Origin of the sequence: uncultured Pseudokineococcus sp. (assembly GCF_947495735.1) — a bacterium.
In the GTDB taxonomy this organism is placed as follows: domain Bacteria; phylum Actinomycetota; class Actinomycetes; order Actinomycetales; family Quadrisphaeraceae; genus Pseudokineococcus.
Genome location: NZ_CANMAA010000006.1, coordinates 113,023 through 170,693 on the forward strand (window position 1 = coordinate 113,023; position 57,671 = coordinate 170,693).

43 protein-coding genes and 2 pseudogenes (1 of these 45 running past the window's edge) are annotated in these 57,671 nt (G+C 78.3%); 39 read left to right on the plus strand and 6 right to left on the minus strand.

What is annotated here, in order from left to right; translation table 11 throughout:
- Nucleotides 1–122 precede the first annotated feature (122 nt).
- Complete coding sequence (gene sdhD, locus Q0848_RS10455) at nucleotides 123–584, minus strand: succinate dehydrogenase, hydrophobic membrane anchor protein (protein ID WP_299037258.1); 462 nt, start codon at nucleotides 582–584, stop codon at nucleotides 123–125.
- A 2-nt stretch (nucleotides 585–586) separates the two neighbouring features.
- Entirely contained in the window at nucleotides 587–985 is a 399-nt protein-coding gene (gene sdhC, locus Q0848_RS10460; RefSeq protein ID WP_299037260.1) for a succinate dehydrogenase, cytochrome b556 subunit, read from the minus strand.
- A gap of 192 nt (nucleotides 986–1,177) precedes the next feature.
- Between sdhC and Q0848_RS10465 the strand changes: the two genes are divergently transcribed.
- The 13 genes and pseudogenes from Q0848_RS10465 (at nucleotide 1,178) to Q0848_RS10520 (ending at nucleotide 18,615) form a co-directional block, all read left to right on the plus strand.
- Nucleotides 1,178–2,308: a mannose-1-phosphate guanylyltransferase gene (locus Q0848_RS10465; RefSeq protein ID WP_299037262.1), complete on the plus strand. Its 1,131-nt coding sequence runs from the start codon at nucleotides 1,178–1,180 to the stop codon at nucleotides 2,306–2,308.
- Nucleotides 2,309–2,454: 146 nt separating this feature from the next.
- A pseudogene (locus Q0848_RS19050) lies at nucleotides 2,455–3,993 on the plus strand (methylmalonyl-CoA mutase family protein); the annotation flags it as partial.
- Nucleotides 3,994–4,647: 654 nt separating this feature from the next.
- Nucleotides 4,648–6,783: pseudogene (gene scpA, locus Q0848_RS19055) on the plus strand (methylmalonyl-CoA mutase); the annotation flags it as partial.
- Nucleotides 6,780–7,850 (plus strand): methylmalonyl Co-A mutase-associated GTPase MeaB, encoded by a 1,071-nt coding sequence (gene meaB / locus Q0848_RS10475; RefSeq protein ID WP_299037266.1) that lies wholly within the window; start codon nucleotides 6,780–6,782, stop codon nucleotides 7,848–7,850. The pseudogene scpA and the gene meaB, both read left to right, overlap by 4 nt.
- A 101-nt stretch (nucleotides 7,851–7,951) precedes the next feature.
- Nucleotides 7,952–9,118 (plus strand): amidohydrolase, encoded by a 1,167-nt coding sequence (locus Q0848_RS10480; protein WP_366146536.1) that lies wholly within the window; start codon nucleotides 7,952–7,954, stop codon nucleotides 9,116–9,118.
- 193 nt (nucleotides 9,119–9,311) lie between these two features.
- Nucleotides 9,312–10,406, plus strand: a complete 1,095-nt coding sequence (locus tag Q0848_RS10485; RefSeq protein WP_299037270.1) for a BMP family protein — start codon at nucleotides 9,312–9,314, stop codon at nucleotides 10,404–10,406.
- Nucleotides 10,407–10,640: 234 nt separating this feature from the next.
- Nucleotides 10,641–12,260, plus strand: coding sequence for an ABC transporter ATP-binding protein (locus Q0848_RS10490; RefSeq protein ID WP_299037272.1), 1,620 nt, complete (start codon nucleotides 10,641–10,643; stop codon nucleotides 12,258–12,260).
- 118 nt (nucleotides 12,261–12,378) lie between these two features.
- On the plus strand, nucleotides 12,379–13,518 hold the full coding sequence (locus tag Q0848_RS10495) for an ABC transporter permease (RefSeq protein ID WP_366146537.1): 1,140 nt from the start codon (nucleotides 12,379–12,381) through the stop codon (nucleotides 13,516–13,518).
- The gene (locus Q0848_RS10500; protein ID WP_299037275.1) at nucleotides 13,515–14,813 is read left to right on the plus strand and encodes an ABC transporter permease; all 1,299 of its coding nucleotides are present in this window, start codon (nucleotides 13,515–13,517) and stop codon (nucleotides 14,811–14,813) included. The genes Q0848_RS10495 and Q0848_RS10500 overlap by 4 nt, the downstream gene beginning before the upstream one ends.
- A gap of 7 nt (nucleotides 14,814–14,820) precedes the next feature.
- Entirely contained in the window at nucleotides 14,821–15,240 is a 420-nt protein-coding gene (locus Q0848_RS10505) for a cytidine deaminase (protein WP_299037277.1), read from the plus strand.
- Nucleotides 15,241–15,349: 109 nt separating this feature from the next.
- On the plus strand, nucleotides 15,350–16,765 hold the full coding sequence (locus Q0848_RS10510) for a Cpe/LpqF family protein (RefSeq protein WP_299037280.1): 1,416 nt from the start codon (nucleotides 15,350–15,352) through the stop codon (nucleotides 16,763–16,765).
- Nucleotides 16,766–16,867: 102 nt separating this feature from the next.
- Complete coding sequence (locus Q0848_RS10515; RefSeq protein WP_299037282.1) at nucleotides 16,868–18,214, plus strand: thymidine phosphorylase; 1,347 nt, start codon at nucleotides 16,868–16,870, stop codon at nucleotides 18,212–18,214.
- 86 nt (nucleotides 18,215–18,300) lie between these two features.
- Nucleotides 18,301–18,615 (plus strand): hypothetical protein, encoded by a 315-nt coding sequence (locus tag Q0848_RS10520; protein ID WP_299037284.1) that lies wholly within the window; start codon nucleotides 18,301–18,303, stop codon nucleotides 18,613–18,615.
- Nucleotides 18,616–18,678: 63 nt separating this feature from the next.
- Here Q0848_RS10520 and Q0848_RS10525 read toward each other — a convergent pair whose 3' ends face one another.
- A complete protein-coding gene (locus tag Q0848_RS10525; RefSeq protein ID WP_299037286.1) occupies nucleotides 18,679–19,353 on the minus strand; it encodes a YbaK/EbsC family protein in 675 nt (224 codons plus the stop codon).
- Between the two features lie 240 nt (nucleotides 19,354–19,593).
- On the opposite strand from Q0848_RS10525, the gene Q0848_RS10530 reads away from it, so the two are divergent.
- The 6 genes from Q0848_RS10530 (at nucleotide 19,594) to Q0848_RS10555 (ending at nucleotide 28,576) form a co-directional block, all read left to right on the plus strand.
- Nucleotides 19,594–20,064 carry a DUF6504 family protein gene (locus tag Q0848_RS10530; protein WP_299037288.1) on the plus strand — a complete coding sequence of 157 codons (471 nt, stop codon included), beginning with the start codon at nucleotides 19,594–19,596 and terminating at the stop codon, nucleotides 20,062–20,064.
- Between the two features lie 10 nt (nucleotides 20,065–20,074).
- Nucleotides 20,075–20,659: an SAV_6107 family HEPN domain-containing protein gene (locus Q0848_RS10535; RefSeq protein WP_299037289.1), complete on the plus strand. Its 585-nt coding sequence runs from the start codon at nucleotides 20,075–20,077 to the stop codon at nucleotides 20,657–20,659.
- A 3-nt stretch (nucleotides 20,660–20,662) separates the two neighbouring features.
- Entirely contained in the window at nucleotides 20,663–25,252 is a 4,590-nt protein-coding gene (locus Q0848_RS10540) for a PHP domain-containing protein (RefSeq protein ID WP_299037291.1), read from the plus strand.
- Between the two features lie 163 nt (nucleotides 25,253–25,415).
- Nucleotides 25,416–26,264, plus strand: coding sequence for a class I SAM-dependent methyltransferase (locus tag Q0848_RS10545; RefSeq protein ID WP_299037293.1), 849 nt, complete (start codon nucleotides 25,416–25,418; stop codon nucleotides 26,262–26,264).
- Nucleotides 26,265–26,629: 365 nt separating this feature from the next.
- Nucleotides 26,630–27,913, plus strand: coding sequence for a DNA polymerase IV (gene dinB, locus Q0848_RS10550; RefSeq protein ID WP_299037295.1), 1,284 nt, complete (start codon nucleotides 26,630–26,632; stop codon nucleotides 27,911–27,913).
- 234 nt (nucleotides 27,914–28,147) lie between these two features.
- A complete protein-coding gene (locus Q0848_RS10555; protein ID WP_299037297.1) occupies nucleotides 28,148–28,576 on the plus strand; it encodes a DUF3040 domain-containing protein in 429 nt (142 codons plus the stop codon).
- Between the two features lie 646 nt (nucleotides 28,577–29,222).
- Here the strand turns inward: Q0848_RS10555 and Q0848_RS10560 are convergent.
- Genes Q0848_RS10560 through Q0848_RS10570 form a run of 3 tightly spaced genes read right to left on the minus strand, consistent with a single transcriptional unit; the run spans nucleotide 29,223 to nucleotide 34,227 of the window.
- Nucleotides 29,223–31,766: a transglutaminase domain-containing protein gene (locus Q0848_RS10560; protein ID WP_299037299.1), complete on the minus strand. Its 2,544-nt coding sequence runs from the start codon at nucleotides 31,764–31,766 to the stop codon at nucleotides 29,223–29,225.
- Nucleotides 31,767–31,801: 35 nt separating this feature from the next.
- Nucleotides 31,802–33,277 carry a DUF58 domain-containing protein gene (locus tag Q0848_RS10565; RefSeq protein WP_299037301.1) on the minus strand — a complete coding sequence of 492 codons (1,476 nt, stop codon included), beginning with the start codon at nucleotides 33,275–33,277 and terminating at the stop codon, nucleotides 31,802–31,804.
- The gene (locus Q0848_RS10570) at nucleotides 33,274–34,227 is read right to left on the minus strand and encodes an AAA family ATPase (RefSeq protein ID WP_366146538.1); all 954 of its coding nucleotides are present in this window, start codon (nucleotides 34,225–34,227) and stop codon (nucleotides 33,274–33,276) included. The genes Q0848_RS10565 and Q0848_RS10570 overlap by 4 nt, the downstream gene beginning before the upstream one ends.
- Nucleotides 34,228–34,928: 701 nt before the next feature.
- Here Q0848_RS10570 and mraZ point away from each other — a divergent pair.
- The 20 genes from mraZ to Q0848_RS10670 all read left to right on the plus strand — a co-directional run.
- A complete protein-coding gene (mraZ, locus tag Q0848_RS10575; protein WP_299037303.1) occupies nucleotides 34,929–35,360 on the plus strand; it encodes a division/cell wall cluster transcriptional repressor MraZ in 432 nt (143 codons plus the stop codon).
- A gap of 317 nt (nucleotides 35,361–35,677) precedes the next feature.
- Nucleotides 35,678–36,787 carry a 16S rRNA (cytosine(1402)-N(4))-methyltransferase RsmH gene (gene rsmH / locus Q0848_RS10580; RefSeq protein WP_299037305.1) on the plus strand — a complete coding sequence of 370 codons (1,110 nt, stop codon included), beginning with the start codon at nucleotides 35,678–35,680 and terminating at the stop codon, nucleotides 36,785–36,787.
- Nucleotides 36,784–37,482 (plus strand): hypothetical protein, encoded by a 699-nt coding sequence (locus tag Q0848_RS10585; RefSeq protein ID WP_299037307.1) that lies wholly within the window; start codon nucleotides 36,784–36,786, stop codon nucleotides 37,480–37,482. Before rsmH ends, Q0848_RS10585 begins: the two co-directional genes overlap by 4 nt.
- Nucleotides 37,479–39,293 carry a penicillin-binding protein 2 gene (locus Q0848_RS10590; protein WP_299037309.1) on the plus strand — a complete coding sequence of 605 codons (1,815 nt, stop codon included), beginning with the start codon at nucleotides 37,479–37,481 and terminating at the stop codon, nucleotides 39,291–39,293. The genes Q0848_RS10585 and Q0848_RS10590 overlap by 4 nt, the downstream gene beginning before the upstream one ends.
- A 301-nt stretch (nucleotides 39,294–39,594) precedes the next feature.
- Nucleotides 39,595–41,202 (plus strand): UDP-N-acetylmuramoyl-L-alanyl-D-glutamate--2,6-diaminopimelate ligase, encoded by a 1,608-nt coding sequence (locus tag Q0848_RS10595; RefSeq protein WP_366146539.1) that lies wholly within the window; start codon nucleotides 39,595–39,597, stop codon nucleotides 41,200–41,202.
- Entirely contained in the window at nucleotides 41,199–42,722 is a 1,524-nt protein-coding gene (murF, locus tag Q0848_RS10600; RefSeq protein WP_299037313.1) for a UDP-N-acetylmuramoyl-tripeptide--D-alanyl-D-alanine ligase, read from the plus strand. Before Q0848_RS10595 ends, murF begins: the two co-directional genes overlap by 4 nt.
- Nucleotides 42,716–43,807 (plus strand): phospho-N-acetylmuramoyl-pentapeptide-transferase, encoded by a 1,092-nt coding sequence (mraY, locus tag Q0848_RS10605; protein ID WP_299037315.1) that lies wholly within the window; start codon nucleotides 42,716–42,718, stop codon nucleotides 43,805–43,807. The genes murF and mraY overlap by 7 nt, the downstream gene beginning before the upstream one ends.
- Nucleotides 43,808–43,887: 80 nt before the next feature.
- Nucleotides 43,888–45,396, plus strand: a complete 1,509-nt coding sequence (murD, locus tag Q0848_RS10610) for a UDP-N-acetylmuramoyl-L-alanine--D-glutamate ligase (protein ID WP_366146540.1) — start codon at nucleotides 43,888–43,890, stop codon at nucleotides 45,394–45,396.
- Between the two features lie 3 nt (nucleotides 45,397–45,399).
- On the plus strand, nucleotides 45,400–46,773 hold the full coding sequence (ftsW, locus tag Q0848_RS10615) for a putative lipid II flippase FtsW (protein WP_299037319.1): 1,374 nt from the start codon (nucleotides 45,400–45,402) through the stop codon (nucleotides 46,771–46,773).
- 128 nt (nucleotides 46,774–46,901) lie between these two features.
- The gene (locus Q0848_RS10620; protein WP_366146541.1) at nucleotides 46,902–47,954 is read left to right on the plus strand and encodes a UDP-N-acetylglucosamine--N-acetylmuramyl-(pentapeptide) pyrophosphoryl-undecaprenol N-acetylglucosamine transferase; all 1,053 of its coding nucleotides are present in this window, start codon (nucleotides 46,902–46,904) and stop codon (nucleotides 47,952–47,954) included.
- A gap of 14 nt (nucleotides 47,955–47,968) precedes the next feature.
- Complete coding sequence (gene murC / locus Q0848_RS10625) at nucleotides 47,969–49,564, plus strand: UDP-N-acetylmuramate--L-alanine ligase (RefSeq protein WP_299037323.1); 1,596 nt, start codon at nucleotides 47,969–47,971, stop codon at nucleotides 49,562–49,564.
- Nucleotides 49,561–50,784, plus strand: a complete 1,224-nt coding sequence (locus Q0848_RS10630) for a cell division protein FtsQ/DivIB (RefSeq protein WP_299037325.1) — start codon at nucleotides 49,561–49,563, stop codon at nucleotides 50,782–50,784. Before murC ends, Q0848_RS10630 begins: the two co-directional genes overlap by 4 nt.
- 481 nt (nucleotides 50,785–51,265) lie before the next feature.
- A complete protein-coding gene (gene ftsZ / locus Q0848_RS10635; RefSeq protein ID WP_299037327.1) occupies nucleotides 51,266–52,549 on the plus strand; it encodes a cell division protein FtsZ in 1,284 nt (427 codons plus the stop codon).
- A 59-nt stretch (nucleotides 52,550–52,608) separates the two neighbouring features.
- A complete protein-coding gene (locus Q0848_RS10640; protein WP_299037329.1) occupies nucleotides 52,609–53,469 on the plus strand; it encodes a polyphenol oxidase family protein in 861 nt (286 codons plus the stop codon).
- 113 nt (nucleotides 53,470–53,582) lie between these two features.
- A complete protein-coding gene (locus tag Q0848_RS10645; RefSeq protein ID WP_366146542.1) occupies nucleotides 53,583–54,272 on the plus strand; it encodes a YggS family pyridoxal phosphate-dependent enzyme in 690 nt (229 codons plus the stop codon).
- Between the two features lie 85 nt (nucleotides 54,273–54,357).
- Nucleotides 54,358–54,906, plus strand: a complete 549-nt coding sequence (sepF, locus tag Q0848_RS10650) for a cell division protein SepF (protein ID WP_299037333.1) — start codon at nucleotides 54,358–54,360, stop codon at nucleotides 54,904–54,906.
- Nucleotides 54,907–54,912: 6 nt separating this feature from the next.
- Nucleotides 54,913–55,212 carry a YggT family protein gene (locus Q0848_RS10655; protein ID WP_299037335.1) on the plus strand — a complete coding sequence of 100 codons (300 nt, stop codon included), beginning with the start codon at nucleotides 54,913–54,915 and terminating at the stop codon, nucleotides 55,210–55,212.
- 125 nt (nucleotides 55,213–55,337) lie between these two features.
- Entirely contained in the window at nucleotides 55,338–56,009 is a 672-nt protein-coding gene (locus Q0848_RS10660; protein ID WP_299037337.1) for a DivIVA domain-containing protein, read from the plus strand.
- A 110-nt stretch (nucleotides 56,010–56,119) separates the two neighbouring features.
- Complete coding sequence (gene lspA / locus Q0848_RS10665) at nucleotides 56,120–56,773, plus strand: signal peptidase II (protein WP_299037339.1); 654 nt, start codon at nucleotides 56,120–56,122, stop codon at nucleotides 56,771–56,773.
- A 10-nt stretch (nucleotides 56,774–56,783) separates the two neighbouring features.
- On the plus strand, nucleotides 56,784–57,671 hold the 5' portion of the coding sequence (locus tag Q0848_RS10670) for an RluA family pseudouridine synthase (RefSeq protein ID WP_366146543.1). Its footprint extends 18 nt past the window's final position; 888 of the gene's 906 nt are visible here — the first part of the coding sequence; it begins with the start codon at nucleotides 56,784–56,786; the stop codon falls past the right edge of the window.

Sequence of the window (57,671 nt, forward strand, 5' to 3'; positions counted from 1 at the left end):
GGGCGTGGCCGTTCTCGTCGACGTGCTCGCCGTTCCGCTTCGCGGCGGACTTCTCTCGGGCGGTGCTGCTCATGGTGCGGCGACTTCTCTCTCGCGGGGGTTCGCGCGGACGGGGGGCGTGCTCAGCCGGCGCAGAACGAGGGGGCGCCGGTGAGCAGTGCGCCGTCGGGGCCGACCGGGCAGGGCTCGAAGGTGAAGATGACGAGCGTGCCCAGGACGACGGTGAACACCAGGGCGACGGCCAGGAGGGTCTTGAGGACCATCCGCGTCGTGTCGCGCTGGGTGTAGTCGTTGATGATCGTCCGGACGCCGTTGCTGCCGTGGATCATCGCGAGCCACAGCATCGCCAGGTCCCAGACCTGCCAGAACGGGCTGGCCCACTTGCCGGCGACGAAGCCGAAGTCGAGGCCGTTGATGCCGTCGCCCACCATGAGGTTGACGAACAGGTGGCCGATGACCAGCACGGCCAGGACGGCGCCGGACAGCCGCATGAACAGCCAGCTGTACATCTCGTAGTTGGAGCGCCGGGACGTCGAGCGGCGGTACGGCGTCGAGCGCGGGGCCTCGAGCAGGGGAGCGGCCACGGTCAGCCTCCGAAGACGTGGGAGAGGTGGCGGACCAGGAACGGCACCATGAGCAGGACCCACAGCGCGCCGACGGCCCAGAGCATCTGGCGGTGGTACTTCGGCCCACCTGACCAGAAGTCGACGAGCATCACGCGGATGCCGTTGAAGGCGTGGAAGAGGACCGCGCCGACGAGGCCCGCCTCGCCCAGGCCGACGACCGGGTTCTTGTACGTCTCGATGACCACGTTGTACGCCTCGGGCGCGACGCGCACGAGCGAGGTGTCGAGCACGTGCACCAGCAGGAAGACGAAGATGAGCAGGCCGGTGATCCGGTGCGCCACCCAGGACCACATGCCCTCGCGGCCCCGGTAGAGCGTGCCCTTCGGCACGACCGACCGGGTCCTGGTCTCTGTCGCCACGGACGGCTCCTCGAGGGGTGTGTCGACGCGGGGGCCGTGCGGCGCTCCCGGGGCCGGGCACCCGGGGACCGTTCCCCGGACCGCGCAGCCACCCATATCGTACGGACGCGTGGGCGGGGTCCTGCACCGGGGCGGGCGCGCGTCGAGCGCGTGTGACGGACGCCTCAGGTGCGTGCGTGCCATCGTGACCTCATGCGCAACGCCGGTCCGTCGCTCGACCACTTCTGGGCGGTCGTGCCCGCCGGCGGGTCCGGGACCCGCCTGTGGCCGCTCTCGCGCGCCGGCGCCCCCAAGTTCCTGCACGACCTCACGTCCTCCGGGCGCACGCTGGTGCAGTCCACGTGGGACCGGCTCGTGCCCCTGGCCTCGCCCGAGCGGCTGCTGCTGGTCACGGGCGAGGGCCACGCGGACGCCGTCCGCGCGCAGCTCCCGCAGCTCGAGCGGGGCAACCTGCTGCTCGAGCCCTCGCCGCGGGACTCGATGGCCGCGATCGGGCTCGCGGCGGCCGTCGTCGCCCGCCGCGACCCCGAGGCCGTCGTCGGCTCCTTCGCGGCCGACCACCTCATCCCCGACGCCCGGGCCTTCGGCGGGGCCGTGCGCCAGGCCGTGGCCGTGGCGCAGGAGGGGCACGTCGTCACCATCGGCATCGCGCCGACCTCGGCCGCCACGGGCTTCGGCTACGTGCGCACGGGGGAGCCGCTCGCCGTTGCGGGCGCCCCGGACGCGGTCCGCGCCACCGGCTTCACGGAGAAGCCGGACGCCGCGACGGCCGAGCAGTACGTGGCCAGCGGCGACTACCGCTGGAACGCCGGCATGTTCGTGGCCCGGGCCGACGTCCTGCTCGGGCACCTGGCGGCCCAGCTGCCGCAGCTGCACGCGGGGCTGCTGGAGCTGGCGGAGGCGCACGAGGACCTCCCGGCGCACAAGGCCGCGGCCGTGGTGGAGCGCGTCTGGCCGACGCTGACCAAGATCGCCATCGACCACGCCATCGCCGAGCCCGTCGCCGCCGCGGGCGGCGTCGCCGTCGTGCGCGGCGCCTTCTCCTGGGACGACGTCGGCGACTGGGACGCGCTCGCGTCGCTGATGCCGGACCTCGGCGGCTCGTCGCTGCGCGTCCTCGGCGACATGGAGTCCGTGGTCACGCAGGACTCGACGGGTGTCGTCGTGCCGCGCGGCCAGCGGACCGTGGCCGTCATCGGGCTCTCCGACGTCGTCGTCGTGGACACCGAGGACGCCGTGCTGGTGACCACGCGCGCCCGGGCCCAGGAGGTCAAGCAGATCGTGGAGGCCCTGCGGGCCAAGGGCCGCGCCGACCTGCTCTGAGCCGGCAGTCGGGCGACCTGCCGCAGCGGGGCCCGCCGTCGGTCGCCAGCCCTAGCATCCGGGGCGTGACGACGTCGTCCCCCGCCGCAGCGACCCCGCCCGACGACGACGAGGCCCTGCGGCGCTGGCGGACCGCGGTGACGGCGGTGCTGCGCCGCTCCGGGCGCCTCGCCGCGGACGAGGAGCACCCCGCGCCGGAGGAGCTGCTGGCGGCGCTCGACGCCGACGGCCTGCGGCACCCGCCGCTCGGCACGGCGCGCACGCTCGAGGAGTCGGGCGCGCCCGACCCCGGCCTGCCGGGGGCCCCGCCGTTCGTCCGCGGGGCCTCCCCGGTGCTGGGCTCTCGCCCGGGCGCCGAGGCCTCGAGCAGCCGGGCGTCGACCGCCCCGGTGCCGACCGCCCCGGTGCCGACCGCCCCGGTGCCGACCGCCCAGGGGTCGACCGGCGTCGGCCGGGACCCCGAGCGCCCCGCGGGGTGGGACGTGCGCCAGCGGGTCTCGGGGGAGGACGCGGGCGCGGTGCGCGAGGCCGCCCTCGCCGAGCTCGAGGGCGGCGCGACCTCGCTGTGGCTGGACGTGGGCGGCCCCGGCGGCGTCCGGCTCGCCGACCTGCCGCGCGCCCTGGACGGCGTGCTGCTGGACCTCGCCCCCGTCGTCCTGCGCACCGCCGCCCGCGCGGACCCGGTGGCCGCGGCGCGGGCCCTGCTCGCCCTCGCGCCGAGCGGCCCGGCGCCGCACCCGCTGGCGCTGGGGGTGGGAGCCGACCCCCTGGCCCGGTCGGCCCGCACCGGCGAGCCCGCGGCCGACGGCGAGGGCGGCCGGTCGGTCGTCCTGGAGCTCGCCGGGCTGGCGCTCGAGCACCCGCTCGCGCCGGGGGCGCTCGCGGTCGACGCGCTGCCGGCCTCCGCGGCGGGGGGCACCCCGGCGCAGGTGCTGGCCTGGGGGGTCGGCGCCGCGCTCCAGCACCTGCGCTGGCTGCTCGGGGCCGGCGTCGACCCGGCGAGGGCGGCCCGCCTGCTCGAGCTGCGGCTGCCCGCCACGGACGACCAGTGGGCCACCACGGCGTCGCTGCGCGCGGCCCGGGCGGTGTGGGCGCGGGCGGCCGAGCTGCTCGGGGTGCCCGCCGACGCCCGCGGCCTGCGGCTGCACGCCGTCACCTCCCGCGCCATGCTCGGCGTCCGCGACCCGCACGTCGACGTGCTGCGGGCCACCGTGGCCGCGCTGGCCGCGGGCGTCGGCGGAGCGGAGGCCGTCACGGTCCTGCCGCACGACGCCGCCGTCGGCGCGAGCACGGCCTCCTCGCGGCGCCTCGCGCGGGGCACGTCCTCGATCCTGCTGGCCGAGTCCTCCGTGGGCCGCGTCGTCGACCCGGCCGGCGGGGCGCCCGCGCTGGAGCAGCGCACGTGGGCGCTCGCCGGGCGCGCGTGGGCGCTGCTGCAGGACCTCGAGCGCCGCGGCGGTCCGCTCGGCGTCCTGGCCGACGGGTCCTTCGCCGCCGCGCTCGCCCGCTCGTGGGAGGAGCGCCGGCGGGCGGTGGCCACGCGGTCGGCGCCGCTGACGGGCACGACGACGGTCGTCGAGACCGGCGCCCGACCGCTCGAGCGCGCGCCCGACCCCGCGGCGGCCGCCGAGGGCGCCGGGGGCTGGCCCGAGCACCGCTGGTCGCAGGACGTCGACGCGCTCCGGCAGCGCACCGACGCCCTCCGCGGGGACGGGCCGGAGCCGGAGGTCGGGCTGGTGCGCCTCGACGGGGGGAGCGCGGGCCCCGCGGCCGCGTGGGCCGTCGGGCTGCTGGGCGTCGCGGGCCTGCTCGCCCGGGACGCGCCCGCTCAGGCCCCGGGCGAGGCGCCCGCCGTCGTCCTGCTGGTGGGCGGGGACGACGACTCCCGCGCCGGCGCCGCCGCGGCGCTGCGCGCGCGCGGCGCCCGGTGGGTGCTGCTCGCGCGAGGGGACGACCCGGGGGCGGGGGACGGGCGGGCGCCGGGGGCCGCGGGCGCGCGCCCGGGGCTCCCCGAGGGCGTCGACGACGCCGTGGCGGAGGGCGAGGACGTGCTCGTCGTCCTGCACCGCGTCCTGGACGCGCTCGGCGCCGTCCCCGCGCCCGACGCGCCCCCGGGGCTCTCCTCCGCCGACGGCGCACGCACGCGCGGGTCGGCGGCCGCCGGCGGCGCGGGCCCGGCCGGCCCCGAGCTGCTCGACGCGCCGCTGGTCCCCGCGGGCGCCGCCGCGCCGGGCCCGTCCTCGGCCGCTGGGTCGTCGGCTGCTGGGTCGTCGGCCGCTGGGTCGTCGGGGGGCGGTGACCCGGGAGACGGCCCCGGGGGCGACGGCGCGCCCGCGCCGGCCGCGGTGTGGCGCACGCCCGAGGGGATCGCCGTGCCGGCGCTGGCCACGGCGGCGGACCTCGCCGCCCTGCCGGCGGCCGACCGAGCGGCGGCGGCGGGCTACCCGGGGCAGGCGCCGTACCTGCGGGGGCCCTACCCGACGATGTACGCGGCGCAGCCGTGGACGGTGCGCCAGTACGCGGGCTTCTCGACGGCGGCGGAGTCGAACGCCTTCTACCGCCGGGCCCTGGCGGCGGGGCAGCGCGGGCTGTCCGTGGCGTTCGACCTGGCCACCCACCGCGGCTACGACTCCGACCACCCGCGCGTGGCGGGCGACGTCGGCATGGCCGGGGTGGCCGTGGACTCCCTCCTGGACGCGCGCGAGCTCTTCGACGGCATCCCGCTGGGCGAGATGAGCGTCTCGATGACGATGAACGGCGCCGTGCTCCCGGTGCTCGCGCTCTACGTCGCCGCGGCGGAGGAGCAGGGGGTCCCGCGCGCGCGGCTGTCGGGCACCATCCAGAACGACATCCTCAAGGAGTTCATGGTCCGCAACACCTACATCTACCCGCCCGGCCCCTCGATGGCGGTGGTCAGCGACGTCTTCGCGCACACCTCGGCCCGGATGCCGCGGTTCAACTCCATCTCCATCTCCGGCTACCACATGCAGGAGGCGGGGGCCACGGCCGACCTCGAGCTGGCCTACACGCTCGCCGACGGCGTCGAGTACCTGCGCGCCGGCGTCGCGGCGGGGCTGCCCGTCGACGCCTTCGCGCCGCGGCTGTCCTTCTTCTGGGCCGTCGGCACGAGCTTCCTCACCGAGGTCGCCAAGCTCCGCGCGGCCCGGGTGCTGTGGGCCCGCCTGGTGCAGCCCTTCTCGCCGCAGGACCCGCGGTCGTCGATGCTGCGCGCGCACTGCCAGACCTCGGGGTGGTCGCTGACGGCGAGCGACGTCCAGCTCAACGTCGTGCGCACGTGCGTGGAGGCCATGGCGGCCACCCAGGGGGGGACCCAGTCGCTGCACACCAACGCCCTCGACGAGGCGCTCGCGCTGCCCTCGGACGCCGCCGCGCGCACCGCGCGCGTGACGCAGCTGCTCCTGCAGCAGGAGACGGGCACGACGTCGGTCGTGGACCCGTGGGGCGGCTCGCACTCCCTGGAGCGGCTGACGAGCGACCTCGCCGCGCGCGCCCGGGCGCACCTGGACGAGGTGGAGGCGGCGGGCGGCATGGCCCGGGCCATCGAGGAGGGCATCCCCAAGCGGCGCATCGAGGAGGCGGCCGCGCGCACGCAGGCGCGCATCGACGCCCGGCGCCAGCAGGTGGTCGGCGTCAACGTGTTCACGGTGCCGCGCGCGGAGCAGGACGTCGTCGAGGTGCGCCGCGTGGAGGGGGCCGGCGTCCGCGCGCAGCAGGTGGCCAAGCTCGAGCGGCTCCGGCGCGAGCGCGACGCCGGCGCCGTCGCCGACGCGCTGCGCCGCCTCACGGCCGCCGCCCGCGCGGTCGCCGACGGCGCGCGCCGCGGCGGGCCCGACGCCGAGGACGGCAACCTGCTGGCGCTGTCGGTCGAGGCCGCGCGGGCGCACGCCACGGTGGGGGAGATGTCGGCCGCGCTCGAGGAGGTCTTCGGGCGCCACACGGGAGCGGTGAGCACGATCACGGGCGTGTACCGGCAGGAGGCGGCCTCCGAGCAGGACGCGGGGGCGGACGCCGTCGCGGCCGTGGCCCTCGACGTCGCCGCCTTCGAGGAGGAGGAGGGGCGCCGGCCGCGCATCCTCGTCGCCAAGATGGGCCAGGACGGCCACGACCGGGGGCAGAAGGTCATCGCGACGGCGTTCGCCGACCTGGGGTTCGACGTCGACGTCGGCCCGCTCTTCTCCACCCCCGAGGAGGTCGCCCGCCAGGCGGTCGAGGCCGACGTCCACGTCGTGGGGGTGTCCTCGCTGGCCGCGGGCCACCTCGTGCTCGTGCCGCAGCTGCGGGAGGCGCTCGCGGCGGAGGGGCGCGAGGACGTCGTCGTCGTCGTGGGCGGCGTCGTGCCGCCCGACGACGTCCCGCTGCTGCTCGAGATGGGCGCCGCGGCCGTCTTCGGGCCGGGGACGGTCGTCGCGACCGCCGCGCGCGACCTGCTCGCCGAGCTGCGGGCGCGCCGGTGAGCGGCCCTGCGCCGGCGGCAGGACCCCCGCGGCGCCGGCCCGTCGACGTCCCGGCGCTGGTCGAGGGCGTCCTCGCCGGCCGGCGGGGCGACGTGGCGCGGGCCCTGACGCTCGTGGAGTCCCGGCGGGCCGACCACCGCGCGCAGGCCCAGGACCTGCTCGGCGCGCTGCTGCCGCGGTCCGGGCGGGCGGTGCGCCTCGGCGTGACGGGCGTCCCCGGGGTGGGCAAGTCCACGTTCGTGGAGGCGCTGGGCACGCGCCTGACGGCGTCCGGCCACCGGGTGGCAGTGCTCGCCGTCGACCCGAGCTCAAGCCGCAGCGGCGGGTCGATCCTCGGCGACAAGACCCGGATGGCGCGCCTGGCCACCGACCCCGCGGCCTTCGTCCGCCCCTCGCCGACCGCGGGGACGCTCGGGGGCGTCGCGCGGACGACGCGCGAGGCCGTCGTCGTCCTGGAGGCGGCCGGGTACGACGTGGTCGTCGTCGAGACGGTCGGCGTGGGGCAGTCCGAGGCCGTCGTGGCGCAGATGGTCGACACCTTCTGCGTGCTCGTCCTCGCGCGGACCGGGGACTCGCTGCAGGGCATCAAGAAGGGCGTCCTCGAGCTCGCGGACCTGCTCGTGGTCCACAAGGCCGACGGCCCCGCCGCGGCGGACGCCCGCTCGGCGGCCTCCGAGGCGCGCTCGGCCCTGCGCCTGGTCACGCCGCCCGACGCGCTGTGGCACCCGCCCGTGCTCGAGGCCAGCTCCACCGAGGACCGGGGCGTCGCGGAGGTCTGGGAGGCCGTGCTCGAGCACCGGCGCGTCCTGGAGGCGGCCGGCGAGCTCGCCCGCCGCCGGGGGCAGCAGCAGGTGCAGTGGATGCGGGCGGTCGTGGAGGACGAGCTCCTGGCGCAGCTGCGCGCCCCCGCGGCGCGCGCGGCCTCCGACCGCCTCGCCGCGCGGGTCCGGGAGGGCGACCTGCCGGCCACGGCGGCCGCGGCGATGCTCCTGGCGGAGCTGGGCGCCGGGGGCCCGCGGGGGGCGGAGCGCTCGTCCGGCGAGGACCGCCGGCCGCCCCGGCGGTAGCGTCGCCGCCCGTGAGCAGCACCGTCCCCGTCCCCGGCCGCGACCTGGTCGCCGCCCGCGCCCTCCCCCCGCGGCTGCCCGACCCCGCGCTCGACGCGGCCGTGCGCCGGCTCTGCGACGAGGTGGTCCCGCAGCTGCTGCCCGAGCTGGTCGCCCTGCGCCGCGACGTCCACGCCCACCCCGAGCTCGGCCACCACGAGCACCGCACGACGGCCCTGGTGGCGCGGCGCCTGGAGGAGGCGGGGCTGCGCCCGCAGCTCCTGCCGGGGACGGGGCTGGTGTGCGACATCGGCGACCCGCAGGCGCCGCCGGTCGTGCTGCGGGCCGACCTCGACGCCCTCCCGGTGACCGAGCGGAGCGGCCTGCCGTTCGCCTCCACCACGCCCGACGTCGCGCACGCCTGCGGGCACGACGTGCACACGACCGTGGTCCTCGGCGCGGGGCTCGTGCTCGCCCGCGCGGCCGAGCGCGGCCTGCTGCGGGGGCGCGTGCGGCTGCTCATGCAGCCCGCGGAGGAGATCACGCCGGGGGGCGCCCTCGAGGTGCTGGCCACCGGGGTCCTCGAGGGCACCGCGCGCTTCTACGCCGTGCACTGCGACCCGCGGCTCGACGTCGGGCAGGTGGGCCTGCGGCACGGCGCCATCACCTCGGCGTCGGACCACGTCCTGGTGCGCCTGCGCGGCAACGGCGGCCACACCTCCCGCCCCCACCTGACGGGCGACCTCGTGTACGCCCTCGGCCAGGTGGTCCTCGCGCTGCCGGCGGTGCTCTCGCGCCGCCTGGACCCGCGCACGGGGGTCAACCTGACGTGGGGCCGGATCGAGGCGGGCACGGCGCCGAACGCCATCCCCGCGGAGGGCTCCGTCGAGGGCACGCTGCGGGTCCTCGACGTCGCCGCCTGGCAGGAGGCCGGCTCCATCATCGAGGAGGTCGTGGAGGGCGTCGTCGCCCCCTACCGGGTGGACGCGACCGTGGAGGTCACGCACAGCGTCCCCCCGGTGGACAACGACGAGGCCAGCGTGCGGGCGTTCCAGCACGCCGCCCGGACGGTCCTGCCGGCGGGGGCCGAGGCGCGGACCGAGCAGAGCCTGGGCGGGGAGGACTTCGGCTGGTACCTGCAGGAGGGGGTGCCGGGCGCGCTGGCCCGGCTCGGCACGCGCACCCGGGGCGGGCGCACCCACGACCTGCACCAGGGCGACTTCGTCGCCGACGAGGACGCGATCGCGGTCGGCGTCCGGCTGCTCGCGGCGGTGGCGCTGCTGGGCTGACCGCTCGCCGCGGGCCGTCCCGCGGCGCAGCACGCCCGGGCCGCTCCCGCCACCCGGGCGGGTGGTCCTGCGGCGTCCCGGACGGGTCACGGTCCGGTCTCCCGGGCCCCGGGCGTCCCCGAGCGCTCCCCGCCGCTGCCTACACTCCTGCGACCGCCGAGGACCTGCCCGGTGGTCGGCCGAGGAGGAACACGTGAAGAACACCGTGCGCGGAGCCGCGCTCGTCGGGACGCTCGCGCTGGCGCTGACGGCCTGCGGCGAGGCCCCGGAGGAGACCGGCGCCGGCGGGACGGGCGGGACGTCCGCTCCCGAGGGCGGCAGCGACTACCTCGCCTGCCTCGTCTCCGACCAGGGCGGCTTCGACGACCAGTCCTTCAACCAGTCGGCCCGCGAGGGCGCGGAGGCCGCGGCCGAGGAGCTCGGCGTCGAGGTCCGCGAGCTCGAGTCCCAGAGCGCCTCGGACTTCGAGCAGAACGTCCAGCAGACGGTGCAGCTCGGCTGCGACCAGACGGTCTCGGTGGGCTTCCTGCTGGCCGACGCCACCGCCGCGGCGGCCGGGGCGAACCCCGACCTGTCCTACGCCCTCGTCGACGCCGCGACGGAGCAGTCCTACGACAACCTCCGCCCGCTGCTCTTCGACACGGCGCAGGCGTCCTTCCTCGCCGGCTACCTCGCCGCCGGGACGACGGAGACGGGCACCATCGCCACCTTCGGCGGGCTGCAGATCCCCTCGGTCACCGTCTTCATGGACGGCTTCGCCCGCGGCGCGCAGTACCACGACGAGCAGAACGGCACCGAGACGACGGTGCTCGGCTGGGACCCCGAGGCGCAGACCGGCTCCTTCACCGGTGACTTCGAGAACCAGACGAACGGCGTCAACACCACCCAGAACTTCATCGACCAGGGCGCGGACGTCATCCTCCCGGTCGCCGGCCCCGTCGGCCTCGGCGCCGCCTCGGCCGCGCAGGGCGCCGACGGCGTCAAGCTCGTCTGGGTCGACTCCGACGGCTACGAGTCCACCGAGTACGGCGACATCATCCTCACGAGCGTCGTGAAGGAGATCGGCGCCGCCGTCCAGGACTCGATCCGGGCCGGCGTCGACGGCGACTTCTCCGGCGAGCCCTACGTCGGCACCCTCGAGAACGGCGGCGTCTCGCTGGCGCCCTACCACGACTTCGAGGACCAGGTCCCGCAGGAGCTCAAGGACCAGGTCACCGAGCTGCAGGAGCAGATCGTCTCCGGCGAGCTGACCGTCGAGTCGGAGTCCTCGCCCAGCAGCGACGGCTGAGCCGGCCGCCAGGTCGTCCCCCGGCGCGGCGGCGCCGGCCCGGGGTCCCCTCCTCGGGCCGGCGCCGCGCGCGCGTGCGGCACACTCGCCGCGGCGCGCCCGCAGCACCCCTGAGCGGCGCCTCGCGCAGCACGCACGAGCACCAGCACGTGAGCACCACCAGCAGAGCAGCCCCCGCACAGGGCGTCCGACGACGGGCGCCGAGGCCCGCACCGGGCGACCAGGAGGACGGACGTGAGGCTCGAGCTCCGCGGCATCACGAAGCGGTTCGGGCCGCTCGTGGCCAACGACGCCATCGACCTGGTCGTGGAGCCGGGGGAGATCCACTGCCTGCTCGGCGAGAACGGCGCCGGCAAGAGCACGCTGATGAACGTCCTCTACGGGCTCTACACCCCCGACGAGGGCGAGCTGCTCCTGGACGACCGGCCCGTGGCGTTCGACGGGCCGGGCGAGGCGATGGCGGCCGGCATCGGCATGGTGCACCAGCACTTCATGCTGGCGCCCGTCTTCACCGTCGCCGAGTCGGTGGTCCTCGGCCACGAGCGGACGCGCGGCCCGCTGCTCGACCTCGACGCGGCCCGCGCCCAGGTGCGCGAGGTCTCCGACCGGTACGGGTTCGGGGTGGACCCGGACGCGCGCATCGAGGACCTGCCCGTCGGCGTCCAGCAGCGCGTGGAGATCATCAAGGCGCTCGTCGGCGACGCGCGGGTGCTGATCCTCGACGAGCCCACGGCGGTCCTCACCCCGCAGGAGACCGACGAGCTCATCGACATCATGCGCCAGCTGAAGGCGGGCGGGACGTCGGTCGTCTTCATCACGCACAAGCTGCGTGAGGTCCGCGCCGTGGCCGACCGCATCACCGTCATCCGCCGGGGGAGGGTCGTGGGCACGGCGACGCCGGACGCCTCGGAGAACGAGCTCGCCTCCCTCATGGTCGGCCGCTCGGTGAGCCTCGGGGTCGGCAAGGAGCCGCCGCGGCGGGGGGAGGAGCACCTCGTCGTCTCCGACCTCGTGGTCCGCGACGCCCGCGGCGCCCGCGCCGTCGACGGCGTCTCCCTCTCGGTGGCCCGGGGCGAGGTGCTGGCCGTCGCGGGCGTGGACGGCAACGGCCAGAGCGAGCTCGCGGAGGCCGTGCTCGGCCTCGTGGACGCGGAGTCGGGCTCGGTCCGCCTCGGGGGCCGGGAGCTGCTGGGCCTCGGGGTCCGCGGCGTCCTGGACGCCGGGGTCGGCTTCGTGCCCGAGGACCGCTCCGCCGACGGCGTCGTGGCGACCCTCTCGGTGGCGGAGAACCTCGTGCTCGACCTCGTGCGCTCGCCGGAGTACCGCCGCGGGCTGAGCCTGCGCCGCGACGCCATCCGCGCCAACGCCGAGCGCCGCGTGGAGGAGTTCGACGTCCGCACCACGAGCGTCGACGCCCCCGTCGGCACCCTGTCCGGCGGCAACCAGCAGAAGGTCGTCCTGGCGCGCGAGCTCTCCCGCCCGCTCCAGCTCTTCGTCGCCTCCCAGCCGACCCGCGGGCTCGACGTCGGCTCCATCGAGTTCGTGCACCGGCGGATCGTGGCCGAGCGCGACGCCGGCACGCCCGTCGTCATCATCTCCACCGAGCTCGACGAGGTCGTCGAGCTCGCCGACCGCATCGCCGTCATGTACCGCGGCCGCGTCGTGGGGGTCGTCGAGGGCGACACCGACCGCGACGTCCTCGGGCTCATGATGGCCGGCGTGCCCGAGGACGAGGCGCGCCTCCAGGCGTCCCGCGCCCCCGCGGGCGCCCCCGACCACGGCGGTCGCGCGACCGCCGCCACGAGCGCCCCTCCCGCCGGGAGCGGGCGCGCACCCGCCGAGGAGACCCCGTGACCGCCAGGGCAGGCGCCGCGTGAGCGCGCAGCGCGCCGAGGCCGACGCCGAGCGGCCCGACCAGCAGTCCCCGCCCGCGGGCCGCGAGCCCGGCCGCGTCGGCTCCACCCTCGCAGCCGTGCGCGACGGCTCCGGGCTGCTGTCGCTGCTCGCGGTCGTGCTGGCCCTCGTCCTCGGCGCCGTGCTCATCGCGGTCGCCGACCCGCGGGTGCAGGAGACGGTGACCTACCTGACGGCGCGGCCCAGCGACTTCCTCGGCGCCGTCGGCAGCGCCGTCGGCGGGGCGTACACGGCGCTGCTGCAGGGCGCCGTGCTCGACTGGACGGCGAGCACGCCCGCCCGGGTGGTCCGCCCGATCACCGAGACCCTCACCGTGGCGACGCCGCTCATCGCCGCCGGGCTGGGCGTCGCGCTCAGCTTCCGCGCGGGCCTGTTCAACATCGGCGCGCAGGGCCAGATCATCCTCGGGGCGGTCCTCGCCGGCTGGGTCGGCTTCGCGCTCGAGCTGCCGGTGGGGCTGCACCTGCTGCTGGCCCTGGTCGGCGGCGTCCTCGGCGGCGCGCTGTGGGGCGGCATCGCCGGCGGCCTCAAGGCCCGGACCGGCGCCCACGAGGTGATCGTCACGATCATGCTCAACTACGTCGCCCTGCGGCTCGTGGAGTTCCTCCTGACCCTGGGCGCCTTCCAGCGCGAGGGCCAGGCCAACCCGATCAGCCCGCCGGTGGCGGGCTCGGCGCAGCTCCCGCAGCTGCTGGGCACGGGCTTCCGCCTGCACGCCGGGCTGCTGCTGGTCCTGCTCGCCGCGGCCGGCGTCTGGTGGCTGCTCGAGCGCAGCACCACCGGGTTCGGGCTGCGCGCCGTCGGGGCCAACCCGGCCGCCGCCCGCACCGCCGGCATCTCGGTGCCGCGCTCCTACGTGACGGTGATGCTCCTCTCGGGCGGTCTGGCCGGCCTCGCGGGCGCCGTCCACCTGCTCGGCACCGAGGACTCCCTGACGGCCGGCATCGCCGGGTCCTTCGGCTTCGACGCCATCACCGTGGCGCTGCTCGGGCGCTCGCGACCGGGCGGCGTCGTGCTCGCGGGGCTCCTGTTCGGGGCGCTCCAGGCCGGCGGCGTGTCGATGCAGGCGCGCACCGGGACCCCGATCGACATCGTCCTCGTCGTGCAGTCCCTCATCGTCCTGTTCATCGCCGCGCCGCCGCTGGTGCGCGCGGTCTTCCGCCTGCGCGACCCGCAGGCGAGGGGAGCCCGGGCATGAGCCTGCCGTCCGCCACGAGCACGGCCCCGACCGCGGCGGCCTCGCCGCCGAGCGGGGACGAGGCGCGGCCCTCGCGCCGCGGGTCCGTCGTCATGGCCGTCCTGACGGCCGTCGGGCTCCTGTCCTTCGTCCTCCTGGCCTCCGGCGGCACGAGCACGCTGTCGCTGTCCAGCAGCCGTGACGTCGTCTCGCTGCCCGACCTCGTGCTGCCCAGCCGGTGGGCCTCCGCCGTCCTGCTGGTCGTGTGCGCCGCCCTCACCGGCCTCGCCGCCGCCCGGACCGCGGCGGGGCGGCGGACGCCGCGCTGGGTGGTCCCGGTCTTCGGCGCGGTGTTCGTGCTCGCCTTCCTCGTGTGGGTCGTGGCCGGCGCGCGCGTGTCGCTGGTGAGCCTGCTGGGCGGCACGCTGCTGCTCGGCGCGCCGCTCGTCTTCGGCGCCATGGCGGGCGTCGTGAGCGAGCGCTCGGGCGTGGTGAACATCGCCATCGAGGGCCAGCTGCTGCTCGGCGCCTTCGCGGCCGCCGTGGTCGCCTCACTGTCCGGGACGGCCTACCTCGGACTCGTGGCCGCGCCCGTGGGCGGGATGCTCATCGGCCTGCTGCTGGCGGTCTTCACCGTCCGCTACCTCGTGAACCAGATCATCGTCGGCGTCGTCCTCAACGTCTTCGCGATCGGCCTCACGAGCTTCCTGTACTCCACGGTCCTGTCCGACAACGCCGGGTGGAACTCCCCGACGGGGCTGCCGCAGCTGCCGATCCCGGTGCTGTCCTCCATCCCGGTCGTCGGGCCGGTGCTGTTCGCCCAGAACCTGCTCGTCTACCTGATGTACGCGCTCGTGGCGGGCCTGCACGTGGCGCTGTTCCGCACGCGGTGGGGGCTGCGGCTGCGGGCGGTCGGCGAGCACCCGAAGGCAGCCGACACGGTGGGCATCCCGGTCGCGCGCACCCGCTTCCGCGCCGTCGTGCTCGGCGGGGCGATCGCGGGGCTGGGCGGGGCGTCCTTCACCCTCGGGGCCTCCGCCGCCGGCCTGGCCTTCAACCGCGAGATGACGGCGGGCAGCGGGTACATCGCCCTCGCCGCGATGATCTTCGGCCGGTGGAGCCCGCTGGGAGCCCTCGGGGCGGCCCTGCTGTTCGGCTTCGCCTCGAACCTGCAGAACGTCCTGTCGGTCATCGGCACGCCGATCCCGAGCCAGTTCCTGCTCATGGCGCCCTACCTGGCGACGATCTTCGCCGTCGCCGGGCTCGTCGGGCGCGTGCGGGGCCCGGCCGCGGCCGGCGTCCCCTACGAGAAGTGAGGTCGGCGTGAGCGACGCGGTCGGGCCGTCCGGGCTCCCGGTCGACTGGGAGGCGCTGCGCGCCGCGGCCACCGAGGTGATGGCGCGCGCCTACGCGCCGTACTCGGGCTTCCCCGTGGGCGTCGCCGGGCTCGTGGACGACGGCCGGGTCGTCGTCGGGTGCAACGTGGAGAACGCCGGGTACGGCGTCACCCTGTGCGCCGAGTGCGGCATGGTCAGCTCCCTGCACGCCACGGGCGGTGGCCGGCTCGTGGCCGTGGCGTGCGTCGACCGCGCGGGGACGGCGCTCATGCCGTGCGGGCGCTGCCGCCAGCTGCTGTGGGAGAACGGCGGGCCGGACTGCCTGCTCGAGACGCCCGAGGGCGTGCTGCCGATGTCGGCCGTCCTGCCGCAGGCCTTCGGGGCGCACGACCTCGAGAGCCGCTGAGGACCGCCCCTCGCCGCCGAGCTGCTCGACGGCGGTGACCGCGTGCGGTCACCTCCGTGGAGCAGGTGCCCGGTGCGGGGGCGGGGCGCCGTCGTGCCACGGTGGGGCCATGGCTGACCGGGGGACGACGTCGCGCCGGGGCCGCTCCCGCGCACCGGGAGCGCTGCTGGTGGCGCTGCTCCTGGCCGGCTGCACCGGGGAGGCCCCCGGCGGCGAGCCGGAGGCGTCGTCCGCCCCGACGACGACGCCGCCGGCCGCGACCCCGTCGGCCGTCGCGCTGCCGTCCTCGTCCGTCGGGGAGGCGGCGGGCTGGGTGCTCGAGCAGCTGGCGGCCGACGCCGGGCCCTCGCCGGAGGCGGCGCGGGAGCGCTTCTCGCCCGGCTTCCTCGACCAGCTCGGGGCGACGCCGCTCTCCGAGGTCCTCGACGGGCTGCGCGCGCTGGGCCCGTGGACGCCCACGGCGGTGGAGGGCACCGAGACGGAGGCCGTGGTCTCCCTGGCGACGGGGTCGGGGACGGCCTACCGGATGCAGGTGGTCGTCGACGCCGAGGGCGTCATCGGCGGCCTGCTCTTCACCGAGGACGCCGTCGCCGGGCGCGAGCCCGCGACGTCCTGGGGCGCGGTGACCGACGAGCTGGCGGGGCTGGCCGACGAGGCGCACCTGCTCGCCGCCCGGGTGGAGGACGGGACCTGCGTCCCGGTGGACCCGGCGGCCGAGCTGGCGGCGGGGGAGCCCGCGCCGCTCGGCTCGGTCTTCAAGCTGTACGTCCTCGGCGCCGTCGCGGCCGCGGTCGAGGACGGCGAGCTGGGCTGGGACGACGAGCTGGAGGTCACGGCCGACGTGCGCAGCCTCCCGTCCGGGGAGCTCCAGGACGCCCCCGAGGGCGCGGTGGTCAGCGTCCGCGAGGCGGCCGGCGGGATGATCGCCATCAGCGACAACACGGCCGCGGACCTGCTGGCCACCGCGGTCGGGCGGCCGGCGGTCGAGGAGGCCGTGACCGCGCTCGGCACCGAGGACGAGGGCGGGCTGGTCCCCTTCCTGACCACGCGCGAGTACTTCACCCTGGGCTGGGGCGCCCCCGAGGTCCTCGAGCAGTGGCCGGGGGCGGACGCCGAGGAGCGGCGCGACCTGCTGCAGCAGCTCCCGCCGACCCCCGAGGGCGTCGCCCCTGCGGACGTCGTCACCCCGGTGTGGCCGCAGGGCGCGGGCTGGGCGGCCTCGGCGCAGGACGTCTGCCGCGCCCACGTCCGGCTGCAGGAGCTGGCCGCGCGGCCCGGGCTGGAGCCCGTGCGCGAGGTGCTCGCCGAGAACCCGGGCGTGCCGCTGGACGAGGAGGTCTGGGACTACGCGGCGTTCAAGGGCGGCAGCGCGCCGGGGGTGCTGGCGGCGTCGTGGTACCTCGAGCGCGCCGACGGGGAGCAGCTCGTCCTCGTCGCCCAGGCCGCCGACGGGGCGGCGGTGGACCAGCCCGTCTTCTTCGCGCTGGTGCAGGACGCGCTGGCGCTGCTGGCCGAGAGCCCCTGAGAGCCCCTCGGGAGCCGCGCGGGAGCTCCTGGTGAGCCGGTGGGAGCCGGCTCGCCGCTCGCCCCGAGCGGGCGTCCGCCGGTCGCCCGTAGGGTCCGGGCCATGGCAGCCGACCAGCCCGACCAGCCCCGCGCCGACGCCGGGGCCCCTGCCCGCACGGAGCCCTTCGACGCCGTCGACGTGATCCGCACCAAGCGCGACGGCGGGGTCCTCGACGACGCGCAGGTGGACTGGGTCGTCGACGCCTACACGCGCGAGGTCGTCGCCGAGGAGCAGATGTCGGCGCTCGCGATGGCGATCCTGCTCAACGGCATGACGCGTGCGGAGACCGCGCGCTGGACGGGCGCCATGATCGCCTCGGGGGAGCGGCTGGACCTGTCCGCGGGGCTGTCGCGGCCGACGGCCGACAAGCACTCCACCGGTGGCGTCGGGGACAAGATCACCCTGCCCCTCGCGCCGCTCGTCGCGGCCTGCGGCGTCGCCGTGCCGCAGCTGTCCGGCCGCGGGCTGGGCCACACCGGCGGGACCCTCGACAAGCTGGAGTCGATCCCCGGGTGGAGGGCGTCGCTGTCGACCGACGAGGTCCGCCGCCAGCTCGAGGACGTCGGCGCCGTGATCTGCGCCGCGGGGGCGGACCTGGCCCCGGCGGACAAGCGCCTGTACGCGCTGCGCGACGTCACGGGGACGGTCGAGGCGGTGCCGCTCATCGCCAGCTCGATCATGAGCAAGAAGATCGCCGAGGGCACCGACGCGCTGGTCCTGGACGTCAAGGTCGGCTCCGGGGCGTTCATGAAGGACCTCGCGACGGCGCGCGAGCTCGCCGAGACGATGGTCGCGCTGGGGACCGACGCCGGCGTGCGGACCGTCGCGCTGCTGACCGACATGTCCACGCCGCTCGGGCTCACGGCCGGCAACGCCCTCGAGGTCCGCGAGTCCGTCGAGGTGCTCGCCGGCGGCGGGCCGCGCGACGTCGTCGAGCTCACGCTGGCCCTGGCGCGCGAGATGCTCGCCGCCGCCGGGGTGGACGGCGTCGACCCGGCCGACGCGCTCGCCGACGGCCGCGCCATGGACGTCTGGCGGCGCATGATCGCGGCTCAGGGCGGCGACCCCGCGGCCGAGCTGCCGCGGGCCCGGGAGACCGACGTCGTGCTCGCCCCCGCCGACGGCGTCCTCGTGCGCCTGGACGCGCTCGCCGTCGGCGTCGCGGCCTGGCGCCTGGGTGCGGGGCGCGCCCGGCGCGAGGACCCGGTCCAGGCCGGGGCCGGTGTGGAGCTGCACGCCAGGCCGGGCGACGAGGTGCGCGCCGGGCAGCCGCTGATGACGCTGCACACCGACACCCCGGAGCGCTTCGCCCGGGCCCGCGAGGCGCTGGAGGGCGCCGTCGACGTCGCCCCGGAGGGCTCGCGGCCGCACGTGCCGGACCTCGTGCTCGAGCGCATCGGCGGCTGAGCCGGCCCGCGGGTCGCGCCGCGGCGGCGCGGCGCCCAGGGTGGGGCGTCGGCGGGCGCGCGCCCGCCCGGAGACGAGGAGGACGCGTGAGCGAGCAGACCGGCACGAACGGCACCGAGGGCGACGAGACCGAGGAGCCCCGCGACGTCGACGTCTTCGACAACCCCGAGGTCGAGACCGTCCAGGGCGAGCAGACGAACTACGTCTCGCGCTCCTCGGGCGGCGGCTCCGTGCCCGAGGACCAGGACGAGACGACGCACCTGCCGGACACGACCGGCACGTCGGGCGGCGACCCGCTGGCCGGCGTGACCGCCGGCGAGGACGGCACCCCGGGCACCGAGGACGCCGTCTCCGGGGACACCGGGCCGGAGCACTCCAGCCAGCACGGCAGCGGGTACTGAGCCCTCCCGTCCCAGCTCGCGCCGCGCCGCCCGCCCCTGCGCGGGCGGCGCGGCGCGGTCGCGTCAGGACAGCGCGACGGGGTGCCCCAGGGTGATCCGCAGCAGCTCCCCGTAGCTGGTGCTCAGGGCAGTGCCGGGGCGGCCCGCGGGCGCCCACAGCACCGCGTGGTCGCCGAGGGCGGTGTCGACGAGGACGGCCTCCACGTCGACGCAGTCGCCGGGCAGGCCCGTCGGCGGCAGGTCCTGCGTCGAGCAGCCGGTCAGGGCCCGCACCTCGCCCTCGGTGGCGTGGCGGACGCCGTCCACGCCGAGGCCGGCCACCGCCTCGGCCACGTCGGCCGCGAGGAGGCGGCGCTCCCGTGCGGCCAGCACCAGGACGGCGCGCGCCGGGTCGCCGTCCCCCGCGGCGGGCACGGGGTCCGACGGCTCGTCGAGGCCTCCGCCGTACGACGTGGCGCTGGGCGCGGTGAGGTCCGCCGCCTCGACGAGGAGCAGGTGGCACCGCACGAGCGCCCCGAGCGGGACGCCGAGCTCGTCCGCGAGGTCCTCGGGGGAGCGCGGCGCGTGGTCCAGGACGACGACGTCCGCCTCCGCGCCGCTGTCGGCGAGCGCCTGGCGCACGCGCGTGACGCACGGGTCGGCGTCCGCGCCCGCGACGACCTCGTCGCCGAGGTCGACCCCCCGGGGCGCAGGAGCCGGCCTCTCGACGGTCGGGACGGCCTCGGGCGCCGGGAGCATGCGGGCACGCTAGTGGCCGCGCTCGCGCGCGGCACGGCGTGACGGGATCCCCGTCTCCGCCCCGCCTCCGCCCCGCCTCCGCCCGTCCCCGCCCTCCCGTCCCACCCCCGCCCGCGCCCGACGCGCCCGGCCTTGACGGCTGTCGGTGGGGGGCGCTTCACTTCCGACGTCGGTCGAACACCAGTTCGAACGACGGAGTCGGGAGAGCCGCCCCGCGAGGGGCCGGCCGGAGGAGGCAGCGTGGCACGCACCTACGACGACGAGGTCGACGTCCGGACCAGCGCCGCCGCCGCGGGGCTCTCGGCCGGCAGGGCCGCTGCCGGGGGGTCTGCTGCCGAGGGGGCGGGGAGCGCGGAGGAGCGGCCCGAGGCCTTCGTCTGGCACGGCCGGCTGCACGTCGTCCGCGCCGTCCTGGGCCGCTGGTACGAGCGCCGGGCCTGGTGGGAGCAGGACCCCCAGCGCGACCGGGAGACGTCCGTGCCGGCGCGCGCGGCCTCCTCCGCGACCGCCGGGGCGACGGGCGGAGCCGGTGCCGCCCCCGGCTCGTCCCGGGGCTCCTCCGGGGGCCCCTCGAGGGCCCCGTCGCTGGACCGGGAGGTCTGGCAGGTCGAGGCCAGCACCGGGCGCGCCGCCGGGTGCGGGGTGTACGAGCTGTGCCGGGAGGACCCGGCAGCGCCGGGCGGGTGGAGCCTGCGCCGTGTCGACGACTGAGAGGGCCCCCATGACGACCCGGACGACGACCTGGACGACGACCCCGCCGGCGGTGGGCCCGGTGACGACCGGCGCCACCACCACCCGCGCTCCCGGGAGGGCCGGGGTGGTGGCCGGGGCGGGGCCGGTGCTCGCCGGCCGCCCCGCCGCGGCGGCGGCCGACCTGCTGGCCCGGGCCCGCGACGGGCTGGGGCTCGCCCGGGCGGCCGCCACCCCGGGGGACCGCTACGTGGCCTCCCACCTGGCGGCGCTGCGCAGCGCCGCCGCCGTCCTCGCCGTGCGCGGCCGACCGCGCCGCGGCGCCGTGCTCGGGGTCTGGCAGGTGCTGCCCCGGGTGGCGCCCGAGCTCGCCGAGTGGGCGCTGCTGTTCGCCGCCGGGGCCCCGCGGCGCGCCGCCGTCGAGGCCGAGCGCACCGGCGTCGTCAGCGCCCGCGACGCCGACGACCTCCTGCGCGACGCCGAGGCGTTCGCGGGGGTGGTCGCCGACGTGCTCGGGCTGCCCCGTCCCGTGCCCACCGGCCCGGTCGGCCTCGTCGCGGCCGGGTCCTCCGGGCTGCGCGGGTCCGGACTGCCCGGGCCGGGCGGAGAGCGCTGAGCCGTGCCCTTCCCGCACCTGCACGTCGCCTCGGGGTACTCGCTGCGGCACGGGGTCTCCAGCCCGGAGGCGCTCGTGGCCCGGGCCTCCGAGCTCGACCTCGACACGCTGGCCCTCACCGACCGCGACGGCCTCTACGGCGCCGTCAAGCACGTCACCGCCTGCTCGGAGGCGGGCGTGGCCCCGGTCCTCGGGGTCGACCTGGCCGTCGAGCCGTCCGGCCTCGTCGCCGGCCTGCCCGCGTGGGCGGACCCGTCCCGGGCCGCGCGCGAGCGCGCCGCGGCGGGCGGCCCGGCGCGCGGTGGTGCGGCCGTGGACCCCCGTCTGCCCCGCGTCACCGTCCTCGCGCACGCGGGCGGCACCGACGCCGACGGGTCCCGGCGGCGCAGCGGGTCCCGAGGTGGGAACGGGGGCGACGAGGTGCTGGCGCCGGGCGAGGGGTGGGCTGCGCTGTGCCGCCTGGTCTCGGCCACCCACCTGCGGGGGGAGCGCGGTGCGCCCGTCACCTCGCTGGACCTCCTCGCCGAGCACGCCACCGGCGCCCGCACGGGCGCCCCGGCGCTCACCGTGCTGCTCGGGCCGGCCTCCGAGCTCGGACGCGCCGTCCTCGCGCGGCGCGACGACCTCGCCCGCGCCGTCCTCGCCCGCTGGTACGACGCCCTGCCGCTCGGTTCGCTGGCCGTCGAGGTCGTCTGCCACGACGGCCCTCCCGGCAGCCCGGCCAGCGCGACCCACGCGGGGCGGATGCTGGCGCTGGCCCGCAGCGCGGGGCTGCCCGCCGTGCTCACCGGCGCCGTCCGCTACGCCCGGCCCGAGGGGGCGCGCACGGCCGACGTGCTCGACGCCACCCGGCGCCTGGTCCCCCTGGACCTGCGCCACCTGGACCGCACGAGCGCCCGCGGCCACCTCACCGGCACCGCGGAGATGCGCGACGTCGCCGCGCGCGTCGAGGCCGCGGCGGGGGCCTGCGGCGACGACGGCCGGGGCAGCGGCGGGGGAGGTCCGACGACGGGGTCGGGGCTGCTGCGCGACACCGAGCGGCTGGCCGAGCGCTGCCGCCTCGACCCGGCGGCCGACCTCGGCATCGGACGGGTGCACCTGCCGGAGGCCTCGGTGCTGGGGGTCGAGGGCGACCTCGACCTCGCCCTGCGGCTGCGGTGCGAGGGCGCGGTGGGCGCGCGCTACCCGGGGGCGTCGGCGGCGCACCTGCGCCGCGTCACCGACCGGATGGAGGACGAGCTCGCCGTCATCCGGCAGCTCGGGTACCCCTCGTACTTCCTCACCGTGGCCCAGGTCTGCGACGAGATCCGCGGCCTCGGGGTGCGCGTCGCCGCGCGGGGGTCGGGCGCCGGGAGCCTGGTCAACCACCTGCTCGGCGTCTCGGGGGTGGAGCCGCTGTCCCAGGGCCTGCTCATGGAGCGCTTCTGCACGGTGCAGCGGGCCCAGCTGCCCGACATCGACGTCGACGTCGAGTCGGCCCGCCGCGAGGAGGTCTACGCGCGCGTCGTCGAGCGCTTCGGCGGCGAGCGCGTCAGCGCCGTCTCGATGATGGACACCTACCGGGTGCGCCACGCCGTGCGCGACGTCGGCGCCGCGCTCGGCATGCCGCCCTCGGAGGTCGGCGCCATCGCCACGTCCTTCCCCCACGTGCGGGCGCGCGACGCCCGCGCGGCGATCGCCGAGCTGCCCGAGCTGCGCGCCTCCGGGCTCGGGCACGAGCGGCTGTCGCTGCTGCTCGACCTCGTCGAGGACCTCGACGCCCTGCCCCGGCACGTCGCCCTGCACCCCTGCGGGGTGCTGCTGTCCGACGCCGGGCTGGGGGACCGCACGCCCGTGGAGGCCAGCTGGGCCGGGTTCCCCATGAGCCAGTTCGACAAGGACGACGTCGAGGTCCTCGGGCTGCTCAAGCTCGACGTCCTCGGCATCCGCATGCAGTCGGCCATGGCGCACGCCGTCGCCGAGGTCGAGCGGGTCGACGGCGCCGGGGCGGCCGCGGCGGGCGGGCACCCGCCCGACGCCCCCTACCTCGACGCGTCCACGGGGCGCCTCGACCTCGACGCGGTGCCGCTGGACGACGAGTCCACCTACCGGCTCGTGCGCTCGGCGCGCACCCTCGGGTGCTTCCAGATCGAGTCGCCCGGCCAGCGCGAGCTCGTGGGCCGCTTCGCCCCGCAGGACTTCGCCGACCTCGTCACCGACATCTCGCTGTTCCGCCCCGGGCCGGTGAAGTCCGACATGATCACGCCGTTCCTGCGCGCACGGCAGGGCTGGGAGCCGCGGCGGCGGGTGCACCCGCTCGTCGACCCGGCCCTGGAGGAGACGTGCGGGGTCGTCGTCTTCCACGAGCAGGTCATCCGGCTCGTGGCCGCCACGACGGGCGTCGACCTCGCCGAGGCCGACGAGGTCCGCCGCCGCCTGGGCACCCGGGAGGGGCAGGCCGAGGTGCGCGAGCAGTGGTTCCCCCTCGCCGCCGCGCGAGGGCTGGACGGCCCCGAGGCGGAGCGGGTGTGGGAGGTCCTCGCGGCCTTCGCCTCGTTCGGCTTCTGCAAGGCCCACGCCGCCGCCTTCGCCCTGCCCACCTACCAGTCCGCGTGGCTCAAGACCCACCACCCGGCGGCCTTCCTCGCCGGCGTGCTCACCCACGACCCGGGCATGTACCCCAAGCGGCTGGTGCTCGACGACGCCCGCAACCTCGGCATCGCCGTCCTGGGGCTCGACGTCAACGCCTCCGACGCGGTCTACCGCGTCGAGCGCGTCGAGGTCGACGGCCCGGTGCCGCCGCCGCCCCCCGCCGGCCCCCTCGCGTCGGTGCCCGCCGCCGCGCCGGCGCCCGACGACGTCCCGGGCGCGCCCGTGCCGGGCCGCGGCGGCGAGCCGCCGTGGCGCGGGGCCGCGCTGCGCACCGACGCGGCGGTCCCGGACGCCCGCGGGTACGGCATCCGGCTCTCCCTCGCCGACGTCAAGGGCATCAGCGAGGCCGAGGTGGCGAGGGTCGTCGCGGGGCGTCCCTACGACTCGCTGCCCGACCTGTGGGAGCGCGCCCGGCCGAGCCGGCCCGTGGCCGAGCGGCTCGTGCTGGCCGGGGCGCTGGACTCCCTCTACGGCCTCGGCGGCACCGCGCCCGCCCGCCGGCGCGGCGTCGTCACGCGGCGCGACCTGCTGCTGCAGCTCGGCGAGCTCGAGCGGTGGACGCGCGGCGCCGACCGCGCGGCCGCCCGCGCCACGGGGCGACGGGGACGGCCCGCCGCCCCGGCGCCGGCGGACGCTGGGGCGCGGGGCGTCCCGCCCTCCCCGGGAGGTCCGCGGCCCTCCTCGGCCGGGGGCGCGGCGCACGGGCTGGACGTCGCGGCGGCCTCGGCCCGCCAGTCGCGGGCTGCGGCGCCCGCCCCGGCGCCCGGCGCGCTGGAGGTGCAGCTCGCCCTCGACGTGGGCGGCCCCGGGAGCGCCGCCCTGTCCGGGCTGCCGGAGATGACGGGCGCCGAGCGCGTGCGCGCCGAGCTGGAGGTGCTCGGCCTCGACGCGAGCGCCCACGTCCTCGAGCTCTACGGGCCGCTGCTGCGCGAGCTCGGCACCACCGGCTCCCGGGAGCTGGTCAGCCGGCGCTCGCGCAGCGAGGTGCTCGTCGCCGGGGTCAAGGTGGCGACGCAGACCCCGCCGATCCGCTCCGGGCGGCGGGTGGTCTTCCTCACCCTCGACGACTCGACCGGTCCGGTGGACGCGACCTTCTTCGAGGACGTGCAGGGGCCCTGCGCCGCCACGGTCTTCGGCTCGTGGCTGCTCGTCGTGCGGGGGGAGCTGCGGCGCACCGGCCCGCGCGGGGTCTCCCTGCGCGCCACCGGCGCGTGGGACCTGCCGGCGCTGTGGGCGGTGTGGTCCGCGGGCGGCCGGTCGGCGCTGCACGAGGCGCTCGCCGACCTCCCGGGGCCGGGCGAGGTCGCCGCCTACGACGAGGCGGCCGTGGTGGGCGCGGCCGGCTCGCGCGCACCCCGGCCCGTCGCGGCCCGCAGCCCCGCCCCCGCCCACCGGTCCCGCGCCGACCTGGTCCCGGCCGCCGGCCGGTGGGTCGGCGTGGAGCAGCGCACCGGGCGCACGGTGGGGGTCGGGCGAGACGACGGCGCCCTGCGCGACGACGGCGCCAGCCGCGCGGCGGGCGCCGAGGCCGAGCGCCGCGCCGCGGCGGCCTTCCGCCGCGCCATGGCCGTCTCGGCGCGCTCGGCCGCCGCGGCCGCTGCGGTGGAGGAGGCCGAGGAGCTCGCCGCTGCAGCCGGCGCGGCGGTCGCGGCCGCGCGGCGGGGCACCGGCACGGACGGCGCGGCCGCCCCGCGCCCGCGCCCGCGCCGGGTCCTGGTCCACGCCAGCGGCTTCCGGCAGTCGCCGTACAGCGACATCCGGCCTCCCGGTGGTGACGTGCGCGACACCCGCGGCATGGTCCGCGGCGGTGAAGGGGGCGCTGCGGACGCCCGCCGGGAGCAGAGCGGGACGAGCGGCCGCGCTGCGGCGGCCGGTCGGGCGACGGGCGCGGAGGGGCTCCGCGCGGCGGCGGCTGCCCCGCGCAAGCTGTGGCACTCCAGCTCGGGGAGCTCGGGTCGGTGAGCGGGGTGCCCGCCGCGGCGGGGCCGGGCGCGCCCGCCCCCGCCCGGCCGGAGGGAGCGGCGGGTCGGCGGCCGGTGCGCGGCCGCCCGGCGCGCGCACCGTCCCCGGGCCCCGGGGAGATCACTAGGGTGGGAGCGGCGACAACCCGGAGGAGGGCCTCGACGTGCCAGCTGACGCAGTGGCCGGTGCTGCCCGCGGGGCGGCCCCGGCGGGCCCCGGCCAGACTGGTGCCCCCCCGAGCGGCGGGGCGTCGCCGCGCGCCGAGCGCCGCGGCGCCCGGCCCTCGGCCCCCCGCGTGCTCGTCGACGGGGTGGCGGACCTCCTCGCCGGTGCGAGCGGTGCCCCGCGAGCTCACGGTGCCCTGCGGGTCCTCGACCTCGGCGGCGGCACGGGCGGGCTCGCCGTCCGCCTCGCCGCCGGAGGGCACGACGTGGTCGTCGTGGACCCCAGCCCCGACGCGCTGGCGGCCCTCGCGCGCCGCGCCGACGAGGAGGGCGTCGCCGACCGGCTCACCGGGGTGCAGGGCGACGCCGAGGACCTGCCCGACCACGTGGCCGACGCGAGCGTCGACCTGCTCCTCGCCCACGGCGTGCTCGAGGTGGTCGACGACCCGGCGCGCGCCCTGCTCGCCTGCCGGCGCGCCCTGCGCCCGACCGGTCGGCTCAGCGTCCTCGTCGCCGGTCGCGGGGGCGCGGTCCTCGCCCGGGTGGCGTCCGGCCACCTGCGGCAGGCGCGCGCCCTGCAGGTCGACCCCGACGGCCGCTGGGGCCCGCAGGACCCCCTGCGGCGCCGCTTCGACGCCCGGGGCGCCGAGCACCTCCTCGCGGAGGCGGGGTTCTCGGTCCTGCGCACCGAGGGCGTCGGCGTCCTGTCCCCCCTGGTGCCCCGCAGCGGACCGGCCGTCGACCCGGCGGCGGCCCAGGCGCTGGAGGACCTCGAGCGGGCCGCCGGCGCCGACCCGGCGCTGCTCGGGGTCGCCGGTTCCCTGCACCTGCACGCCGCTCCGGTCTGACGGCCCCCGGCCGCCTCCCGGGCCGGCTGCCTCCCGGGCCGGCTGCCTCCCGGGCCGGCTGCCTCCCAGGCCGGCCGCCTCCCGGAGGGCCGCCGGCTCCCGAGCTCCGCCGCCGGTCCCGCCGGGTCCGCGCTCGTCGTGGTGCTCTCGTGCCGGCTGCTCCTCGTGCGTCCACCCCGTGCGCCGACCCCGTGCGCCGGCTCCTCGACGCCCGTGCTCTCGTGGTCCCTGCTGCTCGTGGCCCTCCTGCTCGTCCCCTGAGCCGACGTCCCGCGCCGCCCCGGTGCCGCGACCGCCCGAGCGCGGTCGTCGCGTCCGCCACCCGCCGTCACCACCCGCCGTCGCCCGAGGAGGAGGTCGTCCCGATGGGCCGCTCGCAGCTGGACCGCACCGCCGGCCAGGTGCCGCCCGACCGCGAGGGCGCCGCGCCGGTCGCCGGCCCGGACGCCGACGACACCGGGTGCACGGTGCTGCACGCCGACATGGACGCCTTCTACGCCGCCGTGTCCCTCCTGGACCACCCCGAGCTCGTCGGTCGGCCGGTGGTCGTCGGCGGGGCGGGGACCCGGGGCGTCGTGCTGTCGGCCACCTACGAGGCGCGGGCCCTCGGCGTCCACTCGGCCATGCCGATGGGGCGGGCGCGCCGCCTCGCCCCGCACGCCGTCGTGCTGCCCCCGCAGCACGGGCGGTACGCCGAGGTGTCCGCCGGGGTGATGGAGGTCTTCCGGTCGATCACCCCGGCCGTGGAGCCGCTCAGCCTCGACGAGGCCTTCCTGGACGTCAGCGGCGCGCTGCGGCGCCTCGGCAGCCCGCGGGAGATCGCCCAGCAGGTGCGGCGGCGCGTCGAGGACGAGCAGGGCGTCACCTGCTCGGTCGGCGTGGCCCCCACCAAGCTCGTCGCCAAGCTGGCGTCCTCGCGCTGCAAGCCCGACGGCCTCCTCGTCGTGCCCGCCGACCGGGTCGTCGACTACCTCCACCCGCTCCCGGCCTCCGCGCTGTGGGGCGTGGGGGAGAAGACCGCCGAGCAGCTCGAGCGACTGGGCCTGCGGACGATCGGCGACATCGCCCACACCCCACGGGTCACGCTGGTCAGGGCTCTCGGCGAGGCGGCCGGCACCCACCTGGCCGCCCTGTCGTGGGGGCGCGACCCCCGGCCCGTCGTGCCCTCCGTGGCGGAGAAGAGCGTCGGCGCGGAGGAGACGTTCTCCTCCGACGTCGACGACGAGACCGTGGTGCTGCGCGAGGTCCTGCGCCTGTCGGAGCTGACGACGGCGCGGCTGCGCGCGTCGGGGACGGTCGGGCGCACGGTGGTGCTGAAGGTGCGCTTCGCGGACTTCACGACCATCACGCGCTCGCGCACGCTCGACGAGCGCACGGACGTCAGCCGTGAGGTCTACGCCGCGGCGCGCCGGCTGTGGGAGGGGCTGCGCCTGGACCGCGCGCGCATCCGGCTCGTGGGGGTGCGCGTCGAGGGGCTCGCTCCGGCCGGCACGGCGCACCGGCAGATGCGCCTCGACGAGAAGGACCGGGGCTGGCGCGAGGCCGACCGGGCCGCCGACCGGGCCGCGGCGCGCTTCGGCGGGGGCAGCATCACCTCCGCCAGCCTCCTGCGGGGCGGCCGCGGCGACCCGGGCGGCCGTCCCCGCTGAGCGTGCTGGGGGGCGCTCGGGAGACGGGCCCGGACCGCCCCGCCAGCCGCCCCTCCAGCACGTCGGCGGCGGCTCCGCGGCGCGTCCGCACCGCCGCGAGACTCGCCGGGCCGCGGTGTGCTGATCCTCACGGGGGACGTGGTAGACCCGGCTTTCCCCGGCGACCGGCGCGACATACCCTTGACCCGGGTGCACCGCTGTCGCGGGGGTCACCGTCATCACCGGGGAGGTCCTGTGCCGCTGTCCGAGCACGAGCAGCGCCTGCTCTCGCAGATGGAGCAGCAGCTCCTCAACGACGACCCGAAGTTCGCCTCGGCCATGAACGGGACCGCTCGCCGCAGCGGGTCCGCCGCCAGGCTGCTCCTCGGGGGCGGGGGGATCGTCCTCGGTCTCCTCCTCCTGGTCGTGGGGGTCGCCACCCAGCAGGTGGTCGTGGGCGCCGTCGCCTTCGTCCTCATGCTGGCGGGTGCTGCGTACGCCGTGTCGAGCCCGCGCCGCCCTGCGGCGTCGGGTCCCACGGGCGTCGTCCGGGGTGACGGGAGCCACCCCGTCCGACGCCCCAGCAAGGCCGCCCGCGGGAGCCGCGGGCCCTCCTCCGGCTCCTTCATGGAGCGCATGGAGGAGCGGTGGCAGAAGCGGCGCGACGAGGGCGGCGGTCGCTGAGCGATCCCGGCGACGGGCCGCGACGCCCCTCTCCGCGCCAGCAGCGCCCCCTCACGAGAAGCGCCCCCGGCTACCGCCGGGGGCGCTCCTCGTCCGGCCGGTCGTGGACGGCCGCGCGCCAGGCCGGCGCGCGGTGGTGAGCTCCGCGCGGGCGAGGACGACGTCACCCGTCCCGCCGCCCGTCCGCCACTGAGGTGACGTGCGAGGGCGCGGGCGGGCGGTGGCCTGGTCCCACGTGGGAGTGAGCGCGGGGCGGGCCGCGGTCGACGGGCCTCGTGGCTGGTCCACCGACCACCACCCGTCGCGCGCACCAGGTTTCCGACGCCAGGACTGCGCCCCCATGCCCGCAACGGCAGGACTGCGCCCCCATGCCCGCGACGCCAGGACTGCGCCCCAGGTCCACGACGCCAGGACTGCGTGCCCAGGTCCATGACGCCAGGACTGCGCGCCCGGGTCTATGGCGCCAGGACTGCGTGCCCAGGACAACGCCCCAGGCCTGCCTGCCCGAGCTCCGGTCCGCAGATGCGTCTCCGAGCCCGGCCTCCCTGGTGCCCAGCGCGCCCGACCTCCGTGCCCAGCGCCCGCCCGCCCCGGTGCCCTCGGCCCGAGCGCCGGCGGCGACGAGCGCCATCGTGAGGGTCGGTCGTCAGCGGCGCAGGTGCGCGAGCGGCAGCCAGCGAGCCCGCCACCGGCGGGCGCCGGAGGCGCGAGCAGCTACCGCGGCGAGCACGGCGTCGACGTCCTCGCGCGCCTGCCGAACCTGCTCCTCGACCGCGCGGCGGACCTCCGGGCTCGGCTCCACCTCGACCTGAGGGTGAGGCGGGGGCGGGGCGTAGCGCGCCGCCTCCACGGCTTCGCGCCGCCGCCGCAGGTGCAGTCCGAGGTCGTCCCGAGCCGCCTCCGCGGCGAGGGCAGCGGGGGCCGGCGCCGGGGAGGAGCCGGACGGACGGCTCCCGGCGCTCGCGCCGGGAGCGTCCGTCGTGGACGCCCGCTGCGCCGCCGCCCCGGAGGCGACCAGCAGGGGCTCGCCTCCCTCGGCGGTCGGTGCAGCGACGCCCTCCAGACCCACGAGCACTCGCAGGCGCCCCTCCTCGGCCCGGGGGGTGGCGGCGGGGTCCACGGGGACGCCGAGGTCCGCCAGCCCCCGGCGGAGGTCGTCCTGGGCGCGCTCGGCCACCGCGGCCGACGCCCCGGCGCCGGCGGCGCGGCGGCACGCCCGCCAGCGGGCGCGACGCCGGAGCCCGGCCACCGCGGCGGGGAGCAGGGCCACGAGCAGCAGCACGAGCGCCGCCGCACCCACGAGCGCCGGCACCGCCGAGCCCTCCTCCCGGTCCGCGGGGGCCGAGCCCGGCGCCGCCTCGCCGGCCTCGGGCGCCGCCCCGGCCTCGGGCGCCGCCCCGGCCGCGGGCGGCTCGGGCGCGGGTGCCGGTGCGGGCGCCGGCGCCTCCGGGGCCTCCTGCGCCGCCACCGCCGCGTCGGCGGCGGCCACGCCCGTCCAGCGCGGCGCCTCGCCGGTGCGGATCCCGGGCGTCGGCTCGAAGCGGACCCAGCCGCTGCCGCCGATGTAGACCTCGGGCCAGGAGTGCGCGTCGCTGAGGCTCACCCGGTAGCTGCCGTCCTCCTGCCGGGTGCCCGGCAGGAAGCCCACCGAGACCCGGGCGGGCAGGCCCAGCGAGCGGGCCATCAGCGCCATGGCGGAGGCGTAGTGCACGCAGTAGCCGGACCGGCGCTCGAGGAAGGCGGCGACCGAGCCGGCGCCCGTCCCGCCGGGGGCCTCCTCGCTGTAGGTGAAGCCGCCGTCGTCGCGGAAGAAGGCCTGCAGCCGCGCCGCCCGCTGCAGGGGCTCGCCCTCGCCGGCCACCTCGGCGGCCAGCTCCCCGATCTCCGGCGGCAGGTCCTCGGGGAGGTCGGTCCAGGTGGCCCGCACCGACGGGGGCGGTGCGCCGGAGTCGACGAGGTCGGCGGCCTCGGGCACCAGCCGCAGCGACTGCACCGCGTACTCCTGGCCCTCCTGCGTCGTCGTGGACCCCTCGGCCACGAGGTCGAGGGTGTCGGGGCGCACGCCCCAGTCGCCGTCGTCGGGGTCGAGCGCGACCGAGGTCGACGGGTACGGCGCGGGCAGGTACTCCTGGCGCAGCGTCGCCACCGAGAAGGCCAGCGACTGGGGGACAGCTGCCCCCGCCGCGACGGCGGCCTCGACGTCCAGGCCCGGGGGCGCCGGCAGCTCGCCGCCGGCCAGGGGCTCGGGTGCGTCGCCGTCCTCGCGCGGGCGCCACGTGTCGCCGTCGAAGACGTCGACGGTGACCAGGCGCAGCGGCTCGGTCGCCGCGCCGCCGTCCTCGAGCCGGTAGGTGAGGGCGGTCGCGTCGGAGCGCTCGTCCAGGTCCTCCGCGAGGCTGAGCAGCGGGTTGACGCGCGCCCCGCCCGCCCCCGCGCCCGCGCTGCCGCCGCCCCACCCCTGCAGGGACAGGAGCCCGGTGCTGCGCCACGGCCCGAGCACGGGCACCACCAGCGCGGCCCCCAGCGCCACGGCCGCGGTGACCGCGACGGCGGCCACGGGAGCGCGCGGGGCGTCCACGACCCCGCCGCCGCGGGTCCAGCGCGTGGCCGTGCGCCCCCAGCGGCTCTCGCGCCAGCGGCTCTCGGCCCGCAGGAGGAGCAGGAAGGGCACCACGGCGACGACGAAGGCCAGGGCCGGGAGCCCGCCGCGCTGCAGCGCGGCGGCGGCGCCGACGAGCGCGAGCAGCGGGAGCCCGGCCGCGGTCACGCGCCCGAGCCGCACCGCCAGCACGTCGACGGCCACCGCGACGACCGCGGTGCCGGCCACGACGACGAGCCGCAGGCCCGGCGGGTCGGCGACGGGCGGCAGGGACGTCCGGATGACCTCGCGGCCCTCCTCGAGGAGCAGCCGCAGGGAGCCCAGGGCGCTCGGCCCCGGGAGGAGGCCGAGGACGGCGCTGCCGGGGGTGTAGAGGGCGGTGAGCACCATGAGGGCGGCCAGCGCCTGCGCGCCGGCGCGCAGGACGGGCGAGGACGTCAGCGCGTCGAGCACGAGCCCCACGAGGCCGACGACCGCCACGACGACGACGGCGTCGACGAACCAGCCGGGGCCCTCGACGAGGGGCAGGAGGGCGCCGGCGGCCGCGAGGACGCAGACGCCCGCGAGCGCGGACGGCGCGCCCGGGGGCACGCCCTCCCTCCCTCCCGGGCGGGGGTCGCCGGCGCTCACGGGACTCGCCCGTCCGGGGCCGGCCCCGCAGCGGCCGCCGCGGCGGCCGTCTCGGCGGCCGTCTCGGGGACCGTCTCGAGGGCCCGGCCCCCGGCGCCCTGCCCCGGGCGCCCGGGCCGCTGCGCGGCGAGCCAGGCGTCGGCCAGGTCGTCGTCCGGGCCGAGCGCGGCGGCGCCCCACCCCGTCCGGTGCAGGGCGCGGACGGCCTCGGCGGCCGCGGCGTCGTGCGGTCCGCCGTCCCCCCGCGCCACCACCAGCGCCACGCGGTGGCGGGCCGCCGCGCCGTCGAGCGCCCCGGCGGCCTCGGGCCGGCAGACGGCGACCAGGACGTCCTCGCGGGAGCCGCGCAGCGCCCCGAGGGCGGCGCCCAGCGCGCCGTCCGCGTCGGCGCCCGAGGTCGGCGCGGCAGCGCGCGGCGCCGAGCCGCCGGGAGCCGTCGGCGTCTCCGGCTCGACGAGCGCCAGGCGCTCCAGGCGCGTCGCGCGCCCCCGGGCGTCCGCGCGCACGGCGTCCCCCGGGGCCCCGAGCAGGAGGCGGACGGCGAGCCCGTCGCGGGCCAGCCGCTCGGCGACGGAGGCCGCTGCCGTGACCGCGCGCTCGAAGGCCCGGCGGCCCGGGTCGTCGGCGGCGCCCGCGACGCCCCCGGCGCCGCGGTCCAGCAGCACCGCGGCGCCCGCCCGGCGCGGGCGCTCGTCGCGGCGGACCATGAGCTGGCCCCGGCGGGCGCTCGTGCGCCAGTGGACGCGCCGGCGGTCGTCGCCGGCGACGTACTCGCGGGGCACCACGTCGTCCTCGCCCGCCCCCGGGTCCGTGGAGGAGGCGCCGGCGTCGACCCCGCGCACGCGCAGGCCCGGCAGCGGCTGCAGGGCGGGGACGACGAGCAGCGGGTCGACGGCGCGCGTGGAGCGGGTGAGCGCCACGAGGCCGAGGGGGTCCTGCGCCACGAGCCGCAGCGGGCCGACGGGGTGGCGACCGCGCTGCGCGCCGCCGAGGGCGTAGCGCACCGAGGCCGACGTGCCGGCGGGCAGGCGCTCCACCACGAAGCGCGGGCCGGCCCGCAGGGCCGGCGGGACGACGTCCTCGGCGAGCAGGACCCGACCGCCGCGCCCGCGCCCGTGCAGGTCCAGCCGCACGGACGCCGAGCCCCCGACCGGGACCACGCCCGGGGACACCGTGCGCTCGACCACGAGCGCGGGGGGTGCGGACCGCGCGAGCGCCCAGGCGGCGAGCGGCAGCGCGAGCAGCAGGACCCCGAGGCGGACGAGGTCGCGGTGGCCCAGGGCGACGCCGAGCCCGCCGGCCAGCGCGCCCGCTCCGAGGAGGGCGGCCCCGCGGGCGGTCAGGGAGCCGGGCCCCGCCGCCCACGCCGCCCCGAGGCGGGCGCCGCGCCGGCCGCGCTCGTCGCCCGCCCCCGCCGCGCCCCGCCGGGTGGTCGGGGCCGGGTCGCGCCGCGTCGTCCGCGTCGTCCTCACCCGCCCCGGACCGGCGTCCTCGCGACGACGTCCGACAGCGCGGCGCGGGCGGCGCGCTCGTCGGCCAGCAGGTCGCCCCGGTCGGCCGTGACGAGCCGGTGGGCGAGGACGGGGGCGCACAGGGCCTGGACGTCGTCGGGGAGCACGTGGGGCCGACCGGCCAGCAGCGCCCGCGCCCGCGCCGTCCGGAGCAGGTGCAGGGCCGCGCGGGGCGAGGCGCCCAGGACGACCGACGGGTGCCGGCGGGTCGCGCCCACCAGGTCGACGACGTAGCGCACGAGCTCGGGGGAGGCGTGGACGCGGGCGGACAGGTGCACCAGCCGCCGCACGTCCTCGGCGCTCGCGACGGCGCGCACCGCGTCGAGCGGGTCCCCGCCGGCGCCTCCGCCCCGGGCGAGGAGCAGCGCCACCTCCTCCTCCGGCGCGGGGTAGCCGACGGACAGGCGCACGCTGAAGCGGTCCCGCTGCGCCTCGGGCAGGGGGTAGGTGCCCTCCATGTCCGCCGGGTTCTGCGTGGCGACGACGAAGAAGGGGCTCGGCAGGGCGTGGGTCGTCCCGTCGACGGTGACGTGCCCCTCGGCCATGCACTCCAGCAGCGCCGACTGGGTCTTCGGCGAGGCCCGGTTGATCTCGTCGGCGACCACGAGGCCCGCGAACACCGCGCCGGGGGTGAAGGTGAAGCGGCGCTCGCCCGGGTCCCAGATGCTCACGCCGGTGACGTCGCTCGGCAGCAGGTCCGGGGTGAACTGGATCCGGCGCACCGAGAGGTCGACGGCCCGCGCCAGGGCGCTCGCGAGCACGGTCTTCCCGACGCCCGGCACGTCCTCCAGCAGGAGGTGGCCGCCGGCGACGAGCGTCGTCACCGCCGTGCGCACGACCTCGTCCTTGCCGCGCACGACCGCCCGCACCTGGTCCACGACAGCGGTCGCGGTGCGCCGGGCGCCCTCCACCTCCTCCGGCGAGGGAGGGGGGAGGGGGACACGACCGGCGTCCTCGGTGGCCCCCCCGGCCGTCGGCGGCGCGGTCGTCGACGTCACCGGAGCACGGTACGTGAGCGCGCTGCCCGCGACGAGGGCTCCCAGCGCCCTCCCCGGACTGGTGCACCCGTCCCGCCCCGCCCGCCCGCAGGGGCGTCGCGGTCCCCGCCCACCTCGGCCGTCGAGCTCCGCCCCCACGTCCCTCCACCGCTCCCGGCCCCACGTCCCCCCACCGCCCCCGGCCCCACCGTCCCCCCACCGCTCCCGGCCCCACGTCCCCCACCTGCTCCGCCCGCCCCGCCGCGCCCCGGCCCCCACTTCCCCCCACCGGCCCTCCCGGGCGGGCGGCTCCGGGGCCACGAGGGCGCTGCGGGGCACCAGGGAGCGGCGCGAGGGCTCCGGATCCGCCCACGGACGCCTCGGCAGGCGCTGCCCCCACCCACCCGGGCTCCCAGGCCCTCCACCACGCCCCACCGGCCTGCACCAGCCGCTGCGGCTCTCTGACCTGCGCAGATGTCGCTCCGGGGGGGCCGCAGGGTGCGGAGAGGGGGCTCTGGCGGCGTTGACGGTGGGGCGAAGTGGAGTACGGTGGAGAACGTCGGAGCGGATGGGCGTCGGCAGCTCTCCCGAGCGAGGGGGAGGGCGGCCGGAGCCCTGCAGGGGAGGAGCGGCCGGTGTTCCTCGGCACGCACTCGCCCCGCCTCGACGACAAGGGCCGGCTGATCCTCCCCGCGAAGTTCCGGGACCAGCTGGCGGACGGTCTGGTGGTCACGAAGGGGCAGGAGCGCTGCCTCTACGTGTTCCCGGAGCGGGCGTTCGAGGAGCTGCACGAGCAGCTCCGCCAGGCGCCCGTGACGAGCAAGCAGGCTCGGGACTACGCGCGCGTCCTCCTCGCGGGGGCGTTCGACCAGGTCCCGGACCGGCAGGGGCGCATCACCGTGCCGCAGCCCCTGCGCACCTACGCGGGCCTCGACCGCGACGTCGTCGTGATCGGGGCCGGCACCCGCATCGAGGTGTGGGACGCCACCGCTTGGGAGGCCTACCTGGCCGAGCAGGAGGAGTCCTTCGCCAGCACCGCCGAGGAGGTCGTGCCCGGCCTCTTCTGAGCCGGTCCGGCTCCGTCGCCACCTCGTCGGGTGGTGCGGCTCCGGGTCCGTCCCTCGTCCGGGGCGCCGCGCCGCGCGCCTCCCCGGGCGACAGGCCTCGGGCCTGCACGATCAGCAGCACGGTGTGACGAGCGCCACAGCGCGTCACATCAGTCACGTCAGTCACACGAGCACCACCCGGCGCCCGGTCCGGCCTCCAGCCGCTCCTGCCGCCCCGGGTCCTGGCGCACTTCCCCGGCGCCAGGCACCGGGACCGGCCGGAGCGGATGGGGACCAGTCCCGGCGGCGGGACGCGGCGGACCAGGGAGGGGGCAGGCATGGGCGAGACGCCCGACGCGTTCGTCCCCGCGCCCGCCCCGCACGAGCCGCTCCGCTCCGAGCAGCCCCTCCCGACGGCGCCCGAGCCGGCCCCGTCCGACCAGGACCTCTCCGGCGACCAGGGCCTCTCCGGGCCCGCGGGCGCCGAGCGCCACGTCTCCGTCCTCCTCGAGCGCTGCGTGGACCTCCTCGCGCCCGCGCTCACCGCGCCGGGCGCCGTCGTCGTCGACGCGACCCTCGGCCTGGGCGGCCACGCCGAGGCGCTGCTCCGCCGGTGCCCCGAGGCCGTCCTCGTCGGGCTGGACCGAGATCCCCAGGCCCTGGCCCTGGCCGCCGAGCGCCTCGCCCCCTTCGGGGACCGGGTGCACCTGGTCCGCACGGTCTTCGACGGCCTGCCCGACGCGCTCGCCGACCTGGGCGTGCGGGAGGTCTCCGGGGTGCTGTTCGACCTGGGCGTCTCCTCGCTGCAGCTCGACGAGGTGGAGCGGGGCTTCTCCTACGCCCGCGACGCCCCGCTGGACATGCGGATGGACCCGACGTCCGGCGTGACCGCCGCCGAGGTCCTGGCCACCTACGCCCCGCGCGACCTCGTGCGCGTCCTGCGCGAGTACGGCGAGGAGCGCTTCGCGAGCCGCATCGTCGAGCGGGTCGTCGCCGCCCGAGCCGGCGCGCCCCTGCGCACGACGCGCGAGCTGGCCGACCTGGTGCGCGACGCGGTGCCCGCCGCGACCCGGCGCACCGGGGGCAACCCCGCCAAGCGCACGTTCCAGGCGCTGCGCGTGGAGGTCAACGACGAGCTGGGCGCGCTGCGGCGCGCGCTGCCGGCCGCCGTGGACGCGCTCGCGGTCGGCGGCCGGGTCGCCGTCATGTCCTTCCAGTCGCTCGAGGACCGCATCACCAAGCAGGTGCTGGCCGCCGGTGCGGCGAGCACCTCCCCGCCCGACCTGCCGGTCGAGCTGCCCGAGCACGCGCCGCTGCTGCGCCTGCTCACCCGCGGCGCCGAGACGGCGCCCGAGCCCGAGACCACCCGCAACCCCCGTGCCGCCTCCGTGCGGCTGCGCGCCGCCGAGCGGCTGCGCGGGGGCAGCCTCCGAAGGAGCGCCGCATGAGCGCCACCAGCGCCGCGCGCGCCGTCCGGGCCGCCTCCGCCGCCCCCGCACGTCCCATCGGGCCGCCCCGCGGCCGGACGGCCCGGCCCGGCGCCGCGCTCGCCCGCTCGGCGAGCAGCCGACCGGCCTCCCGCCCGGCGCCGTCGGCGCGGGCGGCCGCGCCGGCGCGCGAGGCCGCCGCGCCGCGGGTGCGCCTCGTCGCCCCGCCCGCCTCCTCGCGCCGGCGGCTGCCCTTCGGGGTGCTCTGCGGCGCGGTGCTGCTGCTCTCCCTGCTGGCCGTCCTCCTCCTCAACATCTCGCTGTCCCACGGCGCCTACGAGCTGCACGAGGTCCAGGCGCAGCAGCAGGACGCCGGGGAGCGGCGCCAGGCGCTGACCGAGCAGCTGGAGCGCACCCAGGCCCCGGACGAGCTCGGGCGCCGCGCGGCCGCGCTCGGGATGGTGCCGGCCGGCACGGCCGCGTTCGTGCACCTGCCCGACGGCGAGGTGATCGGAGCGCCGGAGGTCGCGCCCGAGGCGCCCGAGGCCGCGCAGGACGCGGCCGCCGTCGCCCCCGTGGACCCCGACGACGTCGCCGCCGACGAGCCGGCCCCCGCGGAGGGGGCGGCGACGGCCGCCGAGGCGGCGGGCACCGACGAGACCTCTGACGACCGCACCGCGGACGACGAGACCGGCGAGGAGAGCGCGCCCCGATGACCGACCCGCACGCGACCCGCCCCGTCCGCCGGCCCGCCGGCGCGCCGCGCGCCTCGGCGCGGCCGCTGGTGCGCCCCGAGCGGCGCGCGCGGCTGATGCTCGCCCTCGTGCTCGCCGTCCTGGTCGTCTTCGCCGGGCGCCTGGTGCAGGTGCAGGCCGTGGACGCGGACGCCGTCGCCGAGCAGGCGCTCGTCGACCGCATGGGCCTGGAGCAGCCGCTGCTGGCCCAGCGCGGCGACATCGTCGACGCCGGCGGCCAGGTGCTCGCCACGAGCGTCGAGCGGCGCGACGTCATCGCCGACCCGTTCATCGTCGGCGAGTACCGGCGCGACGGCGAGGAGGGCGTGGCCGGCGTCGACGGCGCGGTCGAGGACCTGTCCGACCTGCTGGACGTCGACGAGGACGACGTGCGCGCCGCGCTCACGCGCGAGGGCACGCGCTGGAGCGTCGTCACGAAGGGCATCACGCCGGAGCTGTGGGCCCGGGTGGCCGACCTCGGCGTCCCCGGCATCACCTCCGAGGCGCGGTGGACCCGCGCCTACCCGGGCGGGGACCTGGCCGGCAACGTGCTGGGCTACGTCGGCGGCGACGGCGGGAGCGGCCTGGCCGGCGTCGAGGCCGTCATGGAGGACGACCTGGCCGGGACCGACGGCATGCAGCGGGTCGAGCGCGGCCGCATGGGCCAGGCCATCCCCATGGGCGAGAGCCAGCGCGTCGAGCCCGTCCCGGGCTCGCAGGTCCAGCTGACCATCGAGCGCGACCTGCAGTGGACGGCGCAGCAGCGCGCCGACGCCATGCGCGAGGAGGCCGACGCCGAGTGGGTCAGCGTCGTCGCGCTCGAGGTGGGCACGGGGCACGTGCTGGCCCTGGCCGAGTCGCCGACCGTCGCTCCCGAGGACTTCGCCTCGGCCGACCCGTCGGCCCTGGGCAGCCGGGCCGTCTCGGACGTCTTCGAGCCGGGCTCGACGAGCAAGGTCATCACGGCCGCGGCGGCGCTCGAGGAGGGCGTCGTCGAGCCGCTCGAGCAGTTCGAGGTCCCCTACACCTGGGAGGCCTCCAACGGGCAGAGCTTCCGCGACTCCCACCAGCACGACCTCGAGAGGCTGACCTTCGCGGGGATCCTCGGCGAGTCGTCCAACACGGGCACGGTGCGGGTCGGGGAGAGGCTCACCCGCGACCAGCGGCACGACTACATGCGGCGCTTCGGCTTCGGGGAGCGGACGGGCATCGAGCTCCCCGGCGAGACGGCGGGCATCCTCGCGGCGGCCGACGACTGGGACTCCCGCCAGCAGTACACGGTGCTCTTCGGCCAGGGGGTCTCGGTCAACGCCCTCCAGGCCGCGGAGGTGTACGCCACCATCGCGAACGACGGGGTGCGCATCCCGCCGCGGCTGGTGACCGGGACCGTCGACCCCGACGGCGCCGAGCACCCCGCGAAGGACCCCGCCGGCGTGCGCGTCGTGAGCCGCGAGACCGCTCAGCAGGTCTCGACGATGCTCGAGGGCGTCGTCGCCGACGGCACCGGGGACAACGCCGCGATCCCGGGCTACCGCGTGGCCGGCAAGACGGGCACGGCGGAGGCGCCGGACGACCGCGGCGGGTACACCGGCTACACGGGCTCCTTCATCGGCTACGCGCCCGCGGACGACCCCGAGGTGGTCGTCGCGGTGATCGTGCAGCGGCCCACGAACGGGTTCTACGGCGGCCAGGTGGCCGCACCGGTCTTCAAGGACGTCATGAGCTACGCGCTCACCGCGCGCAGCGCGATGCCCTCGTCCGAGCCCGCCCGCCTGTACCCCCAGACCTGGTGAGCCGCGCCCCAGGGAGCCCGGCGTCGCGCCCCGCGGCAGCACCGGGGACGCCGTCCCGCGCCGGTAGCCTCGCCGCGTGCCCCACCCGACCGGCCCCGCTCCGACCGACCCGGCTCCGACGGACCCCGACGGGATCGACCCCGACCCGACCGACCCGGGCCCGACCGACCCCGGTCCCGGCGGCGGCTCCGGGCCTGGTGGCTCGGGTCCTGGTGCCTCCGGTCCCGGTGGCTCGGGGACGACGGTGACGGGCCGGGGTGCGCAGGGTCCCGCGGTGGCCCTGGACGACCTCGTCGCGGTCCTGCCCGGTGCCCGGGTCACCGGGGACGCCGCGGGCGTCGTCGTGCGCGGCGCCGTGCTGGACTCGCGCGCCGTGCGCCCGGGCGACCTCTACGCCGCCCTCCCGGGGGCGCGCGCCCACGGGGCGGACTTCACCGCCGCCGCGGTCGCCGCCGGGGCCTCGTGCGTGCTCACCGACCCCCGCGGCGCCGAGCGCGCGGGCGCGCCGGGGGTGCCCGTCGTCGTGGTCGAGGACCCCCGCGCCGTCCTCGGCGACCTGGCCGCGCGCGTGCACGGCACCGGGGTGCACGCGGGGAGCGGGCCCGCCGGCGGCCGTGGCCCGGTGCTGCTCGGCATCACCGGCACCAACGGCAAGACGACCACGGCCTACCTCCTCGAGGGCGCCCTGTCGGCGCTGGGCCGCACGACCGGCCTGGTCGGCACGGTCGAGACGCGCGTCGCGGGGGAGGTCGTCGCGAGCACGCGCACGACGCCCGAGGCGCCGGACCTGCACGCCCTGCTGGCGCGCATGGCGCGGGCCGGCGTGGAGGTCGCGGCCCTCGAGGTGTCCAGCCACGCGCTGGTCCTGCACCGCGTGGACGGCGCGGTGGTCGACGTCGCCGCCTTCACCAACCTGTCCCAGGACCACCTCGACTTCCACGACGACCTCGAGGACTACTTCGCGGCCAAGGCGTCCCTCTTCACGCCGCAGCGCGCGCGGCGGGGCGTCGTCGTCGTCGACGACGCCTGGGGCCGGCGGCTGGCGGCCACGGCCTCGGTGCCCGTGGTGACGGTGGCCACGGCGCCCGGGCAGGACGCGGACTGGACGGCGCGCGACCTCGTGGTCGAGGGGACCGGCACCCGCTTCGTGCTCGTCGGCCCGGACGGGCGTCGCCTCGACCTGCGCGCCCCGCTGCCCGGCGCCTTCAACGTCGCCAACACGGCGCTCGCGGCGGTCGTGCTCCTCGAGGCGGCCCCCCTGCTCGAGGGCGGGACGAGCGCCGAGGACGTCGCCGCGGGGCTCGCCCGCGCGGGGGCGGTGCCCGGGCGGCTGGAGGTCGTGGCTCCCCCCGGCGCGCCGGACGGCGGCGCGCCGGACGGGCGCGCCCCCGGTGAGGGCCCGCCCCGCGTCCTCGTGGACTACGCGCACACGCCCGACGCGGTCGCGGCGGCGCTGGCCGCCGTGCGCCCCAGCACCACCGGCCGCCTCGTCGTCGTGCTGGGCGCGGGCGGCGACCGCGACCGCAGCAAGCGCGGGCCCATGGGCGCCGCCGCGGCCCGGCACGCCGACGTCGTCGTCGTCACCGACGACAACCCGCGCTCGGAGGACCCCGCGGCCGTCCGGGCCGCCGTCCTCGCTGGCGCCACCGCGCCGGGGCCGGAGTCGTCCGGGCGGGCGGCGCCGCAGGTGCTCGAGGTCGCCGACCGGGCGAGCGCCATCCGCGCCGCGCTCGACGCCGCGGGCCCCGGCGGCACGGTGCTGGTGGCCGGCAAGGGCCACGAGCGCGGCCAGGAGGTCGCCGGCGTGGTCCACCCCTTCGACGACCGGGACGAGGTCCGCGCGGCCCTGGCCGCCGCGGCGCGGGCCGCTGCGGTCCAGGCCGCCCCGGACGAGAGCGAGAGCGCATGATCCCCCTGTCCCCGCAGCGCCTGGCCGAGGTCGTCGGGGGGGTGCTGCACGCCCCCGACGACGAGGGCGCCGCCCTGCCCGAGGTCACCGGACCCGCGGCCACCGACTCGCGCGAGGTGGTCCCCGGCGGCCTGTTCGTGGCCCGCGCCGGCGAGCAGGCGGACGGCCACGACTTCGTGGCGGCCGCGCACGCGGCGGGCGCCGCCGCCAGCCTCGTCGCGCGTCCCGTCGCCGGCGCCGACGGGGCCCTGCTCGGCCCCCAGGTGGTCGTCCCCGACGTGCAGGTCGCCTTCGAGGCCCTCGCGCACCGGGCCGTGGCCGCGCTGAAGGACCGCGGGGCGGTCGTCGTCGGCGTCACCGGCAGCGCCGGGAAGACCACGACGAAGGACCTGCTGGCCGCGCTGCTCGCCGAGCTCGGCCCCACGACCGCGACGCCGAGGTCCTACAACGGCGAGGTCGGACTGCCCCTGACGGTGCTGTCGGCCGACGAGCGCACCCGTCACCTGGTGCTGGAGATGGGCGCGCGCGGCGTCGGCCACATCGCGGCCCTGTGCCGGGTCGCGCCGCCGGACGTCGCCGTCGTCCTCAACGTCGGCTCCGCGCACGTCGGGGAGTTCGGGTCGGTCGACGCCGTGGAGCGCGCCAAGGGCGAGCTGCCCGAGGCCGTCGGCGAGGGCGGGGCCGTGGTCCTGGACGTCGACGACGAGCGGGTGGCCCGCATGGCCGGCCGCACGCGCGGCGCCGTCCTCCCCGTCCGCGCGAGCGGCTCCGGCGAGGGCGCCGCGGTCTGGGCGCAGGACGTCGACCTCGACGCCGGCGGCCGTGCGGTCTTCCGCCTGCGCTCCCGCCTCGGGGCGCCCGAGGGCGCCGAGCCGCGCGAGGCCCGCGTGGCGCTGCGCCTGGTGGGCGAGCACCACGTCGCCAACGCCGTGGCCGCCGCCGCGGTGGCCCTGCACCTGGGCCTCGCGCTGGACCGGGTGGCGTCGGTGCTGTCCACCACGGCCGCGGCCAGCCGCTTCCGGATGGAGGTCGTGGAGCGCTCCGACGGCGTCACCGTCGTCAACGACGCCTACAACGCCAACCCCGAGTCGGTGCGCGCGGCGCTGAAGGCCCTGGTGTCGCTGCGGCGCGGGCCGGACGGCCGCGAGCGCCGCACCTGGGCCGTGCTGGGCGAGATGCTCGAGCTCGGCGACGCGAGCACGACCGAGCACGAACTGGTCGGGCGCCTCGCGGTGCGACTGAACGTCTCCCACCTCGTCGCCGTCGGGCCGGGCGCCCGCGCCGTGCACTCCGGCGCCCAGCACGAGGGCTCCTGGGGCGACGAGGCGGTCCACGTCGCCGACGCGGGCGAGGCGCTCGCGCTCCTGCGCGAGGAGCTGCGACCGGGCGACGTCGTCCTCGTGAAGTCCTCGAACGCGGCCGGCCTCCGCGCCCTCGGCGAGCAGCTGGTGGCCGACGCGCCGCCCACGGCGGCGAGCCCCTCCGCGACGACGGCGGGGGAGGGGGCCGCCCCGTGCTGACCGTCCTCGTCGCCGCGGCGCTCGCCCTGGTGCTCTCCCTGCTCGGCACGCCCGTCTTCATCCGGTGGCTCGTGCGCCAGGGCTACGGCCAGTTCATCCGCGACGACGGCCCCACCTCGCACAAGACCAAGCGCGGCACCCCCACCATGGGCGGCGTCGTCATCGTCGCCGCGACGGTGCTCGCCTACCTCGTGGCGCACCTGGTGACGCTCGACGCGCCGACGGCGTCGGGGCTGCTCGTGCTGCTGCTCATGACCGGTCTGGGGGTCGTGGGCTTCCTGGACGACTACATCAAGATCTCCAAGCAGCGCAGCCTGGGCCTGCGGAGCCTGCCCAAGCTGCTCGGGCAGATCGCGGTGGCGGTGGTCTTCGCCGTCCTCGCGCTCCAGTTCCCCAACGAGCGCTTCCGCACGCCGGCCTCGACGAGCATCAGCTTCATCCGCGACACCGGGATCGACCTCGCCTTCGCGGGTGCGCTCGTCGGCACGGTGCTGTTCGTCCTCTGGGCGCTGCTCATGGTCGCGGGCGCGAGCAACGGGGTGAACCTCACCGACGGGCTCGACGGCCTGGCGACCGGCGCCACCACCGCCGTCGCCGGGTCCTACCTGCTCATCGGGGTCTGGCAGTCCAACCAGAGCTGCCAGGTCGTGGCCGCGGCGGGGCCGAACTGCTACGAGGTGCGCGACCCCCGCGACCTCGCCGTCGTCGCCGCCGCGCTCATGGGGGCCTGCTTCGGCTTCCTGTGGTGGAACGCCTCGCCCGCCAAGATCTTCATGGGCGACACCGGCTCCCTCGCGCTCGGCGGCGCGCTGGCCGGTCTCGCGATCCTGTCGCGCACGGAGCTGCTGCTGGTCCTGCTGGGCGGCCTCTTCGTCATCATCACGCTGTCCGTGGTCATCCAGGTCGGCTCCTTCAAGCTCACCGGCAGACGGGTCTTCCGCATGGCGCCCCTGCAGCACCACTTCGAGCTCGCCGGCTGGGCCGAGGTGACCATCGTCATCCGCTTCTGGATCGTCGCGGTGCTCTTCGCGGCCCTGGGGCTCGGCATCTTCTACGCCGAGTGGGTCGTGGGGACGGGCCTGTGAGCTCGCCGGAGCGAGCGGGCGCCCAGCTCGAGACCCCGCGCACGGCCGCCCTCGTCGACGCCGGCTCGGAGTGGGCCGGGCTGCGGGTCGTCGTCGCGGGCCTCGGCACCTCGGGCTTCGCCGCGGCCGACGCCCTCGCCCAGCGCGGGGCGCGCGTGCTCGTCGTCGACGCGCGCGACGGCGACGACGAGCGGGAGAAGGCGCGCGTCCTGGACGTCATGGACGTCCGCGCCGCGCTCGGGGCCGACGCGGCAGCCGCTCTGGGCGGCGACCTCCCGCAGGTCGACGGCGCGGCGGCGGACCTCGTCGTCACCTCGCCCGGGTGGCGGCCCACCGCCCCCCTGCTGGCGGCGGCCGCCGCGGCCGGCGTCCCCGTGTGGGGCGACGTCGAGCTGGCCTGGCGCCTGCAGCCGGCCACCGGCCGCGCGCCCTGGCTGGCGATCACGGGCACCAACGGCAAGACGACGACGACGCGGATGCTCGCGGCGATGCTCTCGGCCGCGGGGCTGCGGACCGCCGCCGTCGGCAACGTGGGCGTCCCGGTGCTGCACGCCGTCGTGGACCCGGTGCCCTACGACGTCCTCGCCGTGGAGCTCTCCAGCTACCAGCTGCACTGGTCCTCCTCGATCGCGGCGCAGTCGGCGGCCGTGCTCAACCTGGCGCCGGACCACCTGGACTGGCACGGCGGCATGGACGCGTACGCGGGCGCCAAGGGCCGCATCTACGAGGGCGTCGAGCGCGCGTGCGTCTACAGCGTCGCGGACCCGGCCACGGAGGCGCTCGTGCGCGAGGCCGACGTGGTCCAGGGCGCCCGCGCGATCGGCGTCACCCTGGGCGTCCCGGCGATCGGCATGCTCGGCGTCGTCGAGGACGTCCTGGCCGACCGGGCCTTCGTGGAGGGGCGGGCGGACTCGGCGGCCGAGCTCGGCACGCTCGAGGACCTCCTCGGCGCCTCGGGGGGCACCGGTCCGGCCCCGCACGTCGTGGAGGACGCGCTCGCGGCCGCGGCGCTGGCCCGCTCCCACGGGGTGGAGCCGGCCGCGGTGCGCGCCGCGCTGCGCGGGTACCGCCCGGACGCGCACCGCATCGCCCTCGTCGGCGAGGCCGGCGGCGTGCGTTGGGTGGACGACTCCAAGGCCACCAACCCCCACGCGGCGTCGGCCTCCCTGACGGCGTACGACCCCGTGGTGTGGGTCGCCGGAGGGCTGCCGAAGGGCGCCGTCTTCGACGAGCTCGTCGCACGGCACGCCGCCCGCCTGCGCGCGGTGGTGCTGGTCGGCGTCGACCGCGAGCCGCTGCGCGGGGCGCTGCGGCGACACGCCCCCGAGGTCCCCGTCGTCGAGGTCGAGGAGCCCGAGACTGCGGCCGTGGCAGACCTCGCAGCGGCCGGTGGCGCGCCCCTCACGGGGCGCGCGGTGATGGAGCGCGCCGTCGCGCTGGCGGGCGAGCTCGCCCGGCCCGGCGACGTCGTCCTGCTGGCGCCCGCCAGCGCCTCCATGGACCAGTTCACCGACTACGGCGCGCGCGGCGACGCCTTCGCCGCCGCGGTCCGCGGCCGGATCGCCGGCGCCGCGGGCGGGGGGCGCTGAGCCGTGGCCACCCGCACCCCCGCGCCCCGCACGTCCGCCGCGGCCCCGGGCCGGGTCCCGCGCCAGGAGGCGCGCGGCGCCGGCGCGCACCCGACGACGGCGCCGCGCGGCGGCGTCCGCGGCGCGCTCGGGCGCGCCGGCGAGGCGGTGTCCGCGTGGGTCGCGCGCGCCGACACCCCGGCCACGAGCTTCTACCTGCTCGCCGTGACGACGGGCGTCCTCGTCGTGCTCGGCCTGGTCATGGTCCTGTCCAGCTCCAGCGTCGAGTCGCTCCAGGCGGGCCTGTCGCCCTTCGCCCAGTTCACGCGGCAGCTGCTCTTCGCCGCGTTCGGCCTGCCCATGGCGTACGCGGCCTCCCACGTGCCGGTGCGGGTGTGGAAGAGGGTCGCGTGGCCGGCCGTCGCGCTGGCCGCGGTGCTGCAGCTCCTCGTCTACACGCCGCTGGGCTACGGGTCCGGCGGCAACCGCAACTGGGTCTCCTTCGGCCCGCTCAACGTCCAGCCGGCCGAGTTCGTCAAGCTGGCGCTCGCCGTCTGGTGCGCCGCCGTGCTGGTCCGCAAGGCGCCGCTGCTGCGCGACTGGAGGCACGTCGTCGTCCCCGTCGTCCCGGTGGCCGGCGGCCTCCTCGGCCTGGTCCTGCTCGGCCGTGACCTCGGCACCGGGATGGTCGTCATGCTCGTCATCGCGGCCGCCCTGTGGGTCGCCGGGGTGCCGCTGAAGATCCTGCTCTGGCCGGCCGCGGGGCTGGTCGCGGTCGCCGCCGTGCTCGTCGTGACGAGCCAGAACCGCATGAGCCGGATCGGGGACTTCCTCTCGGGCGACTGCGACCCGCAGGGCGGCTGCTACCAGTCGGCGCACGGCCTCATGGCCCTCGCCGGCGGGGGGATCACCGGGCTCGGGCTCGGCTCGAGCCGGGAGAAGTGGTCCTACCTGCCCGAGGCGCACAACGACTTCATCTTCTCGATCATCGGCGAGGAGCTCGGCCTGCTCGGCACCCTGCTGGTGCTCGTCCTGTTCGGCGCCCTCGCCGTCGGCTGCATGCGCGTCATCCGGCGGCACGAGGACCCGTTCGCCAAGATCGTGACCGCCGGCGTCATGGCCTGGGTGGTGGGCCAGGCGCTGGTCAACATGGGGGTGGTCCTCGGCCTCGTGCCGGTGATCGGCGTGCCGCTGCCCCTCGTCAGCGCCGGAGGGTCCGCGCTCGTGGCGACGCTGCTGGCCCTCGGCGTCGTGCTCTCCTTCGCGCGCAGCGAGCCCGGCGCCCCCGCGCTGCTCGCGACGCGGGCCGGGGTGGTCCGCCGCTCGCTCGTGGTCGCGGCGTCGCCGCTGGCCCGGCGCGGGGCCCGCCGCCGCGGCGACGCGCGGGGCGCCCGGTGACCGCTCCGGAGGGTCTCGCGGGCGGCCCGGCCGCCGAGCCGGCGGCACCCCCGCGCGCGGACGGCGCCCGGGGGCGCCCGCCGTCGGTGCTGCTCGCCGGGGGCGGGACGGCCGGCCACGTGAACCCCATGCTGGCCCTGGCCGACGCCCTGCGCCGGCGCCACTCCGACGCCTCCCTGCTCGCGCTGGGCACCGAGGCCGGCCTGGAGTCCCGCCTCGTCCCCGCGCGCGGCTACGAGCTCGCGATCGTCCCGCGGGTGCCGCTGCCCCGCCGTCCCTCGCCCGCGCTGCTGTCGCTGCCCGGGCGCCTGCGCGCCGCCGTCGTCGCCGCGGACCGGGCCATCGCCGCCTGCGGGCCGCACGGCGCCGACGTCGTCGTCGGGATGGGCGGCTACGTCGCGGTCCCGGCCTACCTGGCCGCCCGCCGGCGGGGCGTGCCGGTGGTGGTCCACGAGCAGAACGCGAGCCCCGGGATCGCCAACCGCCTGGGCGCCCGACTCACCCGGCACGTCGCCACGACCTTCCCCGGCACCCCGCTGCGCGGCGCCGTGCGGGTCGGGCTCCCCATGTCGCCCGCGCTCGCGCACCTCGACCGGGCCGCGGTGCGCGCGGAGGCGGTCGAGCACTTCGGGCTCGACCCCGCCCGTCCCACCCTGCTCGTCGTCGGCGGCTCGCTGGGCGCCCAGCGGCTCAACGAGGCCGTCGCGGGGGCCTGGTCGGACGTCGCCGCGGCGGGCGTCCAGGTGCTGCACCTGACCGGCGCCGGCAAGGTCGTCCCCCGGGCCGACGGGGGAGAGGGGTCGGGAGGACCGGTGCACCGCGTGCTGGAGTACAGCGACCGGATGGACCTCGCCTACGCGGCGGCCGACGCCGCCCTGTGCCGCTCCGGCGCGGGCACCGTCTGCGAGGTCAGCGCCGTGGGGCTGCCGGCGGCGTTCGTCCCGCTGCCCGTCGGCAACGGCGAGCAGCGCCGCAACGCCCAGCCGGTCGTCGCCGCCGGCGGGGCCCTGCTCGTGTCCGACGCCGACCTCGACGCCGCGTGGCTGCGGCACGAGCTGCTCCCGCTCCTGCTCGACCCGCCGCGGCTCGCCTCGATGGCGGCGGCCGCGCAGGCCAGCGCCGTCCGGGACGCCGACGAGCGGCTCGCCGACCTCGTGCTCGCCGCGGCGGTCGGCTCGTGAGCCTCCGGTCGCCCGTGGTGGACGGCCCCCCCGGCGTCGAGGACCTCCTCGGCGGCGACGTGCCGCTCGCCTTCGACGTCACCGAGCCCGTGCCGGCCGCCGCCGACCTCGGCGGGGTCCACCTCGTGGGCGTCGGCGGCGTCGGCATGTCCGGCATCGCCCGGGTCCTGCTGGCCCGGGGGCTGCGGGTGAGCGGCAGCGACGCGAAGGACGTGCCCGTGCTCGCCGCGCTGCGCGCCGTCGGCGGGCGGGTCGCCGCCGGCTTCGACCCCGCGCGCCTGGAGGGGGCCGGCACGGTGGTGGCCGGCTCGGCGATCCGGGCCGACAACCCCGAGCTCGTGGCCGCCCGCGAGCAGGGCCTGCGCGTGCTGCACCGCTCGCAGGGCCTGCAGGCGCTCATGGCCGACCGCCGCGCGGTCGCCGTGGCCGGGACCAACGGCAAGACGACGACGACCTCCATGCTCGTCGTGGCCCTGCAGCACGCGGGGCTGGACCCCTCCTTCGCCGTCGGGGGGGAGCTGACCGGCGCCGGCACGAACGCCCACGACGGCACCGGCGACCTCTTCGTCGCCGAGGCCGACGAGTCGGACGCCTCGTTCCTCGTCTACGCCCCCGAGCTGACCGTCGTGACGAACGTGCAGCCCGACCACCTCGACCACTACGGCGACGCCCGCACCGTCGAGCGCGCGTTCGGCGCCCTCGCGCGGCGGGTGCGCCCGGGCGGGGTGCTCGTCGTGTGCGCCGACGACCCCGGTGCCGCCCGCCTCGGCGACGCCGTGGTCCGCGCGGGCGAGCGGGAGCCGGGCGCGTGGCCCCGGGTGGTGACCTACGGCCTGTCCGCCGGGGCGGACGTCCGCCTCGAGGACCTCGCGCCCGTCGGCGGGAGCATCTCCTTCTCCCTCGTGGACGCGGGCCGGCGGGTGGGCGCCGTGCACCTGGCCGTCCCGGGCGTCCACAACGCGCTCGACGCGGCGGCGGCCTACACGGCGGCCACGCGGCTCGGCGTCGACCCGGGCACCGCCGTCGCCGGGCTGGAGCGGTTCACGGGCACGCGGCGGCGCTTCGAGGACCGGGGGCGCGCCGGCGGCGTCCGCGTCTACGACGACTACGCGCACAACCCCGCGAAGGTCGCGGCCGCCGTGGCCACCGGCCGGCAGGTGGCGGGGGAGGGGCGGCTCGTCGCCGTCTTCCAGCCCCACCTCTACAGCCGCACCCTCGACTTCGCGGCGGAGTTCGGCACCGCCCTCGGCGCGGCCGACGAGGTCGTCGTGATGGACGTCTACGCGGCGCGGGAGGACCCGGTGCCCGGGGTGACGGGCGGCCTCGTCGCGCGGGCCGTGCCCCTGCCGGGCGACCGGGTGGTCTACGTGCCGTCCTGGGGCGACGTCGCCCGCGAGGCCGTCCGTCGCGCCCGGCCCGGGGACCTCGTGCTCACCATCGGCGCCGGGGACGTGACGATGGTCGCCCGCGAGGTCCTCGGCGAGCTCGAGCGACGGGACCCCGACGGCACGGCGCCTGGTGGCGGGTCCCCTGCCGGCGGGTCCGCTGACCGCGGGCCGGGGCACGACGGCGGAGAGACCGAGGTCCGCGGCGGGGCAGGGGCGGCGTGAGCCGCCGACCGCTCGCGCCGCGCTCGCGGCCCGCGCCGCCGGAGCCCCGGGCGCCGCAGCCCGCTGACCACGAGGACCTAGCCGACCACGAGGACCTGGCCGACCACGAGGACCTCGCTGACCACGACGACCTCCGGACCTCCGGCGCCCCGCGCCGGGACGCGGCGGAGCCCGGCCTGCTCGCGCCCGGCGACCGGGGCGACGGGGCGCCGGTCCGCGACGGGCGCAGCGCGGGCGGGGACCCCGCGTCGCCGGCGGTCGCGCACGACGGCGGGCACCAGCCGGGCGGCGCGTCGGCCTCCGGCGTCCGGCCGTCGCCGGGTGGTCCGCCCTCGCGGCTCCGGGCCGGGGCCTCGCCCGCCGTCCCCGGCCGCCCGGCCGCGCCGGGTGCCGTGCACCTGCGCCGCTCCTCGCCGCGCTCGAGCGCGGCACCCTCCGGGCAGGCGCCCTCAGCCGTCCTGCGCGTCCCCCGGCGAGCGGGAGCGACCGGGGGCAGCACCCCGGACACGGCTCGGCGCTTCGCCGAGCGGTCGCGCCGTCGTCGGCGCAGCGCCCTGGCGCCGGTGCTCGCCGGCCTGGCCGCGCTCCTCGTGGTCGCGGGCCTCGCCTACGTCGTCCTCTGGTCGCCGCTGCTGGAGGTGCGCGAGGTCGGGGTGGTCGGTCTCGAGCGCCTGGACCGCCAGGTCGTCGCCGACGTGGTCGACCCCGCCCGCGGCACCCCGCTGGCGCGCGTGGACACGGGGTCGCTGGAGGAGCGCCTCGAGGCCGTCCCCCTCGTGGACTCCGTCGTCGTGGCGCGCGCGTGGCCCTCGAGGCTCGAGGCGCGCGTCGTCGAGCGGGTGCCGGTGGCCGCCGTGGCCGCGCCCGAGGGGGGCTTCGGCGTGGTGGACCGCACCGGCCTCACGCTCTTCACCACCCCCGACGCACCGGTGGACGTCCCGCTGGTCGAGGTGGACCTCGCCGCCGCGGGGCCCGCGACGGTGGAGGCGGTGACGCAGGTGCTCGACGAGCTGCCGCCCGCGCTGCGCGCCGAGGTGGCCACGGCCGGCGGCACGAGCCGCGACGACGTGATGCTGGACCTGCGCTCGGGCGCCCGGGTCGCGTGGGGCGGGGCGGAGAGCACGCCCCTGAAGGCGGACGTGCTCACCGCGCTGCTGCAGCGCCCGGCCGCCGTCTACGACGTCAGCGTCCCCGAGGCACCCGTCACCCGCGCGGGCTGACCCGCGGCGGCACCGCCCCGCAGGACCCGGGCCGCCGCCCGTGCCGGAGGTCGGCGCGCCGCACGGGGGTCGTCGCCCCTCTCGGCACGCACACGCATGCGCGTGCGACCCGGTCCGCGAGCCGCGTCCCCGTCAGCCACCCCCGCCGGCGACCCGCAGGCGTGCCCGCCCGGCCGGATCCAGACGTCGGTGTGCGCCGGCGCCGTGCGCCACGTGCACCCCGCGCCGGCGGAGCCCTCGTCCACGCACGAGGGCTGCTCGGCCCCGGAGGGCGACCCGCTCACGCGGCGATGACGCCGGTCCGGACACCCCCGGGTCGGCGGTTCCCGGCGTGTTCCCGGCGCGGCGGTCGACAGCGCCGTCCTACGGGTCCTACCGTTCAGCCCAGCAGGGACCTGACATAACTATCACCCTCTACCTGAGGGTGAAGGTCTCGGGACGCACGGCACCGGCACGAACACTCCAGCGAAGGGCTCGCCTCGTGGCATCACCGCAGAACTACCTCGCCGTCATCAAGGTCGTCGGCATCGGCGGCGGCGGGGTCAACGCCGTGAACCGGATGATCGACGTGGGCCTCAAGGGCGTCGAGTTCATCGCGGTGAACACCGACGCCCAGGCGCTGCTCATGTCGGACGCCGACGTGAAGCTGGACGTCGGCCGCGAGCTCACGCGCGGCCTCGGCGCGGGCGCGGACCCCGAGGTCGGCCGCAAGGCCGCCGAGGACCACGCCGAGGAGATCGAGGAGGCCCTGCGCGGCGCCGACATGGTCTTCGTCACCGCCGGCGAGGGCGGCGGCACCGGCACCGGCGGGGCCCCCGTGGTGGCGCGCATCGCGCGCGAGCTCGGGGCCCTGACGATCGGCGTGGTGACCCGCCCCTTCACCTTCGAGGGGCGCCGCCGCGCGAACCAGGCCGACAGCGGGATCGAGAGCCTCCGCGAGGAGGTCGACACGCTCATCGTCATCCCCAACGACCGGCTGCTGTCGATCAGCGACCGCGCGGTGAGCATGCTCGACGCCTTCCGCTCGGCGGACCAGGTGCTGCTCTCCGGCGTCCAGGGCATCACCGACCTCATCACCACCCCGGGCCTGATCAACCTCGACTTCGCCGACGTCAAGAGCGTCATGCAGGGCGCGGGCAGCGCCCTCATGGGCATCGGGTCGGCGCGCGGCGACGACCGCGCGGTGCTCGCCTCCGAGGCGGCCATCTCCTCGCCGCTGCTCGAGGCGAGCATCGACGGGGCGCACGGCGTCCTGCTCTCCATCCAGGGCGGGTCCGACCTCGGCCTCTTCGAGATCAACGAGGCCGCGCGGCTGGTGCAGGAGGCCGCCCACCCGGAGGCCAACATCATCTTCGGCGCCGTCATCGACGACGCCCTGGGCGACGAGGTCCGCGTCACGGTCATCGCCGCGGGCTTCGACGGCGGCACGCCGTCGCGCCGCCGCGACGAGCGGGGCGCCGTCCAGGCGGCCCCGGCCCGCCAGCAGCCGGCGCGCGCCGCCGTCCCGCCCCGCCAGCAGCCGGCCCCCGCCGCCGACGACGTCCCCAGCTCGCCGTGGCCGAGCGCCCAGCAGCAGGGCCAGGGGCAGCAGCAGGGCCAGGGGTACTCCTCGGGCCAGCAGCAGGCCCAGCAGGAGCCCGAGGAGGAGGCGGCCGAGGAGCGCGACGAGCGGCCCTCGCCGCAGCCCCTCGACCAGGGGCCGGCGTGGGGCCGCGGGCAGCGCGCGGCCGACGACGACCTCGACGTCCCGGACTTCCTGCGCTGAGCGCAGCCCGCCCCGAGCCCGTGCCCGCAGAGCCCGTGCCAGAGCCCGTGCCAGAGCCCGTGCCAGAGCCCGTGCCCGTGCGGGGGACCGCCCCGGCGCCCCGCAAGACACCGGGGGCGGCTCCCGCGGGCGTGCTCGCCTGGTCCCGCGCCCTGCCCGCCCCCGCCGGGGGGCGGGCGGGGCGCGGTGCTGCGCTCGCCCACACCTCCCGCGCGGGCGGCTCCTGGCGGCCCCCGGGGGCCGGGCCCGTGCCGGGGCCCTACGACGGGCTCGACCTCGCCCTGCACGTCGGGGACGACGAGGCGGCAGTGCGCGCCTCCCGCCGCGCGCTGGCCGAGGACCTCGCGACGCGGGGGGCGCGGGGCGTGCGCTACCTCCAGCAGGTGCACGGCGCCGACGTCGCGCTCGTCACGGCGGACGCCGCCGGGGACGACGCGCCGGACGTGCCCGCCGTCGACGCCGCGGTGACGGCCGCGCCCGGCGTGGTGCTGGCCGTGCTCGTGGCGGACTGCGTCCCGGTGCTCCTCGCGGACCCGGCCGCCGGCGTCGTCGGCGTCGCGCACGCCGGGCGGCGCGGCGCCATCGCCGGGACGGCGCTGCGCGCCGTGGAGGCCATGCGGGAGCTGGGCGCCCGCGAGGTCTCCGCCGTGCTCGGGCCGAGCATCTGCGGCCGCTGCTACGAGGTCCCGGCGGCGCTGCGCGCGCAGGTCGCGGCCCAGGACCCCGTGATGGCGACGACCACGTGGGACGGCGCGCCGGCGCTCGACGTCGCCGCCCTCGTGCTCGAGCAGCTGGTGGGGGCCGGAGTGCGCGCCGAGCAGCTGCCCGGCTGCACCGCCGAGCGCGCCGACCTGTGGTCCTACCGGCGCGACGGCGCCGCCAGCGGCCGCTTCGCCGGCCTGGCGTGGGTGCCGGCGTGAGCGCGGTCGGGGAGGACGGGCCGGACGCCCGCGCCGCGGCGGACGCCCGTGCCGCGGCAGACGCCCGCGCCGCGGCGGACGCCGGCGCCCGCGCCGACGAGCTCGCCGAGGCCCTGGCGGCGCTGCGGCGCCGCGTCGAGGGCGCGTGCGCGGCGGTGGGGCGCGACCCCGCCGGCGTCCAGGTCGTGGTCACCACCAAGACGTTCCCGGCCTCCGACGTCGTGCACCTGGCGGCCCTGGGGGTGCGCGACGTCGGCGAGGCCCGCGAGCAGGAGGCGCGCGCCAAGCGCGCGGAGGTCCTGGAGGCGGCGGGCCGGAGCGCGCTCGACCTCCGCTGGCACTTCCTGGGCCGGCTGCAGCGCAACAAGGCGGGCGCCGTCGCGTCCTGGGCGCACCTGGTGCACTCCTGCGACAGCGAGCGCCTCGCGGACGCGCTCGGCCGGGGCGCCGAGCGCGCCGGCCGCGAGCTGGGCGTGCTCGTGCAGGCCGACCTGGAGGGCGAGGAGGGGGACGCCGGCCGCGGCGGCGCCCCCGCCGGGGAGGTGCCGGCCCTCGCCGACCACGTGGCCGCCGCGCCCGGGCTGCGCCTGGCGGGCCTCATGGCGGTCGCCCCGCGCGGCGCCGACCCCGCGGCGTCCTTCGCCCGCCTGGCGGAGCTGGCGTCGCGCGTGCGCGCCGACCACCCCGGCGCCGACGTGCTGTCGGCGGGCATGAGCGAGGACCTCGAGCAGGCGGTCGCCGCGGGCGCCACGCACCTGCGTGTCGGGCGCGCCGTCCTCGGGGGCCGTCCGCCGACCGGGTAGCGTCCTCCGCGAAGCCCCGCCTGCGGGAAGGGCACCACCAGGCACGCGAGGGCACCGCACGCACAGCGGGCAGCGAGGGAGCGACATGGCAGGCGCGCTGCGCAGGACGATGGTCTACCTCGGCCTGGCGGAGGAGGACCCCCGCGAGGACGAGCTCGACGCCTACGAGGGCGAGGAGCGCCGGGACGAGCGCGAGCCGCAGCGCTCCGTGGAGCGCGCCGGCGCACACCGCGCGCCCGAGCGGACCACCGACCACGAGCCCAGGTCCGAGCACCGGGCCGCCGTCACGCCGATCACCCGGGAGCGCTCCATGTCACGCGTCGTGCCCGAGCCGCTGGGGGGCGACCTCAGCCGCATCACGACCATCCACCCGCGCAGCTACAACGAGGCCAAGGCCATCGGGGAGAGCTTCCGCGAGTCGGTGCCGGTCATCATGAACCTCACCGACATGGACGACGCCGACGCCAAGCGGCTGGTGGACTTCTCCGCCGGGCTGGTGTTCGGGCTGCGGGGCTCGATCGAGCGGGTCACCAGCAAGGTGTTCCTGCTCTCGCCCGCGCACGTCGAGGTCACCGCCGAGCAGGCCACCCCGCAGCGGACGGGCACCTCGAGCTCCTTCTTCAACCAGAGCTAGGGCGCCGTGTCGTTCCTCTTCAGCCTGCTCGCCCTCCTGGTCCTGCTCTACATCGTCGTCCTGCTCGGTCGGCTGGTGCTGGACTGGATCCAGGTCTTCTCGCGCGACTGGCGCCCCTCGGGCTTCGTGCTCGTGGTCGCCGAGGGGGTCTACTCCCTCACCGACCCGCCGCTGCGCGCGCTCCGGCGCGTGATCAAGCCGATCCGGCTCGGGCAGGTCCAGCTCGACCTCGCCTTCATCGTGCTGTTCTTCGGCCTGAGCATCCTGCGCTCGGTGCTGCTCGAGCTCGCGGCGCGGACCGTCTGACCCGGACCCAGGTCCCCGGCGACCCGGTGCGTCGCGGCGGCGGGGGGCCCGGTCCACGCGGTCCGCTACCGTCGTCCCTGCTCACGCGGACGGCGTGGCCCGACCCAGGACAGAGGTGGATGCTCATGGCTCTGACGCCGGAAGCGGTCACGGGGCGCACCTTCACGGTGACCAAGTTCCGTGAGGGCTACGACCAGCACGAGATCGACGACTTCCTCGACGAGGTGGTCACCGAGCTGACCCGGCTCCACTCCGAGAGCGCCCACCTGCGCGAGCAGCTCGCCGCGGCCGAGCGCCGCGCCGACGAGGCCTCCGCGCCGGTCCGGGAGCCCGCCGACGCCGGCGCACCGGTCGCCGCCGCCCCGGTGCCCGTGCAGGTCGCCCCGGCCGACGACCAGCCGGCCCCGGACGTCGAGGCGACCGCCTCCGTGCCCGACAGCGCCGCCGGTGTCCTCGCCCTCGCGCAGCGCCTGCACGAGGAGCACGTGCGCGCCGGCGAGCAGGAGCACGACCGCCTGGTGACCGGCGCCCGCGAGGAGGCGGACCGGCTGGTCGGCGAGGCGCAGGAGCAGCGCCGCACGACGCTCGAGCAGCTCGAGGAGCAGCGCGCGAGCGAGATCGGCGCGCTGGAGCACGAGCGCACCCTGCTGGAGCGCAAGATCGACGAGCTGCGCGGCTTCGAGCGCGAGTACCGCTCCCGGCTGCGCGCCTACCTCGAGACCCAGCTGCGCGACCTCGACGGCACGGCCGCGGTCGTCCCGGGCTCCGAGGGCGCGACCCCGGGCGGCCTCAGCTGACCGCTGACGTCCCGGGCCCCGCGGGCGACGCCGCGCACCCCGCCACCGGGGGGCCGGTCTCGTCGCCGGCGTCCGCCCCGCCGGGTCGCCGCCGGCTCCTCGTCGCGCTCGTGGCGGTCGTCGCCCTCGTGTGGGGGCTCGACCAGCTCACCAAGGTCCTCGCGGTGGACCGCCTCGTGGAGGGGGAGCCGGTCGAGCTGGTCCCCGGCGTGCTCGACCTCTACCTGCTCTACAACCCCGGCGCCGCCTTCTCGCTGGCGACGGGGCTCACGTGGGTCCTCACCCTCGTCGCGGTCGCCGTCGTGGTGGCCGTCGCGCTCATGGCGCGGCGGCTGGGCTCGCGCGCCTGGGCCCTGACCCTGGGGCTGCTGCTCGGCGGCGCCCTGGGCAACCTCACCGACCGCCTCCTGCGGGAGCCGGGCTTCGGCGTCGGCCACGTCGTGGACTTCCTGCGCCTGCCGCGGTGGCCCGTCTTCAACCTGGCCGACACGGCCATCGTCGTCGCCGCCGTCCTCGTCGTGGTGCTGAGCTTCCGCGGCATCGGCGTGGACGGGCGGCGCGACGGGGCGGAGCAGGTGGAGCGGGAGCCCGACCCCACCGGTCGGACGGCTGCCGACGGCGACGTCCCGCCGGCGGCGGGCACCGCCGCCCCCCGCGAGGCCCCTCGGCCGCCGTCGCCGGGGGAGCCGTCGCCGGGAGAGCCCTCGCCAGGGGAGCCGTCGCAGGGAGAGCCGTCGCAGGGGGAGGTGGGGCGCCGTGGGTGAGATCCGCTCGATGCCCGTCCCGGACGGTCTCGCGGGCCAGCGCGTCGACGCCGCCCTGGCGCGCCTGCTGGGCATCTCGCGCTCGCGCGCGGCCGAGGTCGTCGCCGGAGGCGGGGTGCAGGTCGACGGGCGCGAGGTCCTGAAGTCGGAGCGGCTGCCGGAGGGCGGCTGGCTCGAGGTCGAGCTGCCCGACCCGCCGGCGCCGCCGTCCGTCGTGGCCGAGCCCGTGCCGGGCCTGCGCGTCGTCCACGACGACGACGACCTCGTGGTCGTCGACAAGCCCGTCGGCGTCGCGGCGCACCCGAGCCCGGGCTGGACGGGTCCCACCGTCATCGGCGGGCTCGCGGGTGCTGGCTACCGCGTCGCCACGTCCGGCGCCGCCGAGCGCCAGGGCGTCGTCCACCGCCTCGACGTGGGCACCTCCGGGCTGATGGTCGTCGCCAAGAGCGAGCGCGCCTACTCGCTGCTCAAGCAGGCGTTCCGCGACCGGACGGTCGAGAAGACCTACCACGCGCTGGTCCAGGGCCACCCCGACCCGAGCGCGGGCACGATCGACGCGCCGATCGGGCGGCACCCGACCGCGGACCACCGCTTCGCCGTCGTCGAGGGCGGGCGCCCGAGCATCACGCACTACACGACGCTGGAGGCGCACCGGGCGGCGAGCCTGCTCGAGGTGCGCCTGGAGACCGGGCGCACCCACCAGATCCGCGTGCACGTCGCGGCGCTGCGCCACCCGTGCGTGGGCGACCTGACCTACGGGGCGGACCCGACCATCGCCGAGCGGCTGGGGGTGCGGCGGCAGTGGCTCCACGCCCTGCGGCTGGGCTTCGCCCACCCGGGCACGGGGCTGCCGGTCACCTACGAGAGCACCTACCCCGAGGACCTGGCGCGGGCGCTC

Coding starts and splice junctions, on each gene's coding strand:
- Q0848_RS10590 (WP_299037309.1), top strand. CDS start 37,479: ATGACCGACCCGCACGCGACCCGCCCCGTCCGCCGGCCCGCCGGCGCG.
- sepF (WP_299037333.1), top strand. CDS start 54,358: ATGGCAGGCGCGCTGCGCAGGACGATGGTCTACCTCGGCCTGGCGGAG.
- Q0848_RS10585 (WP_299037307.1), top strand. CDS start 36,784: ATGAGCGCCACCAGCGCCGCGCGCGCCGTCCGGGCCGCCTCCGCCGCC.
- Q0848_RS10500 (WP_299037275.1), top strand. CDS start 13,515: ATGAGCCTGCCGTCCGCCACGAGCACGGCCCCGACCGCGGCGGCCTCG.
- dinB (WP_299037295.1), top strand. CDS start 26,630: ATGGGCCGCTCGCAGCTGGACCGCACCGCCGGCCAGGTGCCGCCCGAC.
- Q0848_RS10535 (WP_299037289.1), top strand. CDS start 20,075: ATGACGACCCGGACGACGACCTGGACGACGACCCCGCCGGCGGTGGGC.
- Q0848_RS10510 (WP_299037280.1), top strand. CDS start 15,350: ATGGCTGACCGGGGGACGACGTCGCGCCGGGGCCGCTCCCGCGCACCG.
- Q0848_RS10465 (WP_299037262.1), top strand. CDS start 1,178: ATGCGCAACGCCGGTCCGTCGCTCGACCACTTCTGGGCGGTCGTGCCC.
- Q0848_RS10515 (WP_299037282.1), top strand. CDS start 16,868: ATGGCAGCCGACCAGCCCGACCAGCCCCGCGCCGACGCCGGGGCCCCT.
- Q0848_RS10660 (WP_299037337.1), top strand. CDS start 55,338: ATGGCTCTGACGCCGGAAGCGGTCACGGGGCGCACCTTCACGGTGACC.
- Q0848_RS10620 (WP_366146541.1), top strand. CDS start 46,902: ATGCTGGCCCTGGCCGACGCCCTGCGCCGGCGCCACTCCGACGCCTCC.
- murF (WP_299037313.1), top strand. CDS start 41,199: ATGATCCCCCTGTCCCCGCAGCGCCTGGCCGAGGTCGTCGGGGGGGTG.
- Q0848_RS10525 (WP_299037286.1), bottom strand. CDS start 19,353: ATGCTCCCGGCGCCCGAGGCCGTCCCGACCGTCGAGAGGCCGGCTCCT.
- rsmH (WP_299037305.1), top strand. CDS start 35,678: ATGGGCGAGACGCCCGACGCGTTCGTCCCCGCGCCCGCCCCGCACGAG.